We start from the raw sequence: 56,340 nt of genomic DNA, 5'->3' as shown, positions 1-56,340 counted from the left end.
CTCCCCTGGCCTGTAGGTTTTTAACCACGGCCAAGGCCATATCCTGCATTTTCTCCTTGCCCTGGAAAAAATGCACGTCTTCCAGCAGCAGGACGTCCAGTTCCCTCAGACGGCCTTTAAAAGCCTCCACGTCATGGCTGCGCAAGGCGGCCACAAAGCGCGAGGCGAATTCCTCAGCCGTAAGATAGGCCACGCGCGCGCCGCTGCTGTTCCGGCTGAGGCTCTGGCCCACGGCCTGGGCCAGATGCGTCTTGCCGAGGCCCGAGGCGGAGTTCACAAACAGCGTCCGCACGTCGCCGCCGCTGCGGCAGACGTCCTGCGCGGCGGCCACGGCCACGCTGTTGCTGGGCCCCACCACAAAATCTTCGAAACGATAGCGCCAGGCCGCTTCCCGCCGGAACGCGGGCGCAACGGCGGGCATGGGCAGGCTGGCCTGCCGCCGCGGCAGAACCCGCGCGGCGAGATCCGCTGTGGAGGCCGCCTCCGGGGCGGCATTCCGGTCATTTCCGGCAATCTCAATGCGCAGGTCCACGGCTTCGGGCGCCAGACCCAGCACCGGGGCCGCGGCCTCGCGCAGGGTGCAAAGCATCCGGCTTTCCAGCCAACCGGCCATGAAGGCATTGGGCGCGGCAAGACACAACGCCCCGTCCTCCAGCCTGGCGCGCAAAGGGGCGATCCAGACTTTAAAAACGCCGGAATCCAGCATTTTCTTGAGATTTTCAGAAATTTCGGCCCATTGATCTCGCATGGGGGCCTTGTAGCCCGAAAGCGCGGACTCGGGCAATGGAGGATTACCAGCCCTCTGGGCCAGTGGCCTCTTTTGCTTTCCCCAAAGACTTTCCTCAATAATCATTTGAAATACATATCAATTTTTCAATTTCGCGGAGAACGGGGGCTGCCGCGAAAGCCTTACGGGTCAAGGCTTTCGCTTCATTCCACAAAATAATACACAATGTAAGAAATATTTTTTCCACAACCAAACATAAAATTTACTCTGTTTTTCTCAATTATACGCTGTTTTTTTCGCCATATCCATACAGCTTCCGAACTATAAGGCCGGACGGATTGTCAAGAGGGAAAAAAAGTTTTTTGAGCCCCACGCCGGGTTTTTTCTCTAGAAAATCTCTTCTAACTACCCGCGATAACAGAAATTGTTATCACGCCGCAGAGGAAACCGCTTTCACGGCGTCACTGGCGTACCGGCCGTCTCGGGAAAAATTCCAGGCCGGCCATACATTTCAGAGCAGTTTATGTGACACATGCTCTAACAAGCCGACAGGCCGTCTATCGGAAACCAAAAAACCCGCCATAAGGCGGGTTTTTTGGAGATCCATTCGCGGGACAGGCTTTAGAAGGTAAAGCGCAGGCCCAGCATGAATTCGTTGTTGTAGGGCTGGTTACTGATGTTGCTTCCGCCTATGGAAACCTCGTTGTAGCCCATCATCATGAAGCGGTAGCCCAGGTCCACGGCGAAGTTTTCGTTAAAGTTGTAGGCCACGCCCGCGCCCACGTTCCAGGCGAAGTTGGTGAAATTGTCGCTGGCGCTGGCGTTGCCGAGGTCGCTATGCACCGTGTATTCCACATAATTGAAGGCCAGACCCGCGCCCGCGCCGATGTAGGGCACAAAGGGCGTGCCGGTCTGAATGTCATAATACAGGTTCAGGAACAGGGTGGAAGTGTTCCAGAGGCCCTTGGTGCTGAAGTTATCCCCGTCCCACACGCCATCCCAGCTCTTTTCGCTGTTGCCGCGCAGGGCAAATTCAATTTCCGCACGCAGGGGGATCTGCTGCTGGGGGTAGAAGTCATAGCCCACGGCCAGCGCGCCGCCCAGGGTGAACTGGCTGTAGCTCTCGTCCGACAGTTGACTGCTGGGACGGGAAATATTGCCCGTGTCCTGAATGGACATCAGGAATTTGGGGGCAAAATACACACCGTTCACTTCGGCCTGGGCCAGTCCGGGCAGAGCCAGGGCCACCACAAGGGCCAGTGTCGCCAAAATACGTTTCATATCGCTTCCTCCAAAAATAAAATAGGTTCTCTGAAATTGAGCTTTGCATTCTTCCCATGCAGCGTCAATGCTTTTATGCGAAAAATGCAATCCCTCCAATCCAGGCCATCCGCATGGCGGGCATTCCTGTGTCTTTCCAGGCACGGCCCGCGATTCGGAACTCATAACAAAACGCCCTCCCGCTGTAAACGAAAGGGCGCTTACCGTAAAATCAGTTCGGCTTAACCGGGCTTAGAAAGCGAAACGCAGACCCAGCATGAATTCGTTGTTGTAGGGATCGCTGCCGATCTCATACTTGCTGCTACCCGCATGAGCCGTGACTTCGTTGTAGCCCAAGCCGACGAAGCGGTAGGAAGCGTCAATGGCGAGATTTTCATTAAAGCTGTACGACGCGCCCACGCCCACGTTCCAGGCGAAGTTGGTGAAACGGTCGTCCGCGGAAAACTTGTCGCCACTATTGGTGGTAAAATCATACCCCGTGTAATTGAAGGCCAGGCCCAGACCGGCGCCGATATAGGGCGTAAAGGCACTGTCGTTGTGGAAGTCCCAGAACAGGTTGGCAAAGAGCGTGGAGTTGTTCCAGGTGCCCTTGACGTCGCGCACATTGACGCCGCCGTCGCTCCAGGTCTTTTCGCTGTTGCCGCGCATGGCGAATTCAATTTCCGCGCGCAGGGGCAGCATCTGCTGCGGCCAGAAGTCATAGCCCAGGGCCAACGCGCCGCCCAGGGTAAACTGGCTGTAGTCGTCCACGCCCGTACCGGCCAAAGCGGACGAACGTTCCACCCGGCCCGTGTCCTGAATGCTCATCAGGAACTTGGGAGCCAGGTACATGCCGGTGCCTTCCGCCGCGGCCAGACCGGGCAGGGCAAGCGTCAGCACAAGCGCCAAAGCGGCAATAATGCGTTTCATGACAGTCCTCCTGAATGCTTTTCCCCTTCTGCTCACAGGGAGTTTTGAAAATTGTACAAAATCTCAAGAATGTCAATTGAATTTCTACAGAAATTCTTGACTTTCTCCCACGCCCGGCGGAATCCGGCACACCGCGCCTTCCCTCTTGCGGGCGCCAATTCTTTGCCGGGCGCCTGAAAAAGATGCAAATCATATGCCATGGAAAAAAACCGGGAAGCGCCCGCTAACGCCTCCCGGTTCCATGCAACGGGCCGAAGCCCGGAGAATCCGGCTTAAAAGGTATAGCCGATGGAAAACATATAGATATTGGCCACCACATTTTCCGACTTGCCGCCGGTGACCCCCGTTATGGCGTTGCCGCGAATGCCCGCGGCGTCGGTCTCGTCATAGCTGACAGGATTGATCCAGAGGTGGGAATAGGCGAAATCCACGGTCCAGTTGTTCCACTCCACGCCCGTGCCCAGGCTGAGGATGGTGCGTCCGCTGGAGGGCACGAAAAAATCCGCATGCTTTTCATTGACCACCGCCGTTTCGTAGGCCAGGCCCGCCCGCAGGCTCCACCAGTCCAGAGGCTTGTACTCCACGCTGGCGTTGAAATTCCAGCCGTCGCGCCATTCCTTGTTGCTGATGGAATCGTAGCCGTTGTCCATATAGATGTTCAGGGCGTTGTAGGTGGACCAGCGCGTCCAGACCGTCCCGGCCTCGAAGCTCAGATTGTCCAGCGGCTTGTAGGCCACGCCCAGCGCCAGGGAGTCCGGCAGTTGCAGGGTGGTATGGGCGTTGCAGTCCCTGGCTTCGGGCAAGTGCTTGCCCGCATTGATAAGAAAATTGTCCTCCTGGCGCCCGAACTCCACATCGCCGTAAAGATTGACCGTCACCTGGCTCTTGTAGGCCAGGCCCACGGACCACTGGTCGTTGAAGCGCATGTGCAGGCCCAGATGCGCGCCCACGCCCCAGCCCGTGCCCTCCAGTTGGAGGTCGTTGTCGGGCCGCTGCACGGGCGGCCAGCCTGCGGCGGAGGGAATTTTGTTGCCCATGTACATGCTGGCGTAGAGAGCCTCCACGCCCACGGACACGGAAAAGATATCGTTGATCTTGTAGGCCAGGGTGGGCACAAAGGAAATGGTCTGCACGCCCACGTCATAGAGATTGTATCTGCCGGTCCAGTTGCCGGAATAGCTGTTGCCCAGGCCGAAGCGCGAAAACACGCCCATGCCCAGCCAGACATTGTCGTTGAGCTGATAGCTGGCGTAACCGTGCGGGGCCAGCCAGACCGACGGTTTGGTGGTGGTGTACTGCATGCCCGTGGCGTGCTCGGTGCCGATGGTGCCCAGCGGGGCGATGAAGGCCAGACCGCCCATGACGTGAGCGCCCGGCAACTGGGTGATGCCCGCCGCATTGTAGGCCAGGGCTGAAACGTCGTCGGCGCGGCCCACCATGCCGCCCGCCAGGGAAACACCCCTGGCGCTCCATTCATTGAGGGCAAAACCCTCGGCCAGAACCGTCGATGCCGTGCCCGCCAGAAGGGCGAGCAAGAGACAGGAAACGCGCAGAACCCTCATTTTTCCCCCAGAGCATTTAACACCACAAGTCGGACAAATGCCGCGCGCACTCCCCCATTGCGGAAAAAGCCCCCCAGGCTCTTTCCGCGCGGCGCGGACGGCGCGGAGCGGATGGCATCACCCGTTCCTCAAAAAGTATGTCTGCAATCACAGCATATTAACAGGATCAAGGTCAAGGAAAAGTCGCAACAGCGCGGAGGCTTTCCGGCTTCTGGCGAAAAAATAGAGTCGGCGCAGGGCCTGCCAGTCCCCGGCCTTGAGCAGGCAGTGAAAACGCCGCCGCCCCCGTAACAGGGCCAGGGGAGCGGGCGCGGGGCCCAACATCTGGACGTCGAGCTCACGCGCCCGAGCGCGCAGGGCGGTGGCCAGTTCGTTCAGGGCCGCGGGCCCGTTTTTTTCCTCCACGCCGAAGGACATGCGGATCAAAGCCAGGCGCACAAAGGGCGGATAGCGCCGCAGGCGGCGCCGCGCCAGTTCCGCCGCGTAAAATCCCTCATAATCGCCCGTTTGCACGTACTGCCAGCAATAATGGCTGACGTCGCGGGTCTGGATCAGCACCCGGCCCGGTTTTTCACCCCGTCCGGCCCGGCCGGCGGACTGGACCAGGAGCTGGAAGGTACGCTCGGCCGCGCGGTAGTCGGGCAGATTCAGGCCCAGATCGCCGTCGGCCACCACGGCCAGGGTCACCTGCGGGAAATGATGACCTTTGGAGAGCATTTGCGTGCCCACCAGGATGGGCGCTTCCTGGCGGGCAAAGGCGGCCAGGATTTCCTCCATGCGGCCCGGACGGCGGGTGCTGTCGCGGTCCAGACGCAGAACGGGACGCCCGGCCAGCACGCTCAAGCGCTCGGCCAGGCGCTCGGTGCCTTCGCCCAGGGGCAGAAAATTCATGCCCTTGCACTGCGGACAAGGCGAAGGAAAGGGCCGGGTATAGCCGCAATAGTGGCAAACCAGCTTTTCCCGCCCCTTATGGTAGGTGAGCCCGATCTCGCACTGCGGGCAGCGCAGGGTGCTGTTGCAGTCCAGACAGTACATCAGAGGCGCGTAGCCGCGCCGGTTGAGCAGGACCACGGCCTGCTCGCCCCTGTCCAGGGTTTCGCGCAGGGCCGCTTCACTCTGCGGGGCCAGCAGGCCGTCCCCGCCCATCGCGGAGACGACCGGGGACACCGTGCTGATATCGATCAGTTCCACCGGCGGCAAAGGCTTGCCGCCCACCCGGCTCGGCAGACGCAGGAGGGGAAGATGGCCATTTTCCGCCGCGTAAAAGGTTTTAACGTCCGGCGTGGCCGAGCCCAGCAGCAGCAGACCGCGCGTCTGGGCCATGCGGAACCAGGCCACTTCCTTGGCCTGGTAGGAAAGGCTTTCATCCTGTTTGAAGGAGCCGTCGTGCTCTTCATCCAGCACCACGCAGCCCAGCCGGGGCACGGGCAGGAAAAGAGCCGAGCGCGTGCCCACCACCAGACAGGGTTCGCGCCGGGCGGCCAGAGCGCGGAAGGTGGCCTCACGCCGGGCCGGAGACTGATAACCGTGGTAAAAAAAGAGCGGCGCGTCCGGCAGGGAACAGGTCGCGTCACGGCGCAACTTATGGGCCAGCGCCACTTCCGGAGCCAGCAGCAAGAGGCTTTTCCCCTGAGCCAGGCACATTTTTGCCAGTTCCAGATACACGGCGGTCTTGCCGCTGCCCGTAACGCCGTAGAGCAGGCGGGAGGCCGCCTCCTCCTCGCCCAGGGCCGCGCGCAGACCGGCCAGGGCCGCTTCCTGGTCCGCATTGAGGCAGAAAGGCGTCGGCGGGGGCGGCAGCAGGGCCTGCTCCTCTTCTTCCCCGCTGTCCTCGCGCGTCAGCGCCAGATGTCCGGCCTTGAGCAGGCTTTGCAGAGCCGGAGCCACAGCCTGCCCCAGGTTTTGCAGCAAACGGCGGCGGCTCACGGCCCCATGCTCATGCAGATATTCCAGAACTTCAATCTGCCGCGCCGCCGAGGGGCGCACGGGCCAGGGCGGGTCCGCGCGCAAGAGGCAAAATTCCTCGCTGGCCGCGTCCGCGCCGGGGGCCAGCATACGGGCCGCGCCCGCACAGAGCGCCTGGGCCAGTTCACGGCGTTCTTCCGGCTGAATCTCGCGGATCTGCCGCAGGCTCAGCGCCGAGGCGCGGCCCGCTTCCAGGCGGTGCAGGCGGACGCGCGTGCTGCGCAGCCCCTGCGGCAGCACATGGCCCAGGATATGCCCCGGCTCCACGCCCTGGCGGCGGGCCAGGTCCAGCGCCAAAGCCAGCAGGTCCGGCGGCAGCAGGGCTTCATTTTCCAGAGGCCAGCAGACCGTCTTGCAAGCCACATTTTCCGGCAGGTCCGTTGTGGGGCTCACGCGCAACAAGACCGCCGCCCGCAGAGCCCCCTGCTCTCCCCTGCCCAGGGGCACGGCCAGACGCAGACCGGCTTGCCAGAATGCCGCCGGGAATTCCGGCGGCAGGGCATAGGTCAGGCAGGCATAGGGAGGGCTTAACAGGGCGATGCTGGCGTACATGAAAAAACCGTGACCTCACCATTTCCCGATATGGCGTTCTGAAGATTCGGAACAAGGACAGACGTTCCAACCCCAAGGGCTTGTCTCTCAAAAAATGAATTTTGGGAAGCACTGCGCCATGAAGATTTTTGTTCTCCGGCAAGAAAGGAGCCCATTGCAAGCCAAGGACAGTACGTTTCCGGTACAGACCTGGGCCGCAATGGGCTCCTGGCGCAGCCAGGGAGAAAAAACGCTTTTGGGGGCAAGCCCCAAGGGCTGTTTCTACTGGAACTGGACGAAATTCTTGAGCAATCCCAGCAATTCGTAACGCAGTTCCTCGTCCTGCAGGGCGAAGTAAATATTGGCCGTCAGAAATTCGGCCCAGTCACCGGCGTCAAAACGCATGCCCGACATGCGCACGGCCATCATGCCGCGATCCTGGGCCATGGCCTGCAGGGCGTCGGTGAGCTGGATTTCGCCGCCGTGGCCCGGCTGCGCCTTTTCCAGATAGTCGAAAATCTCCGGCGTGAGCACATAGCGGCCCACAATCGCCATCCGCGAAGGCGCGGCCTCGCGCTTGGGTTTTTCCACCATGTTGCGCACCCGGAAAACGCCGGGGGCCACTTCCTCGCCGTCAATAATGCCGTAACGGCTGACCTTTTCCCAAGGCACTTCCATGACGCCGATGACCGGCATTTTTTCGGCCATGGCAACTTCAATGAGCTGGCCGATGCCCGGCACGCCGCCGAACATCAAGTCGTCGCCCACCATGATCGCAAAAGGATCGTCGCGCACCAGTTCGCGGGCGCAGAGCACCGCGTGCCCAAGGCCGAGCTGCTTTTTCTGGCGCACGGACATGATGTTGACCATTTCGGCCACCTGCCGCACTTCCCTGAGCTTATCCAGCTTGCCCGCGCGTTCGAGCACCCCCTCCAACTGAAGGTTGTAGTCGAAGTGATCCTCAATGACGCTCTTGTCGCGGTTGGTCACAAAGATCACGTCCTGGATTTTCGCGCGCTGAGCCTCTTCCACCACATACTGGATGACGGGCTTGTTGTAGATGGGCAGCATTTCCTTGGGAATGTTCTTGGTCGCGGGCAAGGAACGCGTACCCCAACCGGCCACCGGAATGATCACCTTGCGAATATCCTTCATGCGCGCCTCCGCTCATGTATAAGTGCCAAAACAGCGTCAGAGCCTCAGGTGGGAGGGGTCACGGCCAAAAGCCGACGCCTCTGACGGCCCCCTGACGTTGAACTCCGGTCGGGCGGCGCTCCGTTATAAAAATCCCGATTATTCCACGGCGCGCCGGATATGCCTCAAGTTCATACTCCGCCAAAAGCCCGACAAGCGCAAGAGAAAAACGCATTTTCCCGGCCGCGCGGGCGCGGAACGTCTCTTGAAAGCTGTATGTCGTCTCCCGACAGGGCCCGAGAACTGTTGCGGCCGCGATATGGCCGCCCGCACTGGCCGGAATAAAAACATCCCTGCCCGAATAAACGACGCCTGCAGCCTGGAAATTTCAGAGGAAACGCCTCAACATTCCGAAAAAAGCGGGGGCTCTCCGGCGAGTTACGGCGTAAGTGAGAAGATAAAAAATAGTCACGGCCCAAGACGGCCGCTCCATGCCGCCCCGGACCGTGACCGCTTTTTAGAACATTTACACTTGGAATGCTCGTTTACGGCGAGCAAAGACCGGCCACTCGTATTTCGTTGCAAGGAGTTGCAGACAAATCCTTACAGAGCAATTCACTCATCTCAAATGTGAATTGCTCCAAAAACTTGTCGGCGGTCCCCCCTCAACGCAGTTCACGGGCAACCACATCCGCCAGATCCGCGGCAAAGGCCCTGACCTTGTCCTCATCCTCGCCTTCCACCATGATCCGGCAGAGGGCCTCGGTGCCCGAGTAGCGCAGCAGCACCCGGCCCCGCCCGGCCAGTTCCTTTTCCACCTTGGCCACGGCTTCGCCGATGGCCGGCCGCTCTTCAAAGGGCAGGCGCTTTTCCACCCGCACGTTGACGAGCCTCTGGGGGAAGGGCGTGAGCAGGCCCGCCAGTTCGGAGAGCGGCTTTTCCTTTTCGCGCATGATCCGCAGGATCTGGAGGGCAGCCAGCAGCCCGTCGCCCGTGGTGCTGTAGCCCCGGAAAATCAGATGCCCGGACTGCTCGCCGCCGAGCATGGCTCCCTCGCGGCGCATGGCCTCCACCACGTAGCGGTCGCCCACCTTGGTGCGCAGCAGCGTGCCGCCGTGCTCGCGCATGAAGATCTCCAAGGCCAGGTTGCTCATGACCGTGGCCACCAGCATGTTGCCCGGCAGTTCGCCGCGCGCCATCATGGACTGGGCGCAGAGGGCCATGAGCTGGTCGCCGTCCAGGACGTTGCCGTGCTCATCCACCACGATCAGGCGGTCGGCATCGCCGTCCAGGGCCAGCCCCACGTCGGCGCGCACCTCGCGTACCTTGGCCGCCACCACTTCGGGGTAGAGCGAGCCGCAGTGGTCATTAATATTCGTGCCGTCGGGCGCGGTACTCAGGCGGAAGACCTCGGCCCCCAGTTCCTCCAGAGCCAGCGGAGCCACTTTGTAGCTGGCGCCGTTGGCGCAATCCACCACGATGCGCAGGCCGGAGAGGGTCAACTGGGTTGGGAAGCAGCTCTTGGTGTAGACGATGTAGCGGCCCCCGGCATCCTCGATCTTGGTGGCCCGGCCCACCTGGCGCGGGTCCGGATAAGGCCAGGCCATATCCGGATTAAGGACCATTTCCGCGATTTCGTTTTCGGTCTGGTCCGGCAGCTTATAGCCGTCGGCGTCGAAAAACTTGATGCCGTTGTCGGAAAAAGGATTGTGCGAGGCCGAAATCACCACGCCCAGATCAGCCCGCATGCTGCGCGTCAGAAAGGAGATGGCGGGCGTGGGCAGCGGCCCGGTCATGATCACGTGCATGCCCGCAGCGCACAGCCCGGCCGTGAGCGCGGATTCGAACATATAACCGGAAAGCCGCGTGTCCTTGCCGATGACCACCTTGTGTTGGTGCGGGCCGCGCCGGAAGCGCACCCCGGCGGCCAGGCCCAGGCGCAGGGCCACATCCACGGTCATGGGCGCGTTGTTCACCGTGCCGCGCAAGCCGTCCGTGCCGAAAAGACGTTCAGCCATGAAAACTCCTTTTGTGCTCCCGGAGCATCGGCGCATTGCCGACATATACATGTTCCGTGCGAAGCCGCAGGCTATTTTTTCTTGCGGGAAACCGTAACTTCTTCAGTGGCCGGATTCAAGAGCGTCATGCCCTCGGGCAGGCGGAAGCGCAGCTCGACCTTTTTGCTCTGTTCCGGCTCCAGGGCGGGCGGCGTGACGCTGACCTCCAGCTGCCCCAGATAGCGGGCGCTCTTGGCCAGGGCCTCGGGCACCTCCACCAGTACAGTCACTTCCTCGGGTTCCACCGTGTACTGGCGGCGGTTTTCCCCGGCCAGCTCCACCTTGCAGCGTCGCGAAACCACGGTGCGGCCGCTGGTGATGGTGTACTGCACGCGCACCGAAGGCGGATTGGCGGTGACCAGGCTGGGCGTGTCCAGGGTGATTGTCTGGTGCACGGTGGTACCCGCCGCCTTGGGATCAAGCATAATGGTCAGCGGCACGCTGGAAATATCCGAGACCACGTCCTCGGGCCCGCGCAACACCACGGTGGCCGGCGACACGCTGACGTTTTCCACGGTCAGCGCCCCGCCGCGCAGGGGTGAATCCACAATGGTGCGCAGCGGCACGCTGCGTTCCATGAGCGTATCGGCCTTGATGACGATACGCGGCGGCTGGATGTCCACCAGCTCAAAAGCCCGGAAGGTAGGCCCCAGATTGTCGCCGCCCAAGGGCACCACAGTGACGCCCTTCTTGATGTCCGAAAGGTCCACGGCCTGAGTCAGACGCTGCTGGGGAATGGAGCGCAGCAAGGTTTCCGGTCCGCGCAGACGCACTGTGATCTTGCTGATCAGGCCATCGGTGACCACCAGATTGGGCGGAATGCCGTAATAGTCGATATTCACTTCCACCTGGGCTTCCAGGCGGTCGCGCACGCTGACCACGTACCACATGCCCACGGCGGCCAGCACGGCCACCAGCAGCGAAAGCAGATGCGGCGCGCGGCGCAGACTGCCGTTGTTCTCAGAGGATTTCATTGAGCACCTGCCTTAAACGCGTCGCGTCCAGGGAGCGCACCAGCTCCCCTTTCATGGCCACGGAAATCTCGCCGCGCTCTTCGGACACGACAACGGCCACGGCGTCGCTTTCCTGGGTGATGCCCAGAGCCGCCCGGTGGCGGGTGCCGAAATTCTGGCCTTTGGCAACGGCCAGCGGCAGAATGCAGGCCGCCGCCATGATCCGTCCGCGGCTGATGACCACCGCGCCGTCGTGCAGCGGCGCTTTGGGATAAAAAATATTCATGAGCAGCTGACGGGAGAGCTGGGCGTCCACCCGTACGCCTTCGCGTTTGATCATGTCCCCGAGGCGCATGCTGCGCTCAATGACGATAAGCGCGCCCACGCGCAGGCGGGCCATTTCCACGCAGGCCATGACCACTTCCTCCACGCCGCCCTGCTTGAGCTCGCGCCGGCGGAACAGCCGGTGCGCGCCCATTTCGCCCAGAGCCTGGCGGATGTCGGCCTGAAAAATGACCACGATGAGGATGAACAGTGAGCTGAAGATGTGCTGCAAAAGCCAGGTGAGCGTATACAGGCCCATGGTCCTGGACATGAAATACAGCAGAGTCAGCAAGCCCAGGCCGGTAAGCACGGCCAGAGCGCGGGAGCCGCGCAGAAGCTGGATGACCTGGTAAAGCAGCGCGCTGACCAGGGCAATATCCAGCAGGTCGCGCCAGTCGAAAACAAAATGCTCGAACACCGTATGGCTTCCTTTTGCAAACGCGCCGGTCAGGTCCGGGCGCGTTTCTCTTTGTACATGCCCCCGTCCGCGTGGGCGATCAGCGCATCGACGTCTTTTCCGTCGCGGGGATAGACGGCCTTGCCCACGCTGAAGGAAATGCGGATGTCATCGCCGTCCACAACAGCCCGGCTTCGCAGGGCCGCGCGGATGTCGCCGAGGAATTTTTCGGTCTTTTCCTCGGGTTCCGAGCCCTGAGCAATGATGATGAATTCGTCGCCGCCGACGCGGGCGAAAATATGCCGGAAACCCATGTGGTTCTGGACCTCTTCCGCAAAAACCTGCAAGACGCGGTCGCCCACATTGTGCCCGTAGGTATCATTGAAGAGTTTAAATTCGTTCAGATCCAGATAATAAAGGCAGAACCCGCCGTTCCCCTTGATAAGTTCGGCCAGTTTTTCAAACAGGCCGCGCCGGTTGAGCAGGCCGGTCAGGGCATCCTGGTAGGCCATGTTTTCCAGTTGCCCACGGATGCGGCGCAAATCATGGTTATGCTGGGCAAGCGCGGCCAGCAGGAAACTGACCAACACGCCAAGCGAGATGTACAGCCAGGATTCGGGATACTGGTACCAGAGTTTGACGGGCGAAAGGCGGAAAAACCAGTGGGCGTTGAGAATGTCGAGCGGCATTTCCAGATACGGCGCGTCCTTGTTGTACGCATAGTCGCTACGCGCGATAATCTGCTTTTTGTTGGTATCCGGGCTGATCCGCCAGATTTCATAGGCCAGGCCCAGCTCGGCCAGTTTGTCCAGTTCCGCGCCGTTCAGGGCCTGCGGGAATTTCAGGGTGACGGAGACCAGCCCCCAGAACAACTTTCCGCCCTTGCCGTCATCCATGTACACGGGCAGGCGTCCCACCAGGGCCTGCCCCCCCTGCACCAGGGGGAAGGGACCGCCCAGAATCAGCTGCCCCGCGTCCCTGGCCTCCACAGCCTCCTGATTGCCCGCGCCCCCGGCGAAAAAATTCAGGCCCAGCACGGCTTCATTGCCCTTGCGGGGGTAGACGTCGCTCACCACGCCGCCCGGCGCCACCAGCACATTGAGAATGGCCGGATCGTCCACCAGGGTGGAGGCCACTTTTTCGAAGTTTTCCACCTTGCCGTTATGCTGGATCACCAGAGCGGAAAGCGCCTGGGTTTTATAAAACAGCTTTGTGAGAACAGAGGTGAGCTTGTTGCTCTGATTGAGGATGACCCTCTCCATCTTGATGTATTCAATCTGGTATTTACGTTCCACCAGAAAATACACGGCAAGACCGCACAGAATCAGCAGGGTGACGAAGGTGACGGCGGCCCGTTTGGATATTCCGCTACTTTTGAACACGTGGAATCCTTTATTCAATCGGGCAGCTCTCGGGAGAAAACGCGGCTGCCACCGCCAGGCTTTGGCGGGCGGCGGCCACATCGTGGACCCGGTGCCAGAACACGCCCCGGCTCCAGAGCAGGGCCGTGGCAGTCTGAGTGGCCGTGCCCCGCGCTGACGGCGGCAGCCCCAGCAGGCCGCCGAACACGGATTTCATGGACAGGCCCATGAGCACCGGCCTGCCGAAAACCAGCCAGTCCTCCGGATGGGACAGCAGGGCCAGATTATGTTCCAGCGTCTTGCCGAAACCAATGCCGGGGTCCAGCACGATGCGGTTTTCCGGCAGCCCGGCGGCGGTCAGGCGGGCCAGTTGACGTTCAAAAAATTCCAGCACGTCGCGACGCACGTCGTCATAGCGCGGGTCGCGCTGCATATTTTCCGGACGGCCCCGGCTGTGCATCAGCACATAGCCCGGCTTGTACTGGACCAGCACGTCCAGCAGTTCCGGATCAAAGGCGCAGGCCGAAATGTCGTTGATGATCACGGCCCCCTGCTCCAAAGCCGCAACAGCGGTAGCCGCGTGATAGGTATCCACGGAAACGATCGCGCCGGGCGCGCGTTGCCGCAGACCGGCCAGCACGGGCAAAAGGCGGGCCAGTTCCTCAGCGGGGCTCAGCTCCGCCGCTCCGGGGCGGGAGGATTCCGCGCCCAGATCCAGAATGTCCGCGCCCTGGGCATGCAGGCGCAGGGCGTGCGCCAAGCCCGCATGGGGGGCGGCATGCTGGCCGCCGTCATAAAAGGAGTCCGGCGTCAGGTTGACAATGCCCATGACGCCGAAAGGGGCGGACGCCGTCAGCGCCCTGCCCCCGCTCAACAGCCAGGGCGCGCCCGGCACGGGCGCGCCCCGCTCATTACCGCTTGTTCCGATCCGCATGGTCGGCAGGACCTTCCTGCCCCGCCTGATCAGCCTGATCAGGCTGATCAGTCTGGGCGGTCGATGCGTCTTCTTCCGGGCGCGTCTGACCATCCGACGGCAAGGCCGTATCTTTTTTGTCGGCTTCCGCCGTGTCGCCGGGAGCCTCCGTTGCCTCGGTATCCGGTTCCAGGACGAAATCGCCACCCTTGTCCCGGCTTTTCGGAGCGTCGGGCGGGGAATTTTTCAGAGGCTTGCCGTTGACGTCCAGGGGCGGCAGTTCCTTGTTGTCCATCAGAAGATCCAGCTCGTCGCCGGTGATGGTCTCCCGATCCAGCAGGGCGCGCGCAATGCGGTGCAGGATTTCTTCATTATCCTGGAGGAGCTTGCGGCAACGGCTGTGGGCTTCTTCCACGATGCGCTTGACCTCGGCGTCCACCAGACGGGCCGTGTCTTCGCTGAAGTTTTTGTTCTGCACCCATTCTCGGCCGATAAAGACCTCTTCGCCGGTCTCGCCGATGGACAGCGTGCCCACAGCTTCGCTCATGCCCCACTCGCAGACCATCTTGCGGGCCATACGGGTGACGCGCTCAATGTCGTTGGACGCGCCGGTGGTGATGTCGTCGAAAATCAGTTCCTCGGCCACGCGGCCGCCCAACAGGACCACCAGGTTGTTTTTCAGATAGCTGCGGGAATAACCGTGGCGGTCTTCCTCGGGCAGCTGCATGGTCACGCCCAAAGCGCGGCCGCGCGGGATAATGGTGACCTTGTGCACCGGGTCGGAACCGGGCAGCAACCGGGCGGCCAGGGCGTGGCCGCCTTCATGGTAAGCGGTGATCCGCTTCTCCTCGTCCGAGAGGATCAGGCTGCGCCGCTCACGGCCCATGAGCACCTTGTCCTTGGCAAATTCAAAATCGCGCATGTCCAGCTTGTCCTGGTTCAGCTTGGCCGCCTGCAGGGCCGCCTCGTTGACCAGGTTTTCCAGATCCGCGCCGGAAAAGCCCGGCGTGCCGCGCGCCAGCACTTCCAGGTCCACGTCCGAATCCAGGGGCGTGCGCTTGGTGTGCACTTCAAGAATGCGGCGGCGGCCGCGCAGATCCGGCGTGGGCACCACCACCTGGCGGTCGAAACGGCCGGGCCGCAGCAGGGCCGGGTCCAGCACGTCCGGACGGTTGGTGGCCGCGATGAGGATGACGCCCTCATTGCTTTCAAAACCGTCCATTTCCACCAGCAACTGGTTCAGGGTCTGCTCGCGCTCGTCATGGCCGCCGCCCAGCCCGGCGCCGCGCTGGCGGCCCACGGCGTCGATTTCGTCAATAAAAATCAGGCAGGGCGCATTTTTCTTGCCCTGCACAAAGAGGTCGCGCACGCGCGAAGCGCCCACGCCCACGAACATTTCCACAAAGTCCGAGCCGGAAATGGAAAAGAACGGCACCCCGGCCTCACCGGCCACGGCGCGCGCCAGCAGGGTTTTACCCGTGCCGGGAGGGCCTACCAGCAGAACGCCCTTGGGAATGCGCCCGCCCAGGCGGGTGAACTTTTTGGGATTGGAGAGGAACTCCACCACTTCCGAAAGTTCCTCCTTGGCCTCATCCACGCCCGCCACGTCGGCAAAGGTAACGCGCGTGCTGTCCTGATTGAGCATACGCGCCTTGGAACGGCCGAAACTCATGGCTTTGCCGCCGCCGCTCTGCATCTGGCGCATGAAGAAAATCCAGACGCCGATGAGCAACAGCATGGGGAACCAGGAAACCAGAAGGGTCATATACCAGGGGGACTCTTCCGGCGGCTCGGCCTTGATTTCCACCTTTTTCTCAATGAGCCGGTTGACCAGGCCCGAATCCTGCGGGGCATAGGTCTGGATGCTCTTGTTGTCCGAGGTCTTGCCCGTGAGCGTGTGCCCCTGGATGGTCACGGATAGTACCTGCCCGTCGTCCACCTTGTTGAGGAACTCCGTGTAGGGCACCCGCTGCAGGCCGGCCTGCGGTTGCTGGAACATATTAAAAAGCATGACCATCGCCAGGACGATAATCGCCCACAGCATCAGGTTGCGACTGAACTGATTCAACGCTGCCTCCGTTACGATTTCAACGCGCCGAGCGGCGCGGCCAAAGCCGGTTCCATGTCCGGCCTGGGGCGGGAAAATACTACCTGCATGCGCCCGGTGTCAAATCAGATAAACCGGGGCCGTTCCGGCAGTGCCTATTTTATAGAGTATAATATTACCTGTAGGCTTGGCAATGGCCCGGTCCCGGACGGCGTTTTCATCCCTCCCCTTGCAACGGTCCTTGCGGAGCGGACGCTTTTCGCTTATGGTCCGCAGACCTACGGCGGGGGGACGTGTCGTCACCGGTGTGGCGCCCGGTCTTCAAAACCGGTGGCAGGCTTTACGGTCTGCGGTAGGTTCGACTCCTATGCGTCCCCGCCAAACAAGGTTCATAAGAGTTCATGAAAGTCCGCAAAGCCTTTGTGCTGAGCGGATTTTCGCTTTTTAAGGGTTCGCCTGCTTCCGCCTAAGTACGTTGACAGCCGCCTTTTCGTTGGTACCTGTGTTGGCATAAAACGGAAGCCGCACATACCAACCATCAATGTACCAACAAGGGCGATATGGCACTGTCAGACACGCTGTTGAGGGGATTGAAGGCCACGGGCCGCACACTGAAAAAGGCGGACGGCGGCGGGCGTTATATCCATGTCTACGCCAAGGGCGGGAAGTATTGGCGCTTGGCATATCGCTTCGGCGGCAAGCAAAAAACGTTGGCCTTAGGCGTGTATCCAGACATTTCTTTGAAAGAGGCCCGCAAGCGGCGGGATGAGGCGCGAACCTTGCTGGCCCACGGCGTAGACCCTAGCGAGCACAAAAAGGAAGTCAAAGCCGCCGCCGTTGTCATTGCGGAAGAAAAAACCAGGACATTTGAAACCGTGGCGCGCGAGTGGTTTGCGACAAAGACAACACAATTGACCGAGGGCTATAAAAAACAACTGCTCTCACGGTTGGAAAATCATATCTTCCCGTTCATTGGAAGCATCCCCTTTGCAACCCTGGAGCCTGCTCATATCCTTGAAGCGGTCCGGCACACACAGAGCCGGGGTGCTGTTGAAATGTCTCATAGGTTGACCCAACTTATAGGGAAAATTTGCAGATATGCTCGGATTGTCGGATATGCAAAATTCGACGTTGCGGCGGGCCTGCACGAAGCTTTGCCCCCAATCCCCAAAGACAGGCACCACGCAACGATAACCGACCCGGCAGCCATAGGACGGCTGCTCCAAGCCATCGACGGCTATCAGGGCGACCCTATAACCCGCCATGCGTTGCAAACCCTCCCCTACCTTTTCGTCCGCTCCGTTGAGTTGCGCGGGGCCGCGTGGGCAGAGATAGACATTGCCAGGGCTGAGTGGCTCATCCCCGCCGGGCGCATGAAGATGCGCCGCCCCCATATTGTGCCGCTGGCCCGGCAAGTATTAGAACTGCTTGAATCCCTACGCGAATATTCGGGGCGATCCCTGCTGCTGTTTCCCTCCCCCTTCACCATGACCCGTTGCATGTCGAATATGGGCCTGCTCAATGCGCTGCGGCGTATGGGCTACACTAAGGGGGAGATGACAATTCATGGTTTCCGGAGCATGGCTTCTACTCTGCTCAACGAACAAGGGTACAGGTCGGACATTATCGAGGCACAACTCGCCCACGGGGGAACGCGACAGTGTGCGGCGCGCATATAACCATGCCCTATATCTGGATGAGCGCCGCCGCATGATGCAGTAATGGGCGGATTATCTGGATAGTTTGAAAGCGGCGAAGGACTGACCCGTGCCGTCGGCGTTATCGCTCACCTCAAAGTTGAGGGCACAAAGGATTCCGAACATCCCCCGGCCATTCCTTCTTCCTGGGGCTGCGGTGATTGCTTGTTTCAAGCACCATGCACGCTCAACCGCTAAAGCCCCTAAACAAACTGTCGGAGCGGTTTCCCGCCCCGACAGAGGACCTGCGGCCACGGCGAACGGCAAACTATCTATACTGGCCTCCTGTGGACGTAACTCCGGAGGACGTGCCGGGGAAATAGTTCGGCCCTCCCCCTTGTGAATCTATGAAGGCGTTGGAGTTGCAAGAGTACCTCACTCCTGTGGCTGAGCCAGTGATCACAGGCAGCGTGCCGGAGTAGCGCAGAATTTTGCCGCTTGCCATGGCAAATACGACAGATCTCGTGTACGTCCCGGAAATCTTCATGTCGCCTTGGATCACGATGCGCCCGTCTGCCACGGCCATCGCCGAATTTGCATTTACAGACACCTCGCACCCTTCAGCTATGCTAATATAGCCGCCAGCGGAGCAAGTCAGCGGATTTCCGGATGTAATGTCGCCTGTAAAAAGACACTTTTCAAATGAACATGGGAATTCTGCACCAGCAATCGGCCATCCCCCCCGCCACCGGAACAGACAAAATGGACGTTGTCGAAAATAATATCAGCGCCAAAGCTAAAATAAAGGTCATAGTTCTGAGTCAACAGAATACTGCTTGAGACGCAGGGCAGACGCATCTAATTTCAGCTTTTGCTGACCTCTTATTTGACGGGATTATCCGTCAAAACCAGCCTTTTTGGCGCTGGCGACGTCATCTGGGGCTTTTTGCTGCTCATGTACTTGAGTACATTCCGCGCAAAAAGCGCCATTTTCCTTGCCAGCGCCGAAAAATCTTAGTTTTTAGGATTCTCCCGGCACCAGCCATCCGCCTGCGCTTCGCTCCGGCGGAGCAAAGGTGGCTTTGCCTAACTCCGTAGCGTGGTCAGATAATTCTATTAACTATTTTAAATAATTAAATTATAAACACGCTGGCCGCGTTTTTTTAGATGCGTCTGCCCTGGCTTGAGACGCCGCAACCCAGAATGGTCAGCTTCCCGGTACTGGCCTTCATGGCCGGTACGCACAGACTGCGTTCGCTCCAGGAGCCTGCCCCGAGATGTACGATTGCGCGGAAACTTCTGAGGTCATAATTTTCGGATACATAGTTGACCGCATGCTGAATAGTGCGCCACGCACCCTCAGGGCTGTCCGTCAGCCCGGTATTGCTGTCGCTGCCATCCTGGCGAATAAAAAAATCCATATCGGCACTTAGCGGCATCGGAACATGCAGACTTTGCAACAGCTCCTTAAATCTATCCGCAGGCAGTTGAGAAAAATCCACGTCCAACGCTCCCTGTTCATCAATGGTCAAGCCGTGCCTCGGCATGACTATTCCCGGCACTTCAGGAGTAGCCAGCGGGACGCAACTGGATCCGCAACAGCAGTCCCCGCCGTTGAACGAAATACAGATGTGGCCTTTAATGCCCGAAGGACTCTGCTCCGCATTCTGAAAAGTCGTGTTGCTCATTGTTCCTCCAATGATTTACGTGTGCCCTGCCGTCGTTGGCCTGTGGGTTGGAGGAGTATCCCACAAAAGCCATCCCCGGACGAACTATGCACGAACCCAAGCGGCCATCCATGATTACACATTCAGAAAATTTCGCCGGACTTTCTTTAGTCTTCCTTCCGGCGTGTCTAGCTGAAAACGTGCCGAGCACTGAGGGTTTTGGCACTCCCAGACGCTCAACCGGGACGACTCCAGAGGATGTCCCTCGACACCGGTGGCGACGGTTTGCACACATCGCAGTGTTTGCAACCCGCACTCTGGACAAAATTGCTTTGGATTTGCCATCAAATAAACCTCCTTTTTCTCTGTCGTATGCCCTCAGAGGCAAATACTCCGCATGGCGTTTCCGTGCCCCTCGCCCCTGCCAAATCTATACGTGCTTGCTTGTCAAAGCCCCCAAGGCCGTTTAAAATTAAGCCATGAAAAGACTTGTGGGCTGTGCGCTGCTGGCGCTTCTCCTTTTGTGCGTGATTGCGCCGGTGGCTCGAGCGGACACCTCTGCGCCCTCGCAACAACCAGGGAATTATATTCAGATCGGTGTGTTTGAATCTGCTTTTGCAGATAGACCAGGCCTAACCCCACAAGATATAGATGAATCACCGTATATCACAGAACAAGTGATGCTGTCAGAGATAAAAAACAAAAAGAAGAGTATAACTCTAACCATTATTTCTATTTCAATTTTAATATTCATTTTTATATCAATGCGATACTTTTATATAATAAGAGAAAGAAAAAGTTTTAAAATTCTAATTAATTTTTTACTTATCGTAATAAGTATATTTTTTATTGATATAATACTTATAGATCATTCATACAAAGAAATAGAAGCAAGTATTGCTACTGAATATAGTCCATACATTCAAGAGTTACGTGAAAAACAAAACCAAAAAATCAAATTTCCAGTAATGGAAGAAATTTTTTCAACGCAGTCAACTAAGCCTTCCCCAAAAAAGAATCAGAACAACGACGAGCTCCGTAATCTCGAAGACAGAATCAAGGATTTCAAAAGAACCATTGATAGCCTTCTCAACTAGCTTTGAGTTCCCTCGGATTTCATGGGGCTCTCTTCTAGACGGAGCCGAAAATTTCTACAGGAGCCTCCCGAAGCTTCTACCGGAATCCCCCACCCCGCCGGATGAATTGCGACGGCGGAAAAAGAAACTCCTGCCCGAACTCCTTTTTCATCTTGCGTTCCGTGCGTCGCAGGGTTCCCGGCGACATCATTTCCCGCACATGGTAGAGCAGCATCCAGTCCAGGGCGGCGCGGGTGTACCAGAGGTTGATGAAGGGCGCGTTGCCCATGGCCAGGCGCAACGTGTCCTCTCCGGCATCGGCCATGTCGCCGCGCACAAGCTGGCCGCCCAAGGTGGCCGCGTCACCGATGAGCCCGCCCAGCGGCCCCACTGCGGTTTCCGCAAAACTGTTGCCGAAACGGTTGACCTTGCCGAAAAGGATGTCCCCGAAAATGCCCGCTCCGCCGGACTGCATCGCGGCGGCCAGCCAGGTTTCCTTGTGGGCCAGACTGCGCGGCTTCCGCCCCTTGGCCAGATCCTTGAGCGTCATGGACGCGTAGCCAAAGGCCACTGAACTGAGCACAAAACCCATGAGTCCGCCCATATCCCGCGTCAGCGCATCCCCGACCGCCCCGGGCAGATTGCGCGGGCCGTAGCGCATGCCTTTTTGCAAATCGCCGCGTACCCAGCGGCGGCCGCCAAGCACGCGCTGCATGTAGGCTATGGGGAAGGATTTGAACTGCATTATGGCCCGCCAGATTTCGCCCGCCCCGGTTCCGGGCCGCGTGCCCTGGCGCATGATGGCGCGGGTAGCGTCGTCCGGCTCAATGATGGCAAAGGCGGTTTCATCGGCCAGCATGGCCATGCTGTCAAAGCGCAGGCTGTCGCGGATACGGGCCAGCTCACGCGCCTGGACGTCCGGCGGCGCGTTCTTCGCATGCTCCGGCAAGAGCGGCGCAAGGTCGGCGTCCGTTAAGTACGCAGCGGCTTCCGGCGTGAAGTAGGCCTTGCCGTCCTCGGCCTGGTGGCTCATTTTGCGCATGGCCTCCCAGCGTTCCGGATCCACCCCGTGGTATTGCAACATGGCCCTGCGTGGTCCGTCCAACTGATCGAAGGCCTTGCCGGACGCTTCTCCCAGGTGCTCCGACAACCAGAGCGTATAACCCGCCTTGCCGCGCTCGGTGATCCAGTTCAAACCGCTCCAGCGGAAGAGCTTGTCCTGAAGGTCGGCCAGCACTCCCGGCATGCCGCTGGCGTCATCCCAGCGGGCAACGATGTCGCCGCGCACATGATCCAGAAAGGCCCCGCACTGTCGGGCGACGTCCTTTTCCTTGCCGCTGAATCCCTGGATATACTGGGCAAGGCTTTTCCCTATAGCCCCGGGCCATGTCTCGCCGTTGACGCGCATGGATGCCGCCTTGGTGAATACGTCGGCAATGGCCGAGAGGGACGCGCCGCCCAACTTGGAAAGATTTTGCGACGCGCGCAACACAGCCCCGACTCTGGCCAGCGTGGGATGCGCCGCCCAGTTGGTTTCTCCTGTCAGCTCCGCCAGCCATGCGGAAACCCTGCCCTGGCGGATGATGCCGCCGGAAAAGGCATTGTCCAACTCCCGCATCTGCCGCGCTTTTTCTTCGGGAGTCAGGACGGCGTTGTCCTTGAGCGCGCGCTTTTCATGAGCCAGAAGTCTTTCCAGCGTGTACTGCGGATTTGGCCCCAGCCGTTCCATGAGGGCCAGGGCCCGCGCGTCTTGCTCCAGATGCCGGAGCATGGCGTCGAAAATGTTGCCGCGTCCGTAGGCGTCATGATACTCCAGCGCGCCTTGCGCGTCCTTGAAATGGAGCACGCGGCTCTTGCCCATGCCGGACGCCAGATTGCGCGGGCCGGGGACGGAAGCGCCGCCGCCCGTGAAGTCGCCGGGCATGTGCGGATTCCTGCCCATGGTCAAGGTATCGTACACGCCGTTAAGCAACTCGCGGGCACGGTTTGCGTCCACCAGGCCCACGCCGTCGAAAGTGCGCTCCAGATCAAGACGGGGCAGCATGAAATCAACCCATTTCGCGCGCCCGGCCTCGCCGCCCGCCATAAGCTTATAGGGATCATGGGTCTGCGGCGTCCAGCCGTCCAGTTTGCCGATGTCCGCTCCGGCGGCGTTGAGCCGGACGCGGCTCTGCTCCGTGTAGCGGCTGAAGATGTCGGCAATGGCGCGAGCGTTTTTGTCGCCCGTGCTGTCCGGTTCGCGCATTTCGCGGAATACGCTGTCATGAAAAGCCTTGTCTTCGCGCATGAGGCGCAGGGCCGCGCCGTTGTCGACGGCCTCCAGTTCGCTCAGCATGGGTGATGCCCAGGATTTGAAGATGCCCTGCCGCAAGGCGGATACAGAACGACGCGCTCCGTCAAACCGTCTTGAAATGCCCACCATCAGGGCTTGAATGCCTTCCATGGCCGAAACTCCCTGGGCCTTGGCGGAATCAACGAAGCCCGCAGCCTCGCGGAACTTGACCAGCCCCAGGGCAGTGCGGCGGCGCTGTATCGCCCGCTGGCGCGCCAGACCTTCGGCGGTGGCGCTCCAGGCGCGGGAAAGGTTTTGCGGCGTCAGGTCGCCGGAGGCTTTCAACCGGGCTTTTTGCTCCAGCAGCATGTCCACGATGTCGAGGGCCTCCAGCTCAGACGCCCCGGCCTGTTTAACGGCGGCAATGCAATCATTTTTATTCAAAGCCATTATGCAATCCCCCACACGCATTCGAGAACAGACTGTCCCCATTCATCATAGTTTGCGGCGCGAGCCTGCCGGTCAGCGGCTTCCGCCAGATGGGCCGCATCTTCCGCGTCCAGCTTGCCCTGCGCCTCAAGATCGCTAAGCCGCGCTTCCACATCGGCGTCGACGGCGGCCTGGTTCTGCGCGTCCGCAGCTTCCGCCGCTTCGCCACGTGCCCGCTCCGGTGCCGGCGGGAAATCGTCGGCTGTCTCCACAGCGTAGTTGACGGCAGAGCCGGTGGCTTCCGATGCAGGTTGGCCATCAAGGGGAAAATCGCGCATCAGATTTCCGGCCTTGTCCGGCGCCTGCGACTCCCGCAACACCGGCCCCACGTCCACGGGCCGCCCGGCGCTCATATCCGCCAGAGCCTTTTCCTGGGCGCGCATGATGTCGCGCTTTTCCCGCCCAGCCAGACCGGCCCGCAGCAGATCGGCGTCGTCATTGCGGGCCGAGTCCACACGACGGTTGATTTCCCTGGCGCGCAAATCGTCCTCGGTAGCCAGCATCCGGTCCATGGTCCGCGCCACCTCCGGCGAAATGCCTTCCAGATCGCCCTGCCGCGTCAACGCCCGGTAAATCCGCGTCAGCCAGCGCGCGAACCGTTGAAATGTGGTGGTCAATACGGGGGTGGGGGCTTCGCCGCGCCGGAAGTAGTCTACGATCATGCTCGCGAATTTTTCATGCGCATCCACAGGCACGGTCTTGGCTGCGTCAGCGTCCGCGCCAATGGCCTTGGCCACATCCCGCCAGCCTTCGCGTACCCATGCCGGAGCATTGGGTTGTTGCGCCGCGTCGCGCAGATTTTCCAGGAAGAAATGCCCGGCGCCCTCGTGAATGACTGTGGAAATGTCCCGCTTGCCTTTGAACAGGGCAATGAGCGCTTGGCCGTCCTCGGGCCGGAAGACGATGGCCCCGCGCGCGTTGGCCGGATCGCCGTCCGCGGCGTGGAACAGAATCCGTCCGCTACCGTCATTGACGCCCAGCTTTTCCCGGAGTATGTTCATCACATCACCCCGATTGGTCCGGTGTCCCAAGGCTTCTTCGGAAGTGTCTCTGCCCGGTGCGAGCCGATCGGGGTCAAGACCCCGGTTGGCCGGTCCGGTGTACAACGTTTCCTTTTTGGAGAGCGGGTCCCGGTATAACCAACCGGGGTCGATTATTTCCGTCAGCTCATGGTCATAAAAACGATTCCCGTTATCATCCTCGCGCAGCACAAAGCCCACTACATAGTCATTTCCGTCCAGCCTGACCTTGTTCGCAAAAATATGCGACATGAGGCCGGCTTTTTTTCTCTGTGGTCGCAACATGAATGCCGCCTTCCACAATCTGCGGAATGAAGGGCACGGAACGGGCCAGTGGTTCATCAAATCCATGCGAAAGCGAGTTTTCGATACCCTTGGGCGTTACCCGCACATCCCATCCCGTATCCGCATTGGAGACAGTTGTATCTCTGGAAAAATGTTCTTTGGCCCATTCTTTGATATTCTTGCGTAGATTCTTCTTGTCGGCCTCAATCTCCTTCCCCTTGCCGAACCATTGCGAGCTGTCGGCCTCCAGGGTGGGCATATCCGCGAAGCGTTGGGGAAGGGGGCGCACCATGTCGGCGGGCTGATACAGCGCCCGGCCCGTGTCCACGCCTTCGCCCGTGGCCAGATAGTTTACCATATCGTCCAGGCTGGAGCCTTCCGGCAAAAGCCCGCGCCGGGAAAGCTCCGAAGCCAGACCGTCATTGCTCAGGGTCGCGCGGTCCTTGGCCTTCCCGCCGCTGGTCTTGGCAAACACGCCTCGCCCGTAACGCTCCTCAATGGCCCGTACAACGTCCTGGCCATAGCCCTCACGGATAGCCGCGCGGTCAAGCTGCCCCCAGACGGCGTCGGCAATGGGGTTCGCGCCCCGTCCTTCGCCTGTGGCTTGCCGCAAGTCCGCCGCTTCGCGTCCGGGCGCGTCATATAAAAAGCCCTCGCGTACTGCGGCAAATTCTTCCGGACTCATCTGCCGGAAACCCGCAAGCCTGTGCTCCAGCCACTGCCCCGGCTCCATGCCGTACATGGGGGCCATGACCTCGGCGTGCGCGCCCAGCACGTCACTGAATGATTCCGCCTTCTGGGAAGAGAACCCGGCATCTTCGAGCTGCTTCTGAAACTCGGCTGTCCAGATGCGCCAGCGATCACGCCGGGCGATGCCCAGATCAACTTCATCAAGGAGACCGAAAAAAGTCTCGGCACGTGTCGCCAACGACGCGCCGGGCCCGCCGTCGCGTCCGACCCGGCTCAGAAAGAAGTCGTCCGGGTTGTCCTCAAAGGCATGCCAGCCGGAATTGAGAAAATTATTGTCCAGCGCGCCGGACTCCGTCGTCACGGCCAAAGCCGCTTTTTCCCGTACATCGGCCTCACGCAGCAGTTCCGCGTGCCGAAGCAGCGCCCGCTCTGCCAAAAGTTCTTGCGCCTGGGCTCGGCGTTTGCCCAGATAACCGCCGATGCCGCCGCCCAGGGCTCCCAGCCCGCCACCCAGGGAAGCACCGAAGGCAGTGTCCAGCATCACGTCGACAAAGCCCACGTCTTCGCCCCGGGCCGCCAGATCGGGCAGAGTCAGCGCGTCGGAGAGCAGTGCGCCCGCAGCGCCCTCCACAATGCCCGCCTTGGCCCCGGCTCCGATGGCCGCTTTCAATCCGGCCTTGCCCAGCAAAGAAGCGGCCCGCACGCCGCCGCCCAGGGGCAGAACGTTCACCGGGTCCGGCAGGCTGCCCAGCAACATGGCCCCGAAAGCCGCCGCTTTCACGCCCGGACCGTAGGCAGCGTCGCCGTTGGCAATGAGTTCTTCCCGGAAGCGCCGCTCATCGTAATTTTCCGACAGGATGCGAGCCCGCGTGGCGGTCATGTCCGGACGATATTGCACCCCCTTGCGATAGTAAGGAGACGCCTTCCACTCATCTTCCGGTATAGCGTGCGCATGACGCAGTTCCGGCATATCCGGAAAGGAGCCGAACATGTCGCGCGCTTCCCGCTGCGGCAGATAGTCGGGATCATACGTGCCCTCGGCCTTTTCGGCGTCCAGAATGGCCTGCTCTTCCAGCACGCGCCCGGGGATGGTCCGGTCAAAGGCCTGGGCCACATGCTCGCCCAGGTATTCCCCGGCGGAAGGTGTCGGCATCAGGGACATTTCGTCCAGTTTCCGGAGGTCGAATGGTTTCTTGTGTGCAAAGGCCAGCTCAAAGATCATTTTCGTCTTCCTCTTCCTCCGAAAGCGCGGCGGCCAAGGCGTCGTTCAGGTCAACCGTCACAGGGCTCCCGTCTTGCCAGAACACGGGATCGCCGGTCCAGGGATCAAGAAGTGATGCGGACAAACCGTTATTACTGGACACAAAAACGCCTTCCCGCGCCAGTGCGCGGCGGTTGGCCATGGCTGTGCGGTCTTTTGCGGCGTCGCCGCTTTTGGGGTATTCCCGCATCAGGCGGGCAGCGATCTCTTCTCGCTGGCTTGCCAACGCAGTTTCGGCATCACTGGCGTCAATATTGGCATTTTTCGGGATCAACAGCAGACAGTTGTCGCTTGTCTCCGAAGACCATGCCTTGTCCAGTGCGCCGGGTTCCATGCCCAGCAGCAAGGCGTTCTGAACGGTTGCTTCCATGTTTTTTGCCAAGTCCCGAAGAACTGTATTTGTAGGGAACTTTCGCGCCATGCCGTAGAAAAAGCTCATGGCACTGGAATTGGCTATGGCATCCCTGGCATTCTTCTTTGCGTCTTCATTTACATTGGGGATATCGGACGGCTTAATTTCAGCGGCTGTAAGCCAGAGTCCAGAATCCTTGTCCGGCAGGATTGGCAGTGCCGGAGCGATAGCCACAACCGATTCCGGCATCTTCATTTCCGTCAACATTCGCTGCGAATATATGCCACCCTGCTGTTGTAATCCCCGGAGGTTCTGAAGCCTTCCCTCCGGCGTGGTCTGCTTGTCATACACCGCGCGCAGGCGCGTGCTCTCCGCGTCCGGGAGCACGCGCGGCGTGAAACCTAGCCCCTTCCCCGTTTCCTCCTGCAAGGCGAGACTGCGGCGCACTCTCTCCTGAAAATCCATTTCTCCCTGCATGGCGGGCAGGATCGCCACGTATCCGGCCGGGTCCTTGATAAAAGCGCTTTTTCTTTTCTCCATCACGGAATCCACTTTCTCGCGCATGGCCACGACAGCTTTAGCGTTGCCCGGCGTGATCAGAGCATCCAGATCGTTCTTGGCGGCAGCCGCCTGCTCCAGCAACGGCAAGCCTTGCGTCCCGTCCAGAGCCGTGCGGGCCTGTTTGGAGACGGCAAGTTTTTCGGACAGCTCTCCGGCTTCCTTATGCGCGCCCATGCCTTCCAGCTTGGCGACGGTGGCTTCAGCGGCCGAAAAATCACCTTTGTCCATGCCGTAGGAGATTTGATTCTCAAAGGCTGATGCGGTAAGTCCCGCTTCCAGCACTCGTTCCCGGCGCGCCGTCCTGATTTGACCCTGATACTTCAGCCGGTCGGCCGGCGTGAGTCCGGCCAGGGCGGGCGCTTGCCGATCTTGCGGGACATACAGGCGTTCCTGGTCCTCGTGCAGGGTTTTGGCGTAGGCGGTGGCATGCTCCGCCGTGTCGAAAATGCCCAGATGCTTGCCGGTCTTCCGGTACTGCTCCACGGCCTCTTCGTTGGAAAGGATTTTGCCGTCGTCGCTGACGGTGGGGAGCAAGACTTCCTTGCCGTCGAAATTGGCGGACATGCTGCGTACTGTGCTGATGGTGCCGTCGGCATTCTTGACCACGGGCCGGTTGAACAGGTCGATATTCCCGGCCTCAAGCCGGCCTTCCGGCTTCTCCGTGGCACTGCTCTGTCCCATCCTCCGCAGCACGGCCGGGGCATAGTCGCGGGTTTCTTGCGGCAATGCCGTCCCGGACTTCAACCAGGCGTCGACACTACCAGGCCCGGCGTTGTAGGCCATGAGCGCAAGTTCCTGATTGCCGTTGTATCGCTCCAGCATCCGCTTGAGATATGTCGCGCCGCCGCGCACATTCTCCCCGGCGTCGTCGGGGTTGACGCCCAACTCTTTGGCCGTTTCCGGCATAAGCTGCATGAGCCCGCGCGCCCCGGCTTTGGAAACGGCATCTTGCCTGCCCCCGCTCTCCTGGGCCATGACGGCCATGACCAAAGCCGGATCCAGCCCTTGAGCTTCAGCTTCTTTTCGAGCCAACGCCGCGACATCCGCCGGGAGTCGCCCAGAAAATCGCCCGCCCCCACCGCCTGGGCCCCCCATCAGCCTTTCAGCCTCGTCATAGCGCCCGTCAGCCAGCATGCCGTCCAGACGCCCCTTGGCCGCCAACGAATCCAATTGCTGAAACATCTCCCGGTTGTCCAGGCCGGGCCGCATGTCTTTGATGCGTCCCTGCAACTGGCCAAGGTTGTACGTGATTAGTTCGGGATTGTCGTAATTCTTGGCTACCAGCGTTTCAAAGTGGGCGAGTTCGCCTTTGAGCACGGAGCCTTCCCAGGCTTCCTTCTGCTGTCGGCCGTAGGCCTGCCCCTGCTCGGTGAAGTGCAGGCCGGTAGCCACGGCTTGCCGCGCAAACATCTGGCGGAAGCGTCCGGAGAATTGTCCGTCCTCCAAGTGCCGCTGCATGGCTTCGTCGGCGAAGCTCCTGAAATGCTCTCCCGCGTTGATGGCGTTCTGCCCCTGGTGTTCCGCCATATATCGGTCGCGCTCGGCGCTCAGATCGCCTTGCATACGCAAAAGCGACTGCGACACCCGCGTGGTTTCCCGGCTGACATACTCCCTGATGCCCGTTTCGGTGAGCTGCATGCCCGCCTTGAGCATGGCGTCGGTCAGATCGGCGGCGGCGGAGCGCCCGGCGTCGCGGATCAGGGGTTGGGAAAAGCCGGGATCAACGTCTCCGGCCTGAATATGCCGGGGCGGCGCGCTGTACTGCTGAATGCGGATGGCCATGACTTACCTCCTGCTTGCTTTGAGGCCATTGCGGAGAATATTTCCGGCCTGAAGGTTTCGCAGCACGCTTTGACTGCCGCTGACAAAGCCTTTACCGGCCTGGGTCACATCGCCCCCGCCGCCGAATCCACCGGCCAGGCTGTAGGCGCTGATGCCGGAGACCAGGCCGGATACCCCGGCGGTGAGCAGGGACTGCCCCAGGTTCTTGACCGTGGAGCCGTACCAGGAGGCCGCGTTCTCGTAATTCTGGGCGCTGGCCTGCCGGGCCTTGACGTTCTCGCGGGTTTCCCATTCTCCCACGGCTTTCTGGTAGCGGTTGGCCCCATAGTCCGCGGCGAAGCGGTTGGCGTTGCCCTCCAGGGAAGCCGCCGCGCTGCCGCTGGACATGTCCACGCCCAGCGCGCCGAGGTTGGCCACGTTTCCGGCCTGTACGTCGGCGTATTCCCGGCGCAGGGCCGAGCGCTCGCGGTCCAGGTTTTCCGCCTCAATGCGGCCTTTCTCAGCCGTGATCTTGGCCTGATTGCGCGCGGCCGCCGCATTGGCTTCCAGCTGGGCCTGCTGGTATTTGGCCTGGCGGTTCTGCTGCCGCGTCTGCGACAGGCTGGAAAGGGCGGAAAGCCCGCCCATGGTCAACGCAAGCGCGGTGGCGCCCATCTTAGAACCCTCCCTTTCCGGAATACGGAGAAGCATCCACGGCTGTGGAGATGGCCAGAACAGTCAGCGGCGCAGGGCTGTTCACTTCCAGGACAAGCGGCGACTCGTCGGCCCAGCCGCCGCAGACGTCCAGGGCAAGGTCTGTCCCGTCGCTGAAAAAAGGCTGCGTCCGGAACGCCCCGGAGCGGATATGTCTGTCCACAATAGGGGTAAGGTTTCCTTCCAGCCCGGCCAGGAAGGACATACTGCGGTAGGTTCGGAGCCGCACGGCGGAAATTTTGCGGTTGTGCATCATGCTTGAGCCCTGTTGGGTCTGAATTTCAGGCAGATTGGGCACAAGGCGCGACGTGTACGGCAGGCCCGCATGCACGCTGGACGCGGGCCGGGGCAGGGTCAGGCCGCCGTCCGCATCCACTGCCAGGCCGTCAATGGTTCCGCCGTCGGCAAAAACCTGAACCGTGCGTCCGGCAAGATGATCAAGCCCGCTGAACCGCGTGACCGCCGCGCCCTGGTAATTGAGCGCGCTGTCCAGGAAATAGGCTTCCGCCAGCTCATCGGAGTCAAAGAAGCTGTCCAGCCGTTCCACGCAAAGCCCGCAACCCCGCCGCACCAGAAACCAGGTCTGGTCGTCGGGCGTGCCGGGCATGGCGGCCACGTCCTCAAAGCGCCCGTCCGTGTCGTGGCGGTGCCAGCCCATGACGTCCTGTTCCGGCATGTAGGTGAGTCCGGCCAGGGTGCCGTCGGAAAGCGCGCACCAGAGCACGGCGTAGGGCTCCTGCTGGAAGGCCCAGGCCGTCACGACCGCGTCGCGCAGGATGTGCCGGGCCAGAATGGTAACGTCCTGGCCCAGATATTTGTCCGCGCTGTAATTGTAGGCGAACTGGCGCACAGCCTTGCCGCCGCGCTGGAGGTAGAGCACGCCGCCGCCCACGGAAACGGCCGGGGCCGCGTTGTCGCCGCCGTTGGCGGTCTGCATTTCAAAGCTGACATTGGAGGGCGTCAGGGCCACGCCCTCACCGGCTGAAAGCGTCCATTCGCTGCCTTCGGTGCCGAAGGTCAGGGACTGACGGTCCGGCTGCAGCCAGACGATGCGGTTGGCCTGGGTGGCGGCCAGGGTGGCTTCAATGGCGTCGTCATCCTTGGGCGGGGTGGACGCGGCCATGATTTCAAAGTCACCGGGGCGCGAGAGCCAGATGGTAATCGGCTTGTTGGCCGTAGCGGCCCAGCCCAGGCGTTGCTGGTGAAAAAAGACCTGTGAAGGCCAGTCGCCTTCCGAAGCGAACGGATTCTTGTGCTCGGGCGGCGTGTCCTCGGTGTCCGCGCCGATGTTCTCATCGTCAAAGGAACATTCCGCGTCGGACCTGCCGATATAGCCGAACACGCCGTATTTCTTTTTGTACACCCGATAGTAGGCCGCACCCTCCACGGCGGGCCAGGCGGCGCGGATGATGTAGCTCACGGAATTGAGGGCCTTGGCCGTGATGCTGACCTCGGCTCCGGCGCCGGATTCCTGCCCGGTCTTCTCATCCACGGCCGTAACGGCATAGGTGTAAACGCGCGTGGCGTTGTCGCCATTGTATCCCCGGTCGATGACCTGCAGGCTGACGTTGTCGGGAGCGGCGATGGTCGGCACAAAGGCCAGCTCGCTCCAGCGCCAGTCGTCATCGGCATGGCGGGAGAGCCTGCGCGGGGCATAGCCCTGATGGGCGAGATAGACCACGTCCGCGGATTGGGCAAAGCGCAGCTCGTGCAGGTCGCCGACGGCATAGGGGGATTCGAAAACCTTCGGCTTACCGTTTTCATCCGCCACCAAACGGCCATCCGGAAGCCAGACGCGCAAGGTTTTATCTCCGAATTCCAGCATGCGCCCTTGCGTCGCGGAAAAGACAAAGGGAATCAGGCGCGCCGCGTCGCCGTGCGCCATGCCTAAAAAGCGCGTGCCGGGCCTGCGCGTGACGCCGCCCTGGGGCATGGGAACAAAGTTGCGCATCTCGCGCGCGCCGGTGCCGTAGCGGGGCTGATCCACCCTCCCGCGCATCAGGGGGGTGATCTCGCCGCCGTTGAGGACATTCTGAATGTGATATAAGGGCATATCAAACGCTCCTGTAACCCTGCTGTCGCCATCCGTAAGGCTCGAAGACTCGCCGACGGCTGCCGCAGCGGGGCTGATCCACCCTCCCGCGCATCAGGGGGGTGATCTCGCCGCCGTTGAGGACATTCTGAATATGGTAAAGGGGCATCAGAAAACCATCCGCTCTTTAAGGAAGGAGGACCGGCAGACGCGTTCGGGCCGCTGCTGGACGTCATTTTCCACTTTGGCCCGGTCCAGGGCACGCTCGAACATTTCCAGATAGTCGCGGGCATTGCCGCCGCCCTGCTGCACGTAGGGGGCGATCTCCAGGGCCACGCGCCAAGCCAGGGCATCGGCGAAAGCGTCCGGGAATGATGCGGCTTCGGAACTGACGTAACTGACAATCACGGCGGCGGCATCCGCTTGCAGGGCATCTCCGGCCAGGGCGTAGCAAATATGCTGTTCCCCGCCGTCCGCCGCGGCAGTCACCACCCGCAGGCAGTCGGCGGGCAGGGGCCAGGCGTAACGCCAACCCGGCGCCGGGCTTTCCGTGCCTCGGGCCAGGGCCGCATGCCGCATGGCGAAGCTCCACGGATGCAGGGACAGGCAGTAGGTCAGGACCCGGTCATAAGCGGCGGCAGCCGTTTGAGCCGCGGGCGCATCCTGAAAAGCGGCGGTGACACCCTGGGCCCCCACGCGCATGAGGGCCGTATTGATGATGCTGGTACGGTTGTGGCGCATAGCTAACTTCCCCTGTTCAGATCTTGCCAATAGCATACAAATGAATTACATTTTTCAAGGAGGTGAACATCATGAACAATCTTGTACAGGCGCGCGTGGATCCCGCCCTGAAGACCCGAGCGGCAGTGGTGCTGGACGAAATGGGCCTCTCGGTTTCGGACGCGGTACGTATTCTTCTGACGCGCATCGCCCGCGACGGACGCTTTCCCCTGGAATTGATTCCCAACGCCATCACTGAGGAAACGCTGGACAAATCCGCACGCGGCGAGGATGTCCACACGGCCGCTGACGCTGACGATCTTTTCAGACAATTGGGCGTATAAGACATGCGCGTTGCGTATTCGGGCCGGTTCAAGCGGGACGTGAGATTGGCGCAACGGCGGGGCAAAGACATGGGCAAGCTCAAGGAAATCATGTTCCTGATCATGGAAGGCAAGCCTCTGCCGGGACATTGCCGTGAACATATGCTCGCGGGCCCATGGAAGGGCGTTATGGACGCCCACGTGGAACCAGACTGGCTTTTGCTCTACACGCGCGGCGACGGCTTTGTGCGTTTTGAGCGCACGGGCAGCCATGCGGATCTGTTTGCATTGTGAGTATGCCCCGCCCACGCGCACAAGGGCCGCAGTGCTGCCGATGCGGTTCTGACGCATGAAACTCTTCTGTTGGCAAGGGTTGATATTATAGCTAATCTGGGGCATCGGAGGCCGCATGCTGCTGTTTGACACCGGAAAGAAGCTCGAAAAGGCGTTCACCAAGGAACAGTTCGACGCGCTGGTGGAGGTGTTGGAAAAACGCGACGGTTCGCTTGCCACCTCGCAGGAAGTGAGCGACGTCAAGACCAACCTCAAGGGTGACATTACCTCCGTCAAGACGGAACTGCGCGAGACGGAGTTGCGCCTACAAAAGGAAATTGAAGTGGTGCGCGGCGAAATCAAGAACACGGAAATGCGCCTGCTGAAAGAAATCGAAGTGGTGCGCGGCGAAATCAAGGGCACGGAAATACGCCTGCTCAAGTGGCAGATCGGCGGCTGGGTCGCTTTGGCCGCCATCATGGCCAAGGGTTTCGGCTGGCTGGGTTTTTGATTACGCATCTTTCCCCCATCTCGCGGTAGCCGTTAGCGGCTCTGCCGCTTACGGATAGCGACAGCAATTTCCTTGCGTCGCATACAGAGTAGCCAACTGCTGTCTCCATCCGTAGTTAGCGTTGCTGTCTTTATCCGTATGGCTCACAAGGTTCGCCTACGGCTAAAGCTCCTTCGTCACAACGGCTGGAGCAAGGTGGCTCCGATGGCAAGGTTTTGCGGGACTACGCGCATGGCGACCTCTTACAGCCCCAGCGCCTTGAGAATGATGCCCGCCATGCCCTCGCCCTGGGCTTCGGCCCAGGCCCACAGCCGTTCGGCTTCGCCCAGGCTGATGTCTTGCGGCCCGGGCGCTTCGTAAACCCGTTCCCACTGCCCGTTTTCCCGGTTGTAGCGGCCCTGCGGCATGTCCGCCGGCCTGTCGGCGATGGCCGTGTCGCGGCCCGCGCGCGGCGTTGCGGCGCAATACATTTCATCCTCGGGCGTCAGCCAGGTAAGAATTTGCATCACACGCCCCTCCGTTGCAGGCTGAGATAGTAGTTGGCCTTGTTGCTTTGCGTATTCACGGACGGCGAGTTCCAGTACGCGCCGTTGTATTGGCTGACGGCATGGTTTCCCGTGACCAGCACCACGGCGTCGCTTTTGCGGTACACGATTTCACCGGTGACGTAATACCCGCTGTTGTACCAGCCGGACATCTCACCCAGCCTGCGCTTTCTGACCTGGTAGTCGTGCTCTTCCTCCACAGAGCCGTCCACGGAAAAGGGCAGGTTGCCGAAGGGAACCGGGATTTCCGCCTCCGTGTTCACGCCCAGCGGGACGGGGCCGATGGTCCACGCCCCGCCCGTGGCGTAGCTGGAAATGCCCAGCAGCTCGGGCCGGGCGTCACGGAAGGTGAAGGTAAGCAGGACCGACGTGTAGTTGTAATCTTTGAAAAACGGCACTTCATCCTTGGGCAGAATGTACAGCTGGTACTGCCGATATGGCGTGGGATCACTGATGGCGAATGACTTGTAGCCGCCGAAATAGGGGGATGTGCCGTTGGGCGCTACGTATACGCCCGCCCCGAGCAATGCTCCGTCATCAATAAAAGTGCTGCGGTCGATCAGCACATTCCATGCTTCCTCATCAGCGTTGCGGCCTGACAATCTGAATTTGCACAATGAGGAGTTCCAATTGCCGCGCGTGTTTACAAAGTCAAGCATGCTTTCAAAGGCCAGGGGCTTTTCAAGCATAAATTCCACGGCATGCGTCGCATCATTTGTTCCCCCTGACAAAAAGGCATGTGCGCCGCCGTAGCCGAGATTGAACAGGCTGCTTGCCCCCGCATTGCCGTCATAACTGCTGTCGGTTTTAAAATCCGTCACCCATTTGGTGGGTTGAAGATGATAGGTGCCCCTGGGCTGGTCGGTCATGAGGTGCTCTTTTCGCCCGGTATCCACATGCCCCACGGGCAGCATGGGCGTTTTCAGCCACACGCCCGCCTCCGCTTGCCATTCCTTGACCACCCCTTCGGCGGCGTCGTACCACAGGGTTTTGTCGGGAATCGGGCCACGGTTGAAAGCCGGGGACACGGCGTAATCCCGCCCCTGGTACAGGGCCGTGCCCAGGGTGACGCGCAGATTATTGAGATGGCCGTACCATTGGTGGCTGCCCGAGTGTATCCAGCGGCCCAGAAACCAATAGCGGTAATTGGGATTGCAGAGCGACACATAATTGAACGCGCCGAGGCAAATGCCGTCCACATGGATGAACAGGCTGGAATCGCGCTGGCTCACGGAAACCGTATGCCATGTGCCGTCAGCGGCATTGAACGGCGCGTGGTAGCACCAGTTGCTGATGCTTTTGCTGCCCCAATGCAGGGCCAGGCATTTTTTGCGGTTGTGATAGGCCAGCGCCCAGCCCCGGCTTGCAGAGTATCCGTTATCATAGAGGATAAAATAATCGTCGGTTGTTTCCGGGGCCGGTCCGTTCCACTTGAAATCCAGCTCCACGGTGCATTCGTTGCTGTAGGGATGGGCGTTTTTGCCGAGCAGGGCCGCCGTCAGGTCGGCATTGGGTCCGATCCAGTTGTCAACGCCCGTGAACCTGTAGCTGGAGGCCGCGCCCCGTGGCTTTTCCGTGGGGTCCACCCGCACGTTCTGGAAGTACAGCGGATGGTTCCAGGCCCCCTGGTTCATCTCGAACATGCCGTTGGGCACCGGATCGTAGGCCACGGTGTGCCGGGATTGCAGCAGGGCGAAACACTCTTTTTCAATGTCGCCGCGCGTGCCGTAGTGCAGTTTGCGGGTGTCCGCGTACAGAAAGGCCGCATTGCCGGGCAGGGGCACGGCCCTGTCCGCGTCCAGATTGTCCGGAAGTCGGCCGGTGCTTTCATCGGCCGGGACGACGTAGATGTAGTTGCGGCTCATTTCCGCCAGCTTGCGCCCGTCAAAAACCACATGCTCCGTGACTTTCACGGGCCGGTCCAGGGTGCGGGCCGTGCCGTCCGCGCTCAGGCCGCAGGCCACGGAGGCCGCAAAGGGCGTTTCGGGCGTGGCGTACAGGGCCGGGTCATATTTGTGCAGGCCGGGAATGACCGCCTCGTACAGGCGGATGACGGCAAGCTGCGAGTACGCGCCGCCGTGGTTGCTTTCGATATTGATGCGCACGCGCCGGTAGGCCGTGGCATTTTCCGTGAACCAGTACATCCGCCCGTTGTCCTTGAGATTGTCCGAACTGCCGCGCAGGGCCTGGTCATTGTCGCGGCGGTAGATGTCCTCCCAGAGGCCGCTGCTTTCATTCCAGCCCTGAAGCTGCCATTTCCGGGGAAAATACTGCGGCGAGTTGTCGAAATTCTGGAGATAGAGGCCCGTGAGCACGTGTGCCCGGTCGGCAAAGGCGTATTCCCACTGGCCGCTGGTCACGGTGTTGGGCGTCAGCCAGCCTGTGGACTGGTAGACAAGCTGGTTGCGCAGGGGCTTGGTGGCCCGGTATGAGGTGCTGTATTCCCCGCTGGCGCTGACCGTGCCGCGCTTGCTGATGTACACGCCGTCCTCGTGCTGCATGTCAATGAATTCCTGGCCGACGAGGTACGCCGGATAGCCGTCCTTTTCCCGGCCGGAAAGGATAACGTTGCGCAGGCGCTGGGGATTGGTGCCTTCCATGCCTTTCTGCCAGGCGCTGAGACCCAGGTTGTCCCGCGCGCCCTGGGCCGTGTCGGCCCCGGTGCCGCCGTGCGCCACGGCCAGGACGCCGTGCCGGATGCCGGAGGCGTTGACGCGCGGGGCGTTTTTTGCCGCGTCGATTTCCAGGCCGTCGCCCGTATTGAGGTCCAGGGTGCCGTCCTCCATGACGGACAGGCCGTGACGGGGTTTGACGCCGCCGATGTGCCCGGGCGTGGCCGGGCCGTTGTTGCTGGCGTCCTCGGCGCGCCCGGCCCAGTACTCGGCATCGGCGGCCGCGCCCGCCGACTGCCCGGCGCTGTTTGCCGCGTTTGCCGCGCTCCGGGCCGCCCGCGCGGCACTGTCGCCCGCGGCCCCGGCGGAGGCTTCCGCCGCGTCCCGGGCGGTATAAATATCCCGTGCGACACTTTCCGGACTCTCCTCGGAGGCCGCCGGAACCTTGACCGCCCGGTCAAGCTCGGCCTCCAGTTGCCGGATCATCTGCACCTGGCGGTCGAGCTGCGTTTCCAGGGCCCCGGTGTCCACGTCCGTGGTGGCGGAAAAGTCCGCCTCCTGGGTTGCCGGGATGGCGGAAGCCACGGCCAGTACCGCCTCTATGGGAACAATCCCGGCAGAACCCAACGTGACAGTCCCGCCGCCGGAAGACAGTACAGTCACCGTATACTCCGCGCCCGGAACCAGCGCCGTTTCCGTTCTGCCGTCCGTGGAAAAGGTTACGCGCACGTCCTTTTCACTGTAGATGGGAAAGGGAACGGCATAGGACAAGACCCCGGCGGTTACGATGTAGCGGACAACGACGCTGGTCTGGGCAATCATGGCAAACCTCGCTTTGGCTACCGGGCCAGGTAGTTGAGAAAGACGTCCACCTTGCCGGTGGCCGCGCCGTCCGTGGTGAGCTTAATCTTGGCGAAGGCCGCCATGTCCGGCAGCACCAGCTTTCCGATGGTCTCACCGTCTCCAAAGATTGTGGCCGCACCGGCCCCGCCGCTGACGCTCATTTCGGGAGCCCCCGCAATATCAGCGAACGCGCCGCCCTCGGCGTCGCTGCCCTGAATGGTGACGGTCAGTTTTTTGGCTGCGGGAATGCTCACCGCGCCGTCCGCAACCAGCGTGACGGCAAGCGCCCCGTCATGCTGCCCCACGGCCAGGGCGTTGGCGCACACGACGCCGGCGGAGCCGGGCAAGGTGATTCCTTTCTCGAAATACTGGTCATGCCAGCGGTTTTCCGCGCCGTATCCAAAGGTCTTGTTCATTCTTCCCCCTCCTAATTGACGGCGGCTTCCGTGCCGTCGGGCAGATTATAGGAACCCACCAGCCTCACGCCGTTGATGTCGCCGATGACGGTCTTCATGGAGCCGTCGTTGACGGTCATCTGCAGGTATTCCTTCTTGATGGAGCTCATGGTCTTCTGCAGGATTTTGTGGTGGCCGAAGATGTAGGTGTTTTCCGCCGTGCCGCGCACAGCGGCAATGGCGTCTTCCAACTGGCCCAGGCCGGGCAGGTTATCGGCATTGACGTTGACGATGGCGTGCACCGCGCGTTCGGGCGCAAGGTTCTGCCAGCCGAAACGTCCACGGTATTCGACGCCGTAGCCCAGCACGCCTTCCTGGCTGCGCAGGTGATAGAGGCTGCCGCCGTTGATGGGCGTGATGTCCACCAGGCGACCCTGGTTGAATCCCGTGGGATCATAGATGCCGATATTGATTTCCTTGTCGAAACGCACCACCAGGACGGTATAGGCGTTGCTCGCGGCCTTGCCCTTGCTGACGAGTTTCCTGGCCAGAGCGGCCTTGCGCCAGTGGTCGCGCCAGATGGCCAACTCGGTGTCGCTGCCCGCCTTTTTAAGGATGGCGGATTCGCGCCGGGCGAAATACTTGGGCGCGCCGCCGAACTGGTCGGCCTTGTCCTTGCTCACTTCCATCTCGCCGCCCAGCACGGAGACGTAGGTCTGGCGCAAATTGGTGTCGGCCTTCATGCTGGGCAGGGGCGCTCCCAGTTCGCCGAAGGCCGGGCCCTGCACGTTGGCCAGCACTTCTTCCACGTTCCAGAGGCCGTGCGTGGCCGGAATCCATTTGAGCATGGCCAGGATGGGCGACTCCTCGGTGAGGTAGTCCACCAGTTCCGGGCGCTTTTTCGCCTTGTCCAGGGCGATTTCCTTGAGAGTCTGCGGGATCATGTCGGGCATGGTTGGTCACCTCACTTATTGAACATGCCGTTGTAGGTTTCTTCGGCCGTTTCCGGTTTGTCCGGGGCCGGGGCGGCCCGGCCGCCGGAAAGGGCGTCCGTGGAAATAAGCGTGCCGATGGCGTGAAAAGCCTCCACCAGCACGGGATTGTTGTTCATGCCGCTGAAAGCCATGGTTTCGGAAAGCCGCCCGCCCATGCGCTTGTCCAGGGCCACCACGGCCTTGAGAGCCTTGGCGCTGTTCTCTTCAAAACGGCTGCCCCAGAGCTTTTGCAGCTCGGCCTTGCCTTTTGCCATGGCCGCGTCCGTAATTTCCTTGTTGGCGGCCAGTTGCCAGTCCAGCAGCGCCTGGGCCTGAACAGGCGTGATGCCCTTGTCCACGCAGAACTGGCGGAAATTGTCGCGCACGCCTTCGTCCACCTGAATGCCGTCGGGATAGTTCAGCTCCACATCCTCGGGTTTGAGCGCGGGCGTGTAGGACAGGCCGCGCTCAAGGGCCCTGACGGCATCCTCTTCGCCCGCCACGTCCTTGAGCTTGTCGGCCCAGGCGGCGGGAAGCCCGGAACGCCAGTCTTCGGGATGATGCTCGGCGGCGCGTTCCTGCGCCGCACTCGCTCTCGCTTCGCCGGAAAGCGTGGTTTCCGGCTCGCTCCGCTGCGCGGCCGCCGCGCTTCCCTGCGCGGATTCTCCGCCTTCCGGGGGCGTCGCGCCGGGGATGATGTCTTCAGGCATGAGTTTCCTCCTGTTTCAAAAGTTCAGCGCCGCCTATGCCGCGCAGTTCCGCCAAAAGCCGCAGGCAGGCCGCGGGATGGGCGGCCGCAACCTGGTGCAGCAGCCAGTCCGCCGCGTTGCGCAGGCGCATGTCGGTTTCATTTTTCATGGGGGAATCCACCCCCAATTCATGCAGCAAGCGGGCAAAGACGCGGCAGCCCGCTTCCGTGTCCAGCACGTCGCGCAGGTCCACGCGCGCCTGGCGGGCTTCATCTTCCTGAGATTGCCGTTCGGCGGCCACCTCTGCGGGCGTCTTCATGCGGACTCGCCTCCCTGCGTTGTTCCCATAACCTCGCCGGCCACAGTGCCCTGCGTCTTCACATTGCCCAGGGCCGCCACCTGTTGAAGCATCCGCGCTTCCGCCATCTGCTGCTGTTGAGCGGCCTGCGCTTCAGCCCGCTGCTGCCGCATGGCTGCCACGGTTTCATCGGAGCGGACCACCGACGCGGGCACGCCCAGACGCTGGGCCAGCTCGTCAATGGCCTGCTCAAAGTCGATCTTGTCCGCCAGGTCCGGTACGGCCCGCAGCATGGGCGCGGCCAGTTCGAAAAGGCTCTGGATGGCCACTGCCCCGCCCTGCTCAAGCATCTGAGCCATGGGCGACTGATAGGAGACATTGAGCGAGGCAAAGGGCGAGAGGCCGTCCGGCGGCCCGGGCAGCAGGCCGTATTCCTCCAGCAGGCCGAAAGTGCTCTCCAGCACGGGGGAGAGGATACGCGGCTCATAACCGGACACCGTGGGGCCCATGAGCTCGGCGCTGCGTCTGCGGCGGTCCATGTACTCGGTCATGGTCATGCCCGCCGGGCGCGTCTCCAGGCTCATGCTGGCGAAGATGTTGGCCATCATCACGTCTTCCAGACGCAGGGAAATCTGGTTGATCTCCTCCTGCACATGCTGGACGGCCGGGCCGAAATTGACTTCATAGAGCGGTTTGAGGCTGTCCGCGCCGAAACCGCCGGAGGGGATGACGGCCCCCGGCGAGGTGTCCACATAGGCCTTGAGCGGCCCTTGCGACACAAGCACCGGGTCGATCATCTTTTCCACGCCCACGGCCTTGCGCAATTCCCATCCTTCAATGCCTTTCTGGTCGGCAAGGGCCTCGTCGCCGGGCCCGGTGCCGTACACGCCGCGCGCTTCCTCCCAGACTGTGAAAAAGAAAGGCATGGAGCGGAAACCGCCCACGTCCAGAAAGTCGGCCGCGCCGCCCTCCTCATACCACCAGGAGCCCCAGGGCATGTTGCTCCGGTCAGCGCGCTCCGGATCGCGCGCCGTCCGGCGCTGGACCACATGGCGCACGGCTACGGGATCATACGAATCCTTTTTCAGCTTCTGGCGGCTTACGTCGGAAAGACGGTCCTCGCCGAAGCGCCGGGCCAGCTCGCGCGGGGTCATCAGCAGGCGGCGGGCCACGGCGTCAAGATTGCCGTCCTCGTCCAGGGCCACGCAGTACGTGCCGCAGGTCTGGCAGAAATAGCGGGCCACTGTGCGCGGGCTTTCCTCGCAACCCAGGAGAGCGCAACCGAAGCCCAACAACTCCTTGTTGAAAGAATGGATGGCCCGATAGAAGCCCCCGGCGGAAAGCACGGTGCGCAGCATGTTGTCGACCGTATCCACATACTCGTTGCCGCCCGTGGCCTCACGGTCCTAGCGCAGCAGAAAGGCGTGCTTGAACCAGGGATTGCCTGCCGGAGTGATGGCCTGGGTCATGCCCGCGGCCGCCTTGCGCAAGGCGCGGTTGGCCGCCGGATTGAACAGGTTGGACTCGCGCAGGCTTTCCGCGTCCTCGCCCTGGAAGAGCCCGCGCGAGGGCAGGATCAGCCGCCCCAGTTCGCGCTGTTGGGCCAGACGCTTGGCGCGCAGGCTTTCCAGATGGCCGACGAGTTGCTTGACCTCTTTCAAATCCATGAGCGCAACCCTCAACCGTCCAGGCCGGAGCGCCCCAGCAGGGACGCCCCCGCACTGTCGGCGCCGCCGGTAACGCCCAGGGGCGACGTGAGCAGCGTGCCGCCCATCTGCCGCCGCTGGCGCAGCTTGCGCTTTTCCTCGTCGCGCACAGTGGAGGCTTCGGCTTCCTGTTCCGCCTCGCGCGGCGCGGCCTCGGCCTCGTAGACCACGGGAGCCGGAGCGCTGCTCTGGCCGCCGCCGAAAATGGATGAAATCACACTGCCCATAGTTATGCCTCCAGGTTGAAATTCTTCCGTTGCAGCACGGCCATGAAGCCGTCGCGGCAGCGTGACGGGTTATGGACGCCGGGCATGTGGCAGGCTTTGGGCAGCAACACCGGCTTGCCGAAACCCCAGGCCTTGGCCGCCCTGGTCACAGAGCGGTAGTGCGCGGGCCAGACGGCCAGCAGTCCGGCCAGCGGCCGCGCCCGGAACAGATGCGCTATGGCCTGACGCCCGAGGTTTTTCCAGTCCGGCCGCGCCGCCTTGAAGATGCAGAAATGCACGCAACCGCACAGGCCCATGACAGGATTGAGCCAGACGGCTCCCGCAAGGGCATTATTCCGGTCATGGGCCAGCCAGCAGAACGCATATTGGGGATTGACGCATTCCAGCCAGTCCAGCAGGCAGGGATCGACACGGTTCCAGATCACGGCCCGCGCGATGCCTTCGGACTCCATGCGCTCAAAGGGCAGACGGCGCAGCGCGGGCGTGTCGGCCTCCACGAAGCGATATGTCACCATGACGCCCCCGATCCGGCCGTATAGCCGTATTTGAGGCCGTGGCGCTCTCCATTCAGCGCCCGGTTGGTTTCGCGTATGCGGTCCAGTTCTTTTTCCACGGCGCTACGGCCGTCCGCCCCGTCGGGAAAGGGCACGCTCACTTCCGGGTCCACGGCACGGGACAGGCAGTCGAGCATGTCGTCATGGATGCAGACCGGGAAACTCTCATATTCTTCCTCCACAAATTCCCGGGTAAACTCGCGGATGCGGCCTTCCCCGTCCCTGAAGCCGGCCTGTGCCGGAAGAAAAAGCCGTCCCTGCTCGAACCACGGAATCAGCCGCCTGATGCGGTCGATTTTGGCTGTCCTGCCGCCAAGAGGGCGGATGGCAAAATGGTAATTGAGCCGGTCCATTTCGCCCTGGATATGCTCGATGTCCGATTGCAGGCCGTACTGCTCATAGCCCACAAAGAGCGGATCGAACTCCCGCGCCAGACGGAACACCGTTGCTGTGCGCTCAGTGAGATTCAACCGGGAGCGCTCGGCGTGAATGAGATACAGTCCCTTGTCCACGTTCCAGCCGACAACGCAGAATACGGAGTAGTCGCCGGCCTTTTTCTTGCTTCCTGCGGGGTCCACAAGGATGGCGCGGTTCATGGGCCGCCAGAGATTTTCAGCGGGCCGCCAGTAGCGCAGCCATTCCGTGCGGAAGCCGTCCGCCTTGTCGGCCAGCGGGTTCTGCAGCATTTGGCAGGCAAAGACGTAAGGCCCCATGTCGCGGCGCTTTTCATCAAGCACCTCACGCGGCAGCAAAACGGGTTCGCCCTCAAATGTGCCGTCGCTGGTGGCAGGATGCAGCCGCACGGACACGGATCCGGACTTGGTAAGCTCGGCATAGGTGTCATTGGCGTGGTAGCGCGTGCCGATCATGCGCCGGGCCCCGCCGCGCGCACCCAGGTTGAGCGAGAGGCGCCAGGCTTCGGTGGTCTTGGCGATCTGTTCAGGCGTGCTCACGCTTTCCAGCGTCACCACGTCGTCATAGATCAGCAGGTCGAAATGCTTGCCCGTAGGCTGGCCGTCCACCAATCCCCAGGCTTCCACGGTGTTTTCCTTGGGATTGTTTTCCCGCCGCACCACAATGCCGTTGTCCTCGCTCCAGGTGCGGGATTCTCCCCTGCCCGGCGGGCGGATGTGCGGGAAGAGCTCTCGCAAAAGTCGGTTTGTCTCGAACTCACGCTTGATCTGGCGCAAAAAGGCCTTGGCAATGGGGCGAGTGTGGCTGAAGATGCCCACGGTCAGAGCGGGATTGTTGAGAATGTTCTGAATGGTCAACCCCAGGGTGATGATGGTGGACTTGTAGTGCTCGCGCGCCCAGAGATCCAGGCAGCCGTCCGGCACGGCCTGCACCTCGCGGCAGCGGGCGAAGCAAAAGTCGTTGTCCATGTCCGCCCGACCCATGCCGTGAACCAGCAGGAAAAAAAGGTCTCCGGCGCACAGAGCCCGCAGGTCTTCGGAGTGGCGCGCCTGGGCGTAAGCGGCTTGGGCTCGCTCGCGTTCCGTCATGCCTGGCCTTCCTCTTCTTTCGCCAACCGAGCCAAAAGAGCGCCCACCACAGGTGTAACCTCATGGTGCAGGCCCAGCCCGCCGGAGACTTCGGTTTCAACCATCTGCCTGGGATTCTGCCCCAGGGTGTCGCGGATGGTTTCGTAAGCCCGCATGTCACCGGAAAGCGCCTTGTCCACCAGGGCTGCGGTAATGGCCTCGGCGGTGCTCACATCGCCGGTCATGATTTCCAGACGCGCTTCCAGATATTCGCGCAGGGCCCGCTTTTTACGCCGGGCCTGTCCGGAGGCGACGCCGCCCTTGCGTCCGCGCTCCCGTGCTTCCTCCGTGCTTCGCGGGGACTTGAGATTTTCTTTTCTTCCAGCCATGGCTGTCTCGCTCTTCTCGGGCGGCCCGACCGCAGGCCTGCCGTCCGCCGTGGGGGGGGGAAATTTCGGGTAATCAGATGTACACGCTGCCGTTCTTTGCTTCACCAGCGACGGAACCGGGCAATATCCCGGCATCCAGACAAAGACAGGAAAGTTTTTCGAGGTAGTATTTGCGGCCTGTGACAGCGGTGCAGCCCGAAAAGTCCGTGCTGGCCGGAAACTGTATGCTTCCGCAATGCAAGGCCAAGGCGAACCCGCTGTTGAGATTGATGTTGCCCAGCGTGCGGAATTTGACTCTTTCCCCACTGCCGATCATCCCATGGCTGGTGGCGCACACAGCCATATATTCCCCCGGATAAAGGTATATTTCCGCGTCTTCGGAAAAGCGTACGCATCCGCCCCATGTCGCATGAAACGCGGAGGACTGCTCCGGCGTGGGCCGGAGTGCGACCTTGCCCTCGATCGCCAACCACGACGCCACCGTCTGCGTATAAGCAACACTGATGTTGGAGAGCGAAACCAATGAACCCACCTGGTTATTGAACCGACACAGGCGGGTCGTTTCATGAGACTCGCCTCTGATATGCAGCGCACCGAACGTGGTGTAGCTGCCGAGGCCGACGGCTATCTCCGGATAGGTCGCGTCCGGGCTCTCAAGAGAGGCCAGGTGGAAGTATGCATGGTGCCGATTGCAGCCGTCATAACGCGACAGAGCGAATACGGCGTCAGAAACATCTTTCACCGCCGTCTCCGGCGTCAGGCCGTCGCCGGACTCGCCGCGGTTGCCGTCAACGTAGATGTGCATGTCCTGATCGACGCGTTCGCGGCAGGACAGCGCCGGGGCGGGCGCGGGCACAAGGCCGCTGGGGTCCACGGCAAGGCCGAAGCCGCGCACGGGCAGCATGACAAGTTCGGGATGGCCGCAGGCGCAGTGATTGTCTTGGGACATGTAAAACTCCTTATAATAGTACAAGGTTGTAGTGGAGAAGTGCCGCACGGGATTTCAGAAAATCAGACGTAAATGCTGCCGGTTTCCAGCATGGGCGCCTGCGTCCCAGGCAACGTGGTGCCGTTTGAATTAATATATGACAGGCCCATCAAATAGTATTTTCTACCTAAAACAGATGTACATCCGGAAAAATCCACAGTATTTCCGATTGTAATCGAGCCATTATACTGGACATAAAGGAAGGCTACGCTCGCGGCAATACTTCCAATTGTATGAAATTTTGAATTTTCACATAATAGTATCATCGAACTTGTGATTTTCATGTAAGCTGTACATGAGCCTGCATGGAAATAGACATTCACATTTTCCAGAATGTAGAGGCAGCCTCCGTAGTTCACGTTCATCGCATAACTCACCCCGTTCGCCTTGAAAGCCACATCGCCGGAAATAGATGTGTGCGATCCAAGAGAGGCAAGGGAGCGCATACTGACCTCAGAGACAGCAATGACTGTTCCCATCTGGAATGAGCAGACGCCGAGATGCGTCGTTTCGTAGGACTCCCCGCTGATACGAAGTGATGTAAACGTGCTGTATGTATTAGAAAATACAGTAAAATCCGGATAGGTTGCCTCCGTGTCCTCCAGAGACAGAAAATGCAGATGCGCCGCGTGCTGATTGCACCCGTCGTACTTCGACAGGGCCAGCACGGCGTCCGCATAGCTCTTCACCGCTGTTTCCGGACTCAGGCCGTCGCCGGACGTTTCAAGGTTGCCGTTGATATAGATGTGCATGTCCCGGTCCACCCGCTCACGGCAGGTCAGCACCGGGGCGGGTGCGGGCACAAGGCCGCTGGGGTCCACGGCAAGGCCGAAGCCGCGCACGGGCAGCATGACAAGATTGGAAGGATCACAGGCGCAATGCTGTTCAGTCTGGCTCATTGATATTGTCCTTTGTTGGTTGAAAACGGCAATGGGGCAAAAAGGCTTGTCAGCGGGCGCGCCCTGTTGCGATCCGCTCCAGATCTGGGAGCAATTTCATCAGGGGCGCCGCCGTTCTCACGCTCAAATTGGGATCTACGACGACGCCCCCAGTCTTTTTGCAGGGCCCGCTAGCCCACACGCATGCAGACGACCTGGTAGGCATACCCGAGTCCAGCCTTGGGGCTCACAATGGTCCCCCCCTTAGCAATTCCGGCGCCGGAGAAACCTCTGGAAACCTTCACCCCACTCATATTGTTGAAATTCACATCAACCCGCTGGCACAGCCAGGCCCAGGTGCCGCCCTCGGGCAGGGCCACGGTCTGATTGTTCCCTCCTTCGATCAGCTTGACGCTGTCGATGGGGGAAACAGGCGAGCCGGTGCCCACGATACCGGCCAGGGTTTCCTCATCAAGGGCAAGCGTGATGCCCCGCACGGGCACGCTCACAGTCGCTTTTTCGCAGTCGCATTGCTGGCTCATGTTTTTCCCTCCAATGGTAGATTGTTGCTGTGTGAGGTTTGGTAAATGCGTTTTCAACAGTGGAAACGCGATATCCCGGCATACTCCGAGAGAGTGTCACAGCCCTCCCAGAAATTTGACCAGATACGTCAGGCCCGCGCCCGCGGCCCCGGCCCCGGCGATCCAGCCGCCCACCCAGATCTGCCGCCGCTCCAGGGCGGCCAGACGTTTGCCGTGGTCCCTGAGCTGGCTGATGACCACCTCGTCCAGACGCTGGTTGAGCCCGGCGAGCTGGGCCTCGATGCGGGCCAGGCGCTCTTCTGCCGTGGCGCTCACGTCAGAACCCCATGCCGAACATGGCGGAGGCCGCCGCCATAAGTTCTTTGAGCATGGACGGTGGTAATGTCGCCGCAGGCCAGTAGGTGACGATGAACGGCCTGACCATCAGTTCCCAGGCGAGGCCCAGCGCAAAAACATACATGAGCAGCTTGCGCGGAGTCATGCGCCCGCCGCTGGCCCGCTCCGTTTCCGCGTTGATCTCCAGGTTCTTTTCCTGGAGCCTGGCCCGGTCGGGAAAAATTTTATCTAACGCTTTTCCGCCGATGCCGAACAAGGACTTGAGCAGGTCGAACATCAGGCAATCCCCTCAAGCAGTTCGCCTTCCTGACGGCGGCGGTAGATGTATTTTTTGAATCCCGTTTTCAGCTCCAATGCGGCGGCCTGCCAGTCGCCACGGCACAGATGGCCGTAAAGCACGGGATAGCCGTGACGGTCAGCGCTGGGGAACGGCAAGCCAAGCTGATAAAAGAGGGATACGATAACAGCTTGGGCCTGCGCGGGGCAGTCGGCAAAGGACTTGCTTTCGGTATAGCGGTCATAGAGGTCGGCGCCCCGGCGGATATAGTCGGCATGCACGGCGCGGTTCACGGCGTCGCACTGTGATTCGGTGATGGTCAGGGGGGACTTGCCCAGGGCGGCCACGGCGCCGTGCCGCTTTTTGCCGAGATAGGGGCGGAACAGGTTGATGAGTTCCATCTCCAACCCCATACGGCGCAAATCGGCTTCTCCCTGCTGCCCCAGGTCCAGGCCCGCGCCGATGGTCACGCCGGACTGGCCGACGGGTTCGCCGCAGTCACCGGCATTGCCGTGGCCGTCGAAATTACGCCGCTTACACGGGATGTAGGCGACGCAATGCCGCTCTTCCATGCGGGTCAGAAAGGCGCTGATGAAATCGGTGAAGATGGGCATGGGCTACGCTCCTGCTTTTGGCAAAAGCGTAGCATGGCACTCCGGGCTGGGTAAGCGTAGGATAAGCGTGGGAGGGGCGTGGGCATAGCGTGGGAGGGGTTGACAACATTTTAGACATTGCTACTTCATCGCATATATGCGATATTTTCATCATGAACTGGACGGTAGAATACCTCAACGAGACTGTGCGAAATGAATTTCTCGCTTTGCCTCCCGACATGCTGGCTTCTATGCTCAAAATCGTTGAAATAATCGAAGCATACGGCTTGGAGCGTGTAGGGATGCCCTATGTCAGGCACCTACAGGAGAAATTATGGGAAATACGTGGACGCGGCAGGGACGGCATTGCTCGGAGCATTTATGTAACCGCCACTGGCAAACGTGTGGTCATTGTCCGTTCATTCGTCAAAAAAACGCAGCAGACACCACAGGAAGAAATCAAATTGGCCCTCAGAAGGGCGAAGGAGGTCGATTGATATGCGCAAGCGTGTTCTCGACGAACTGCCCGAACTGATGCGCAATGAAGAGTTCAGGGCTGCCTACGATGCTTTGGATCAGGAATTTTCCATTGCCAGCGCACTCATTCAGGCGCGTGCCAACGCCCGCCTGACTCAGGCCGATGTCGCCGGTAAGATGGGGGTTACCCAGTCCACCATCGCCCGCATAGAATCCGGCAAGAATATCTCGCTGAAAACCATCGCCCGGTATGCCAAGGCCGTGGGCCAGCCCATTCGCCTGGAAATCCTGCCCGTGTAGCGCCACGCTCAGGTTTCGCACGGCCCAGTCCTCCAGGCCTGAAGCCTGACCGCCTCCGCACTGTAGCGCGAATTGCCCCCTTCGCCCCCCACGGCGATGGGGGCACCTTGTTCCACCCACTTTTTGACCGTCTTCGGCCCCACGCCCATCTCCTCGCAGATCTCGGTCATGTTCCGCAGAATCTTGGGCGTATAGCTCACCACCACAGGCCGCGCGTTGTTATTCGCCGTCATGCCGCACCTCCCCCACGGATTCCGCTTTTCCCTTTCCCGGCAGACCTTTTTCCTCGGCCCGCTGTTCTTGTTCCCACCACTGCCGCCCGTACACGCCGGGATTGTCCGCCACCACGGCCACGGAGTATTCGTAATCGCACATTTTCCCGCTCCTTTGTTCCCGCACCCTGCACACCCTCCTCCGGGGTGGGGTATATATAGGCTAAAGCCTATATATTACCCCCCGTCGTTGGGTGTGCAATTTTTTTCTTTAATTTCAATAGGTTATAAAAACGTTCCCGCGTTCCCGGCCGTTCCCGAAACGTTCCCGGGAATGGCGCTTTTCCTCGGGGATGTCGCAAAATTTCCGGAAATGTTTTTCCGGGAATGGCCGGGAATTATTTTTAACATCTTAGAGCATTTTGCGCTTGAAATTATCGCTTAACGGCGAAGCAAATTCGCCTTGCGATACTTTCGCGGTGCGGATTTTCACAGAAAATCCGCACAGAGCGTTGAGATATTTTCAATATCAAAACGCTCTAATTTTCCTGATATCTTCCGGGAAGACTTTTCCGGGAACGCCGGGAACGGTGTTACGAATCATTTTCCTTATCCTCCGTCGCGCCGGTGGCGAACTGCCCCATGCCCAGGGCAAAGTCGCCGTCCGGCACGTCCAGCCATTTCTTGCTGGTGCTGCCCTTGGCGATGCAGAGCACCAGGCGTTTTGCTTCCAGAAGCCGCTGGGCATAGGTTTCCAGGGGGTGCCGCGCCAGGGACCGCAATTCGGCGGGCAATTCCTGCCGCCGCGTAAACAGGCCGTTGGCCCCGGTTTTGGTAAAGGGCTGTCCCCGTTGCGCGGCTTCGGCGCAGGCCGCCGCAAGGCTGTCCAGCAGCGCGGGCGTGCGCTCCCTGGCGACGCTGCGCAACTGCTCGTTGCGCACCTCCAGCAGTCCCGCTTTGTTGCGTATCCAAGTCTTGATCTCCCGGTCACCTGGGCCATTGCTTTTGACCAGACAGCCCTTCATGACGCTGTTGCGCGCCCATTCCACGCCCAGCGCGGAGCAGGCCGCCCTGCCCGCCTTTTCCTCTACGCCCCAGAGCACATAAGCCGCCCTGGCGTTGTCCACGATGGCCGAGGTGCCCCGGATCAGGGCGCGGGCCTCTTCCGGCGTAACCACGTTGGCCTTGCTCTTGGCCAGATGGTGCACCAGCACCACGGCCGCGTCGGTTTCCTGGGCCAGTTGCGCCATATGTCCCATGGTGAAAGCTCCCACGGCGGGATCGGTATTGATATCCGCCATGACGAAACTGGCCAGCGGGTCAATGACGATAAGCGCAGGCCGCAGTTCCACAAGCTGGGCGCGCAGCTCCAGCCAGTCGGCGGACAGCTCCGGGCCGTGTTTGCCGGGCACGATGACCGGCAGCGGCCCCCCGGCGTTGGGCAGCGGCAGCACATACATCTCCCGGGCCCGACCCACGCCGATACTCTGGAGACGACGATGCACCTCATCGGCGCTGTCCTCGGCGGAAATGACCGCCACCGGCCCCTGCCGCAAAATGCGGTTCCCAAAGGCGGTCAGATCAGGGTTAAAGTCACGCTCGCCACCGTTGCCCCTGCGCAGCGGCGTCTTGCCCGCCACCTTAAGCCCCAGATCCAGGGTAAGCATGCCCTTGCCGGCGTCGCCCATGGCGGCCAGCACAAAAACCGCGCCGCAGGGCATGATATTCTCCACAAGCCAGCGTCGCTCCGGAGCTTGCCCGGCAAAGCGCTCAAGGCCCCATGACCGGATGTCCCGCTTCCGCTGGCCCGCGCCCGCCAGCAACTGCCGCTTCACCTCCTCCAGCCCTTCACGCTGGTGCAGGTCATTCCAGTCCGTGAGCCTGCCCGCGCCCGACGCGAAGGACGGAAACAGCGTTGCAGCCCCCACTTCCCTGGCGCAGGCCTCGGCCTTGGCGCGCCCAGGATTGCCTTTTGTCCAACGGTCATCATCACCGCAGATGACCATACGGCATTCGGGATGAACCTGGCGCCAGGCCCGCGCCACAGGCAGCAAATTGCCCGCATTGAAAGCCGTCAGCACGGTCCAGCCCGTGGCCATGTGAATGCTCGCCGCCGTAGCGTAGCCCTCGGCCACGGCCACAACGTCGTTTGTGCCGGGAATGCGGTGAAAGCATCCGGCGATGGCGCCGCCGAAGAGAAACTTCTTGTTCCCGCCGGCGTCGATGAATTGCAGGGAACGCATTGTCCCCGCCATGTCCATGACCGGTACTAACAGTTTCCCGGCCGACAGCCTGAGCCCACAGGACGCATTGCACTTGGCGCTCAGGTAAGGATGGGCCTCACACGCATTGGATTTGGCCCAGATGTCAGCGGCCCGCGCGGCGGCCTCAGCGGCAAGCCGCGCGCGCTCCTGCTCCCGCGCCTTGCGGGAGCGCTCCAGGTGCGCCTGTGCGATTTTCAACTCCTCAAGGCTGAGCGAGTCTTTTTCTTTTGCGCACCACGTCCAGCTTTCGCCGGTTCTCCAGTCGCCCGCCTCTCCGGCGGGCAGGCCGTCCACATACAGCACATACCAGCCGGACGTCCGGCCGGGTTTGTCGTCATCCACAGGGCACCGTTGCACTCGGTTTCCGGTGGGAACGACGCTGTCATCGGGGTGCAATCCATGTGACAGCAGGAACTCACGGAACGCGGCGGCGGGATTCGCAACGCCATGGGCCCGGTTGCGAGCGGGCCGGGCATCCTGCCGCGCGGCCGTGTTGAAGTCGCACCAGCCGTTGCCCGCAGGGCTTGCGCCAGTCGTCGGCGAGTCTCCGAGCCTTACGAATGGCGAAAGCAGTTTTGTCGGCTGCCCATTGGCGTGACCAATTGCTGTCGTCATCAGGAACTCACCGCGCTCGAACGGCTGACGCACGGATGGCGACAGCGATTGCGCCGATGCACCCGTGTCGTTACGCATGCTGCCTTCAAGCGTAGTTTCCTTCGTCACAATTCTTGAAGCGAAGACGGCGTTCATGATTGCCGGCTCCGGCTTCAAATTTCTTGGCCGGACCAGCAGCGCTGATGCCAGTCGCAAAATTTGCATTCAAACCATGTTTCATCCTGCGCGCAACGCGGCAGCAACTGCCCGGCTTCGCAGGCCCTGACCAGGTTGACGGCCCTGTCGGAAAGCACCTGAGCCGCCGGGGCGTCAAAGGGCACGTCCAAGGCGCAGATTTCCATGCTGTCGGCATTGAGCGCCGTGAACAACGCGGGGGCGCCGGTCAGTTCAAAATAGGCCATATAGAGCTGCGCCTGTCCGTAATAAACGGGATAGGCCTTCTTGAGCCCGTCGCGCTCTACCTTGTTCCAGCCCTTGGCACCGAGAACCTTGTTTTCCCAAAGGCGCGGATACGGCCCGCACTCTTCCGGACCGGCGCGCAGCACGCCGTCGGCGTAGCCCAGAATTTTGCCGTCCAGAGCGCGGAAGCATATCTGCTGGCCATCGGCATTGTGCGTGTAAAGATCAAAACCGGCCTGGCGCAGCCATCGGGCCATCCAGTTTTCCCCTTCATGGCCACGGTGAAAAATACGCAGGGCCTTACCTGTAAAGGGCTTGTCCCTGGGGGCCTTGAAAAATTCATATTGCAGCTTGCGCAGGCAGGATTCGCCCAGCCGGGACGCCCCGATGCGCGGCGTGCGCGCGGCCAGCCGTTCAGCGTCGGCCGCCTCCTGCACATGCAGCATGGCCGTATCCACCAGATAGGCCACGCGACCGCCGGTATTGCGCATAGTAAAATCTTGCATGTCTTCTTCTCCTCTGTAGCCATGCCGTCTGCCGTGACAGTCACGGCAGAGCACCAGCAAGTCCTCGTCCTTCTCCTGAAACAACCGCGCGTAGGTCAGATGGTGCACATCCAGCGGCCCGCCTTTGCCGCACTCCCGGCAGCGCCGCCCGGCCCTCTCAAGGGCCAGCTCCCGCCGCTGCCGCCAGTGCCCCGTCTTCAGATAATTCTGATAGAGCGCCTTGCGCTCCCGGCTGGATAGCCGCCTCCGCAGCACCATGAGCGCTTAAAACGGCGGTTCGTCAGTGATGAGCGTGCAAAAGCTGTCCCTGCTGATGTCATGCCCGCCGATGCGGCACCTGCCTATCCACCACGGGGCTTCGGGAACCTTCTCCCACTGGTCGCAAAGGATGCAGCGTTTTTTGCTGTGGTCCAGAATCATGCGGGCCACCTGGCGCACCTCGGCTTCGCTCATGGCGGCGAAACTCCTGCCCATAAGCCCGGCATCGGCCAGCGACCGGCCCAGCATCTTCAGATCAATCATGCAGAAGTTCCCTTTCAATGAGTCCGCGGTTCCAGAAAAAATTGAGCGTGCAGGCCGCGCTGTATTTGGTGAAGGAAAGCATGTTGCCCTGTCCATAGCCCAGGCGCTGCAAATGTCCCCATTGCTTGTCCGTGCAGGCGTCGTTGAGCCAGCGGCGATTTTTCTTGGCCGCGTCGTCGCTTTCGTTCAGGCGCAAAAAATCGTCCGCGGCGGCCAGAGCCGGGATGCGTTCGCCCACGCCCAGACGCCGCAGGCCGCTTTCTCCCTTGAGCCTGCCCAAGGCCAGCCAGGCATCCCCATCGGCCGAACACACTGCGCTCCAGGCTTCAAAACCACTGGCCAGCATGACCTTGCCGGAGCCGAAGATATCGCACCAGCGGAACGGTGAGGCGTTGAGCAGGTCCACTTCCTCCATGGACACGTTACTCACGGCCTCAGGGCCGTCCTCGCCGTCAGGATCGCCGCCCGCGCCCCGTGCCGGCGCTTTGAAGGCATGGCCGCAGATGGGGCATTCCATGACTCCGCGAGGAATCTCCGCCCCGCACTCGGGACAGGTTTTCGGCTTGTCGTCCAGGCGCACCTTGCTTTCCATGTCGCCGTGCGTGACCAGGGAGCGCCCGAAATCCAGCACGATACAGTCTTTCTTGACCACGCCGGGATAGATCGCCGGGTCCACAACGCGCAGCCCCCGGCCGATCATCTGGAGCATGGCGGACTTTTGTGAGCAGGGCCGCAGCAGCACCACGCAGCTCACCGGCTGGCTGTCGTAGCCTTCCGTAAGCACGGCCACGTTGACCAGCACTTGCACGCCGTTGGCCGCGTCCACTTTATCGAAACGCTCCAGCAGGGCCTTGCGCTCACCGGCGGGCATGTCGCCGGTGACCAGCGCGGCGCGCGCCCCCTGGGCCAGAAAGGCTTCCAGCACATGGCGGGCGTGCTCCACGGTGGAGCAAAAAACAATGGTTTTGCGGTCTCCTGCCAGCTTGCGCCATTCGCGCACCACAGCCTCGTTATGCACGGCCAGGTCCAGCACCTCGGCGGCCTTGTGCATGTCGTACTCGCCGGAACGGGTCTTGCGCAGCGAGGCCAGCTTTTCGTCCGTGCCGCCCAAGGTGCAGACGAAGGTACGCGGCTTGACCAGAAAGCCCATGGCCACAAGGCTGTGCAGACTGATCTGGTCGCAGCAGTTGTCGAACACGGCGCGCAGGCCCTTGCCGTCGCCGCGCGCGGGCGTGGCCGTGACGCCGAAAATTTTGCAGTCCGGGTTTTTGTCCTTCACGGCCTCCACTATTTTGAGATAACCGGCGGCGGCGTGGTGCGCCTCGTCGATGATCAGAGCGTCCAGCTTGGGAATGGAGGACAAATGCCGCGTCAAGGTCTGCGTCATGGCGAAAGTGGTGTCACCGCGCCAGCTCTTGGCGTCGGCAGTGTACAGGCCCGTGGAGCGTTTGGGATTCACCGCGCGGAACTTGCGCAGGTTCTGGGCTGCCAGCTCGTCCCGGTGCTGGAGCACACACTGCTTGCCGCCGATCTTTCCGGCCACGGCGGACAAGATAATGGTCTTTCCGCAGCCGGTGCTGCCCACGGCCAGAGTGTTGCCGCGCGCGGTCAGTGCATCCACGGCGCGCTTGACCATTGCTTGTTGATAGGGGCGGAGAATCACGGCGTAGTCCTTTGCAAGAAAAGAGGTTGCATCCCTCGCCCGTTGGCTGCCGGGCTTGCGCCCGGCAGGTCAGAGGGAAGGAAAGGGCCGACGGCCTTAGCCGTTTTCGGGCTCGCCTTCAGGCCGGGTGGTCAGAGCGCCTTCGGGCAGAGGGCCGATCGTGGTCATATACCGGGGCGGCGTGTCCGCCGTATCGCCTGCCAGCCAGTACGGCGTGCCCTCCTGCGCATGCGCGCCGTCACGTTTGCGGTGATCTTCAATCATTTCCCATACCTTGCCGTTCCAGCGCGGCCAGACTCCGGTCCAGGGATCGGCGGGCAGGGATGCGCGGCGGGCATTGCGAGGGATGCGCCCTTTACCTTCGGGCAGGGAATGCGAATACAGGCCGTCTTCAGTGAAGTAGTGGTTCATGATTACACCCCCAGGTAAATGGCAGGCGTCATGCCCAAGTTCAGGGGGCGGTTTTCCGGGGCCGTGGGCACCACGCGCGAGGCGTCGAACATGAGGGAGTGGGCTGCTCCGGCCGAGCTCCCCCCCATTACGCGCTCGTAATCGCGTCCTGTCGTGAAGACGCCGTTTGTAAAGCCATATCCTGCTACCGAACCTACTGTTTGGTATTCGTTGTATTCGCCCGTGATATTCCGGATGGCGTCCCCTTCCAGCGCGCCCACCTGCCGCGTCAGGCCGTTCACGGGCCGCAAGAAGCAGCCGCGCCCGTCCTCGTGGAACAGGTTGGGCAGGCTGATGCTGCACAGATCTTCCTCCAGGCCCCAGTCGGCGCGGAAGTTCTCGGAAAGGCCGCTCAGGACTTCGCCCTGGGGCGAGGTGAGCAGAAAGCGCTCGCCGTTGCAGAAGTGCCAGCCGAAGGGCAATTCGTCATGCCGAAAGGGCAGCAGGCGGATTTCGCCCACATACAGGCCGTTGGCCGGGGTCTGCGGGTTTTCAACGTTTTGGCTCATAACAACTCCTTGAAGTTTGCGGGCTCAAGCCCGTGTCGGGGTGGCCCTGCCCGCTTCATGGGCGGGCAGGGGTTACAGGGTTGGAGGAGAAGATTCTATCTGATCTCTGCTGTCGCCATCCGTAGCTTCCTGCGTCGCAACGGCTAGCGCATCTCTGCTGTCGCCATCCGTAGCTTCCTGCGTCGCAACGGCTAGCGCATCTCTGCTGTCGCCATCCGTAGCTTCCTGCGTCGCAACGGCTAGCGCATCTCTGCTGTCGCCATCCGTAGCTTCCTGCGTCGCAACGGCTAGC

The 56,340-nt window shown here is 61.2% G+C and carries 52 protein-coding genes, 1 tRNA gene and 1 pseudogene (1 of these 54 running past the window's edge); 8 read left to right on the top strand and 46 right to left on the bottom strand.

What is annotated here, in order from left to right; all coding sequences use genetic code 11:
• The 12 genes from HMPREF1022_RS05050 to ftsH form a co-directional block, all read right to left on the bottom strand.
• Positions 1-748 carry the 5' portion of a DnaA ATPase domain-containing protein gene (locus tag HMPREF1022_RS05050; RefSeq protein ID WP_035060862.1) on the bottom strand. 638 nt of this gene lie to the left of the window's left edge, so only the first 748 of its 1,386 coding nucleotides appear in the window; it begins with the start codon at positions 746-748; its stop codon lies off the left edge, out of view.
• A 600-nt stretch (positions 749-1,348) separates the two neighbouring features.
• On the bottom strand, positions 1,349-2,008 hold the full coding sequence (locus tag HMPREF1022_RS05045) for an outer membrane protein (RefSeq protein WP_009302179.1): 660 nt from the start codon (positions 2,006-2,008) through the stop codon (positions 1,349-1,351).
• A 231-nt stretch (positions 2,009-2,239) separates the two neighbouring features.
• Positions 2,240-2,917, bottom strand: coding sequence for an outer membrane protein (locus tag HMPREF1022_RS05040; RefSeq protein WP_009302178.1), 678 nt, complete (start codon positions 2,915-2,917; stop codon positions 2,240-2,242).
• Between the two features lie 272 nt (positions 2,918-3,189).
• Entirely contained in the window at positions 3,190-4,479 is a 1,290-nt protein-coding gene (locus tag HMPREF1022_RS05035) for an OmpP1/FadL family transporter (RefSeq protein WP_009302177.1), read from the bottom strand.
• Between the two features lie 147 nt (positions 4,480-4,626).
• Positions 4,627-6,996 carry a replication restart helicase PriA gene (priA, locus tag HMPREF1022_RS05030; RefSeq protein WP_009302176.1) on the bottom strand — a complete coding sequence of 790 codons (2,370 nt, stop codon included), beginning with the start codon at positions 6,994-6,996 and terminating at the stop codon, positions 4,627-4,629.
• A 261-nt stretch (positions 6,997-7,257) separates the two neighbouring features.
• Entirely contained in the window at positions 7,258-8,130 is an 873-nt protein-coding gene (gene galU / locus HMPREF1022_RS05025; protein ID WP_008685167.1) for a UTP--glucose-1-phosphate uridylyltransferase GalU, read from the bottom strand.
• A 644-nt stretch (positions 8,131-8,774) separates the two neighbouring features.
• Positions 8,775-10,127 (bottom strand): phosphoglucosamine mutase, encoded by a 1,353-nt coding sequence (gene glmM, locus HMPREF1022_RS05020; RefSeq protein ID WP_008685168.1) that lies wholly within the window; start codon positions 10,125-10,127, stop codon positions 8,775-8,777.
• Positions 10,128-10,198: 71 nt separating this feature from the next.
• Positions 10,199-11,140 (bottom strand): CdaR family protein, encoded by a 942-nt coding sequence (locus HMPREF1022_RS05015; RefSeq protein ID WP_008685169.1) that lies wholly within the window; start codon positions 11,138-11,140, stop codon positions 10,199-10,201.
• Positions 11,127-11,861 carry a diadenylate cyclase CdaA gene (cdaA, locus tag HMPREF1022_RS05010; protein ID WP_008685170.1) on the bottom strand — a complete coding sequence of 245 codons (735 nt, stop codon included), beginning with the start codon at positions 11,859-11,861 and terminating at the stop codon, positions 11,127-11,129. Before cdaA ends, HMPREF1022_RS05015 begins: the two co-directional genes overlap by 14 nt.
• A 29-nt stretch (positions 11,862-11,890) precedes the next feature.
• Entirely contained in the window at positions 11,891-13,222 is a 1,332-nt protein-coding gene (locus HMPREF1022_RS05005; RefSeq protein ID WP_009302175.1) for a sensor domain-containing diguanylate cyclase, read from the bottom strand.
• Positions 13,223-13,232: 10 nt separating this feature from the next.
• Positions 13,233-14,135: a dihydropteroate synthase gene (gene folP / locus HMPREF1022_RS05000; protein WP_008685172.1), complete on the bottom strand. Its 903-nt coding sequence runs from the start codon at positions 14,133-14,135 to the stop codon at positions 13,233-13,235.
• Positions 14,113-16,182 carry an ATP-dependent zinc metalloprotease FtsH gene (ftsH, locus tag HMPREF1022_RS04995; protein ID WP_009302174.1) on the bottom strand — a complete coding sequence of 690 codons (2,070 nt, stop codon included), beginning with the start codon at positions 16,180-16,182 and terminating at the stop codon, positions 14,113-14,115. Before ftsH ends, folP begins: the two co-directional genes overlap by 23 nt.
• Positions 16,183-16,448: 266 nt before the next feature.
• On the opposite strand from ftsH, the gene HMPREF1022_RS04990 reads away from it, so the two are divergent.
• Positions 16,449-16,542: transfer RNA gene (locus HMPREF1022_RS04990), tRNA-Sec, on the top strand.
• 179 nt (positions 16,543-16,721) lie between these two features.
• Positions 16,722-17,840, top strand: coding sequence for a tyrosine-type recombinase/integrase (locus HMPREF1022_RS04985; RefSeq protein WP_009302173.1), 1,119 nt, complete (start codon positions 16,722-16,724; stop codon positions 17,838-17,840).
• A gap of 612 nt (positions 17,841-18,452) precedes the next feature.
• Here the strand turns inward: HMPREF1022_RS04985 and HMPREF1022_RS17985 are convergent.
• Positions 18,453-18,656, bottom strand: a complete 204-nt coding sequence (locus HMPREF1022_RS17985; protein ID WP_156802847.1) for a hypothetical protein — start codon at positions 18,654-18,656, stop codon at positions 18,453-18,455.
• A gap of 305 nt (positions 18,657-18,961) precedes the next feature.
• Positions 18,962-19,486 carry a hypothetical protein gene (locus tag HMPREF1022_RS04980; protein WP_009302170.1) on the bottom strand — a complete coding sequence of 175 codons (525 nt, stop codon included), beginning with the start codon at positions 19,484-19,486 and terminating at the stop codon, positions 18,962-18,964.
• Positions 19,487-19,944: 458 nt separating this feature from the next.
• On the opposite strand from HMPREF1022_RS04980, the gene HMPREF1022_RS04975 reads away from it, so the two are divergent.
• Complete coding sequence (locus HMPREF1022_RS04975) at positions 19,945-20,562, top strand: hypothetical protein (protein WP_009302169.1); 618 nt, start codon at positions 19,945-19,947, stop codon at positions 20,560-20,562.
• A gap of 76 nt (positions 20,563-20,638) precedes the next feature.
• Here the strand turns inward: HMPREF1022_RS04975 and HMPREF1022_RS04970 are convergent, their stop codons facing one another.
• From HMPREF1022_RS04970 to HMPREF1022_RS04940, 7 genes are all read right to left on the bottom strand, one after another.
• Positions 20,639-23,263: a hypothetical protein gene (locus HMPREF1022_RS04970; protein ID WP_009302166.1), complete on the bottom strand. Its 2,625-nt coding sequence runs from the start codon at positions 23,261-23,263 to the stop codon at positions 20,639-20,641.
• A complete protein-coding gene (locus HMPREF1022_RS04965; RefSeq protein ID WP_009302164.1) occupies positions 23,263-24,573 on the bottom strand; it encodes a hypothetical protein in 1,311 nt (436 codons plus the stop codon). Before HMPREF1022_RS04965 ends, HMPREF1022_RS04970 begins: the two co-directional genes overlap by 1 nt.
• A complete protein-coding gene (locus tag HMPREF1022_RS04960) occupies positions 24,530-26,518 on the bottom strand; it encodes a hypothetical protein (protein WP_009302163.1) in 1,989 nt (662 codons plus the stop codon). The genes HMPREF1022_RS04965 and HMPREF1022_RS04960 overlap by 44 nt, the downstream gene beginning before the upstream one ends.
• Positions 26,508-29,252 (bottom strand): transglycosylase SLT domain-containing protein, encoded by a 2,745-nt coding sequence (locus HMPREF1022_RS04955; protein ID WP_009302162.1) that lies wholly within the window; start codon positions 29,250-29,252, stop codon positions 26,508-26,510. The genes HMPREF1022_RS04960 and HMPREF1022_RS04955 overlap by 11 nt, the downstream gene beginning before the upstream one ends.
• A 3-nt stretch (positions 29,253-29,255) precedes the next feature.
• Positions 29,256-29,906 (bottom strand): hypothetical protein, encoded by a 651-nt coding sequence (locus HMPREF1022_RS04950; RefSeq protein WP_009302161.1) that lies wholly within the window; start codon positions 29,904-29,906, stop codon positions 29,256-29,258.
• Between the two features lies 1 nt (position 29,907).
• Complete coding sequence (locus HMPREF1022_RS04945; RefSeq protein ID WP_009302160.1) at positions 29,908-31,998, bottom strand: hypothetical protein; 2,091 nt, start codon at positions 31,996-31,998, stop codon at positions 29,908-29,910.
• A gap of 147 nt (positions 31,999-32,145) precedes the next feature.
• Positions 32,146-32,718: a hypothetical protein gene (locus HMPREF1022_RS04940; RefSeq protein ID WP_009302158.1), complete on the bottom strand. Its 573-nt coding sequence runs from the start codon at positions 32,716-32,718 to the stop codon at positions 32,146-32,148.
• Between the two features lie 71 nt (positions 32,719-32,789).
• Between HMPREF1022_RS04940 and HMPREF1022_RS04935 the strand changes: the two genes are divergently transcribed.
• From HMPREF1022_RS04935 to HMPREF1022_RS04925, 3 genes are all read left to right on the top strand, one after another.
• Positions 32,790-33,041 (top strand): type II toxin-antitoxin system RelB/DinJ family antitoxin, encoded by a 252-nt coding sequence (locus tag HMPREF1022_RS04935; RefSeq protein ID WP_009302157.1) that lies wholly within the window; start codon positions 32,790-32,792, stop codon positions 33,039-33,041.
• Positions 33,042-33,044: 3 nt separating this feature from the next.
• The gene (locus HMPREF1022_RS04930; RefSeq protein WP_009302156.1) at positions 33,045-33,314 is read left to right on the top strand and encodes a type II toxin-antitoxin system YafQ family toxin; all 270 of its coding nucleotides are present in this window, start codon (positions 33,045-33,047) and stop codon (positions 33,312-33,314) included.
• Between the two features lie 115 nt (positions 33,315-33,429).
• Positions 33,430-33,804 (top strand): hypothetical protein, encoded by a 375-nt coding sequence (locus tag HMPREF1022_RS04925; RefSeq protein ID WP_008686471.1) that lies wholly within the window; start codon positions 33,430-33,432, stop codon positions 33,802-33,804.
• Positions 33,805-34,046: 242 nt separating this feature from the next.
• On the opposite strand, the gene HMPREF1022_RS04920 is transcribed toward HMPREF1022_RS04925, so the two are convergent.
• The 17 genes and pseudogenes from HMPREF1022_RS04920 to HMPREF1022_RS04840 form a co-directional block, all read right to left on the bottom strand.
• Positions 34,047-34,310: a hypothetical protein gene (locus HMPREF1022_RS04920; protein ID WP_009302155.1), complete on the bottom strand. Its 264-nt coding sequence runs from the start codon at positions 34,308-34,310 to the stop codon at positions 34,047-34,049.
• Positions 34,310-37,783, bottom strand: a complete 3,474-nt coding sequence (locus tag HMPREF1022_RS04915) for a hypothetical protein (protein WP_009302154.1) — start codon at positions 37,781-37,783, stop codon at positions 34,310-34,312. The genes HMPREF1022_RS04920 and HMPREF1022_RS04915 overlap by 1 nt, the downstream gene beginning before the upstream one ends.
• A 17-nt stretch (positions 37,784-37,800) precedes the next feature.
• Complete coding sequence (locus tag HMPREF1022_RS04910; RefSeq protein WP_009302153.1) at positions 37,801-38,220, bottom strand: hypothetical protein; 420 nt, start codon at positions 38,218-38,220, stop codon at positions 37,801-37,803.
• 11 nt (positions 38,221-38,231) lie between these two features.
• Entirely contained in the window at positions 38,232-39,152 is a 921-nt protein-coding gene (locus tag HMPREF1022_RS04905; protein WP_008685557.1) for a major capsid protein, read from the bottom strand.
• A gap of 11 nt (positions 39,153-39,163) precedes the next feature.
• Complete coding sequence (locus HMPREF1022_RS04900; protein ID WP_009302152.1) at positions 39,164-39,883, bottom strand: hypothetical protein; 720 nt, start codon at positions 39,881-39,883, stop codon at positions 39,164-39,166.
• Entirely contained in the window at positions 39,876-40,181 is a 306-nt protein-coding gene (locus tag HMPREF1022_RS04895) for a hypothetical protein (RefSeq protein WP_009302151.1), read from the bottom strand. The genes HMPREF1022_RS04900 and HMPREF1022_RS04895 overlap by 8 nt, the downstream gene beginning before the upstream one ends.
• Positions 40,178-41,827 (bottom strand): annotated as a pseudogene (locus HMPREF1022_RS04890) (portal protein). The gene HMPREF1022_RS04895 and the pseudogene HMPREF1022_RS04890 overlap by 4 nt, the downstream one beginning before the upstream one ends.
• A gap of 11 nt (positions 41,828-41,838) precedes the next feature.
• Entirely contained in the window at positions 41,839-42,093 is a 255-nt protein-coding gene (locus tag HMPREF1022_RS04885; protein ID WP_009302148.1) for a hypothetical protein, read from the bottom strand.
• 2 nt (positions 42,094-42,095) lie between these two features.
• The gene (locus HMPREF1022_RS04880) at positions 42,096-42,608 is read right to left on the bottom strand and encodes a hypothetical protein (protein WP_009302147.1); all 513 of its coding nucleotides are present in this window, start codon (positions 42,606-42,608) and stop codon (positions 42,096-42,098) included.
• Complete coding sequence (locus HMPREF1022_RS04875; RefSeq protein ID WP_009302146.1) at positions 42,602-44,149, bottom strand: hypothetical protein; 1,548 nt, start codon at positions 44,147-44,149, stop codon at positions 42,602-42,604. Before HMPREF1022_RS04875 ends, HMPREF1022_RS04880 begins: the two co-directional genes overlap by 7 nt.
• Positions 44,146-44,517: a hypothetical protein gene (locus HMPREF1022_RS04870; protein ID WP_009302145.1), complete on the bottom strand. Its 372-nt coding sequence runs from the start codon at positions 44,515-44,517 to the stop codon at positions 44,146-44,148. Before HMPREF1022_RS04870 ends, HMPREF1022_RS04875 begins: the two co-directional genes overlap by 4 nt.
• Before the next feature lie 73 nt (positions 44,518-44,590).
• The gene (locus HMPREF1022_RS04865; protein ID WP_009302144.1) at positions 44,591-45,466 is read right to left on the bottom strand and encodes a hypothetical protein; all 876 of its coding nucleotides are present in this window, start codon (positions 45,464-45,466) and stop codon (positions 44,591-44,593) included.
• A gap of 62 nt (positions 45,467-45,528) precedes the next feature.
• Positions 45,529-46,404: a hypothetical protein gene (locus HMPREF1022_RS04860; RefSeq protein ID WP_009302143.1), complete on the bottom strand. Its 876-nt coding sequence runs from the start codon at positions 46,402-46,404 to the stop codon at positions 45,529-45,531.
• A 170-nt stretch (positions 46,405-46,574) separates the two neighbouring features.
• Complete coding sequence (locus tag HMPREF1022_RS04855) at positions 46,575-46,925, bottom strand: hypothetical protein (RefSeq protein WP_009302142.1); 351 nt, start codon at positions 46,923-46,925, stop codon at positions 46,575-46,577.
• A 96-nt stretch (positions 46,926-47,021) separates the two neighbouring features.
• Positions 47,022-47,240, bottom strand: coding sequence for a hypothetical protein (locus HMPREF1022_RS04850; RefSeq protein WP_008685579.1), 219 nt, complete (start codon positions 47,238-47,240; stop codon positions 47,022-47,024).
• A gap of 1 nt (position 47,241) precedes the next feature.
• On the bottom strand, positions 47,242-47,538 hold the full coding sequence (locus HMPREF1022_RS04845) for a hypothetical protein (protein WP_008685581.1): 297 nt from the start codon (positions 47,536-47,538) through the stop codon (positions 47,242-47,244).
• The gene (locus tag HMPREF1022_RS04840) at positions 47,538-48,152 is read right to left on the bottom strand and encodes a pesticin C-terminus-like muramidase (RefSeq protein ID WP_009302141.1); all 615 of its coding nucleotides are present in this window, start codon (positions 48,150-48,152) and stop codon (positions 47,538-47,540) included. The genes HMPREF1022_RS04845 and HMPREF1022_RS04840 overlap by 1 nt, the downstream gene beginning before the upstream one ends.
• A 152-nt stretch (positions 48,153-48,304) precedes the next feature.
• Here HMPREF1022_RS04840 and HMPREF1022_RS04835 point away from each other — a divergent pair, with 152 nt between their 5' ends.
• Together HMPREF1022_RS04835 and HMPREF1022_RS04830 are read left to right on the top strand one after the other, a co-directional pair.
• The gene (locus tag HMPREF1022_RS04835; protein ID WP_009302140.1) at positions 48,305-48,628 is read left to right on the top strand and encodes a type II toxin-antitoxin system RelE/ParE family toxin; all 324 of its coding nucleotides are present in this window, start codon (positions 48,305-48,307) and stop codon (positions 48,626-48,628) included.
• A 1-nt stretch (position 48,629) separates the two neighbouring features.
• Positions 48,630-48,908 (top strand): helix-turn-helix transcriptional regulator, encoded by a 279-nt coding sequence (locus HMPREF1022_RS04830; protein WP_009302139.1) that lies wholly within the window; start codon positions 48,630-48,632, stop codon positions 48,906-48,908.
• 8 nt (positions 48,909-48,916) lie between these two features.
• Here HMPREF1022_RS04830 and HMPREF1022_RS04825 read toward each other — a convergent pair whose 3' ends face one another.
• The 8 genes from HMPREF1022_RS04825 to HMPREF1022_RS04790 form a co-directional block, all read right to left on the bottom strand.
• Entirely contained in the window at positions 48,917-49,141 is a 225-nt protein-coding gene (locus HMPREF1022_RS04825) for a MerR family transcriptional regulator (protein WP_008685589.1), read from the bottom strand.
• On the bottom strand, positions 49,128-49,283 hold the full coding sequence (locus HMPREF1022_RS17980; RefSeq protein ID WP_009302138.1) for a hypothetical protein: 156 nt from the start codon (positions 49,281-49,283) through the stop codon (positions 49,128-49,130). The genes HMPREF1022_RS04825 and HMPREF1022_RS17980 overlap by 14 nt, the downstream gene beginning before the upstream one ends.
• Before the next feature lie 430 nt (positions 49,284-49,713).
• Entirely contained in the window at positions 49,714-51,741 is a 2,028-nt protein-coding gene (locus HMPREF1022_RS16510) for an AAA family ATPase (protein ID WP_232221550.1), read from the bottom strand.
• A 410-nt stretch (positions 51,742-52,151) separates the two neighbouring features.
• A complete protein-coding gene (locus HMPREF1022_RS04810; RefSeq protein ID WP_009302136.1) occupies positions 52,152-53,162 on the bottom strand; it encodes an HNH endonuclease in 1,011 nt (336 codons plus the stop codon).
• Between the two features lie 6 nt (positions 53,163-53,168).
• Positions 53,169-53,426 carry a hypothetical protein gene (locus tag HMPREF1022_RS04805; RefSeq protein WP_009302135.1) on the bottom strand — a complete coding sequence of 86 codons (258 nt, stop codon included), beginning with the start codon at positions 53,424-53,426 and terminating at the stop codon, positions 53,169-53,171.
• Complete coding sequence (locus HMPREF1022_RS04800; protein ID WP_009302134.1) at positions 53,419-55,089, bottom strand: DEAD/DEAH box helicase; 1,671 nt, start codon at positions 55,087-55,089, stop codon at positions 53,419-53,421. The genes HMPREF1022_RS04805 and HMPREF1022_RS04800 overlap by 8 nt, the downstream gene beginning before the upstream one ends.
• 96 nt (positions 55,090-55,185) lie before the next feature.
• On the bottom strand, positions 55,186-55,500 hold the full coding sequence (locus HMPREF1022_RS04795; RefSeq protein ID WP_009302133.1) for a hypothetical protein: 315 nt from the start codon (positions 55,498-55,500) through the stop codon (positions 55,186-55,188).
• Between the two features lie 2 nt (positions 55,501-55,502).
• On the bottom strand, positions 55,503-56,048 hold the full coding sequence (locus tag HMPREF1022_RS04790; protein ID WP_009302132.1) for a hypothetical protein: 546 nt from the start codon (positions 56,046-56,048) through the stop codon (positions 55,503-55,505).
• Positions 56,049-56,340: the final 292 nt, after the last annotated feature.

It is taken from the genome of Desulfovibrio sp. 6_1_46AFAA (assembly GCF_000224635.1).
Lineage (GTDB): Bacteria > Desulfobacterota > Desulfovibrionia > Desulfovibrionales > Desulfovibrionaceae > Desulfovibrio > Desulfovibrio fairfieldensis.
The sequence above is the reverse complement of the archived record's forward strand: the minus strand, read 5'-3'. Positions and strand labels throughout refer to the sequence as shown.

Excerpts from the sequence above, each read along its gene's own strand:
- HMPREF1022_RS04915 (WP_009302154.1), bottom strand. The coding sequence starts at position 37,783 with ATGATTGCCCAGACCAGCGTCGTTGTCCGCTACATCGTAACCGCCGGG.
- HMPREF1022_RS04885 (WP_009302148.1), bottom strand. The coding sequence starts at position 42,093 with ATGGGCAGTGTGATTTCATCCATTTTCGGCGGCGGCCAGAGCAGCGCT.
- HMPREF1022_RS04965 (WP_009302164.1), bottom strand. The coding sequence starts at position 24,573 with ATGTCGCATATTTTTGCGAACAAGGTCAGGCTGGACGGAAATGACTAT.
- HMPREF1022_RS05035 (WP_009302177.1), bottom strand. The coding sequence starts at position 4,479 with ATGAGGGTTCTGCGCGTTTCCTGTCTCTTGCTCGCCCTTCTGGCGGGC.
- HMPREF1022_RS04975 (WP_009302169.1), top strand. The coding sequence starts at position 19,945 with ATGAAAAGACTTGTGGGCTGTGCGCTGCTGGCGCTTCTCCTTTTGTGC.
- HMPREF1022_RS04985 (WP_009302173.1), top strand. The coding sequence starts at position 16,722 with ATGGCACTGTCAGACACGCTGTTGAGGGGATTGAAGGCCACGGGCCGC.
- HMPREF1022_RS04840 (WP_009302141.1), bottom strand. The coding sequence starts at position 48,152 with ATGCCCATCTTCACCGATTTCATCAGCGCCTTTCTGACCCGCATGGAA.
- HMPREF1022_RS05045 (WP_009302179.1), bottom strand. The coding sequence starts at position 2,008 with ATGAAACGTATTTTGGCGACACTGGCCCTTGTGGTGGCCCTGGCTCTG.
- HMPREF1022_RS05040 (WP_009302178.1), bottom strand. The coding sequence starts at position 2,917 with ATGAAACGCATTATTGCCGCTTTGGCGCTTGTGCTGACGCTTGCCCTG.
- HMPREF1022_RS04835 (WP_009302140.1), top strand. The coding sequence starts at position 48,305 with ATGAACTGGACGGTAGAATACCTCAACGAGACTGTGCGAAATGAATTT.
- HMPREF1022_RS04865 (WP_009302144.1), bottom strand. The coding sequence starts at position 45,466 with ATGTCCCAAGACAATCACTGCGCCTGCGGCCATCCCGAACTTGTCATG.
- HMPREF1022_RS04875 (WP_009302146.1), bottom strand. The coding sequence starts at position 44,149 with ATGACGGAACGCGAGCGAGCCCAAGCCGCTTACGCCCAGGCGCGCCAC.
- glmM (WP_008685168.1), bottom strand. The coding sequence starts at position 10,127 with ATGGCTGAACGTCTTTTCGGCACGGACGGCTTGCGCGGCACGGTGAAC.
- HMPREF1022_RS04905 (WP_008685557.1), bottom strand. The coding sequence starts at position 39,152 with ATGCCCGACATGATCCCGCAGACTCTCAAGGAAATCGCCCTGGACAAG.
- HMPREF1022_RS04910 (WP_009302153.1), bottom strand. The coding sequence starts at position 38,220 with ATGAACAAGACCTTTGGATACGGCGCGGAAAACCGCTGGCATGACCAG.
- HMPREF1022_RS04920 (WP_009302155.1), bottom strand. The coding sequence starts at position 34,310 with ATGCAAATTCTTACCTGGCTGACGCCCGAGGATGAAATGTATTGCGCC.
- galU (WP_008685167.1), bottom strand. The coding sequence starts at position 8,130 with ATGAAGGATATTCGCAAGGTGATCATTCCGGTGGCCGGTTGGGGTACG.
- HMPREF1022_RS04970 (WP_009302166.1), bottom strand. The coding sequence starts at position 23,263 with ATGGCTTTGAATAAAAATGATTGCATTGCCGCCGTTAAACAGGCCGGG.
- HMPREF1022_RS04855 (WP_009302142.1), bottom strand. The coding sequence starts at position 46,925 with ATGAGCCAGCAATGCGACTGCGAAAAAGCGACTGTGAGCGTGCCCGTG.
- HMPREF1022_RS04925 (WP_008686471.1), top strand. The coding sequence starts at position 33,430 with ATGCTGCTGTTTGACACCGGAAAGAAGCTCGAAAAGGCGTTCACCAAG.
- HMPREF1022_RS04825 (WP_008685589.1), bottom strand. The coding sequence starts at position 49,141 with ATGACGGCGAATAACAACGCGCGGCCTGTGGTGGTGAGCTATACGCCC.
- HMPREF1022_RS04870 (WP_009302145.1), bottom strand. The coding sequence starts at position 44,517 with ATGGCTGGAAGAAAAGAAAATCTCAAGTCCCCGCGAAGCACGGAGGAA.
- HMPREF1022_RS04790 (WP_009302132.1), bottom strand. The coding sequence starts at position 56,048 with ATGAGCCAAAACGTTGAAAACCCGCAGACCCCGGCCAACGGCCTGTAT.
- HMPREF1022_RS04830 (WP_009302139.1), top strand. The coding sequence starts at position 48,630 with ATGCGCAAGCGTGTTCTCGACGAACTGCCCGAACTGATGCGCAATGAA.
- HMPREF1022_RS04895 (WP_009302151.1), bottom strand. The coding sequence starts at position 40,181 with ATGAAGACGCCCGCAGAGGTGGCCGCCGAACGGCAATCTCAGGAAGAT.
- priA (WP_009302176.1), bottom strand. The coding sequence starts at position 6,996 with ATGTACGCCAGCATCGCCCTGTTAAGCCCTCCCTATGCCTGCCTGACC.
- HMPREF1022_RS04805 (WP_009302135.1), bottom strand. The coding sequence starts at position 53,426 with ATGATTGATCTGAAGATGCTGGGCCGGTCGCTGGCCGATGCCGGGCTT.
- folP (WP_008685172.1), bottom strand. The coding sequence starts at position 14,135 with ATGCGGATCGGAACAAGCGGTAATGAGCGGGGCGCGCCCGTGCCGGGC.
- HMPREF1022_RS04930 (WP_009302156.1), top strand. The coding sequence starts at position 33,045 with ATGCGCGTTGCGTATTCGGGCCGGTTCAAGCGGGACGTGAGATTGGCG.
- HMPREF1022_RS04900 (WP_009302152.1), bottom strand. The coding sequence starts at position 39,883 with ATGCCTGAAGACATCATCCCCGGCGCGACGCCCCCGGAAGGCGGAGAA.
- HMPREF1022_RS04935 (WP_009302157.1), top strand. The coding sequence starts at position 32,790 with ATGAACAATCTTGTACAGGCGCGCGTGGATCCCGCCCTGAAGACCCGA.
- HMPREF1022_RS04845 (WP_008685581.1), bottom strand. The coding sequence starts at position 47,538 with ATGTTCGACCTGCTCAAGTCCTTGTTCGGCATCGGCGGAAAAGCGTTA.
- HMPREF1022_RS04810 (WP_009302136.1), bottom strand. The coding sequence starts at position 53,162 with ATGGTGCTGCGGAGGCGGCTATCCAGCCGGGAGCGCAAGGCGCTCTAT.
- HMPREF1022_RS17985 (WP_156802847.1), bottom strand. The coding sequence starts at position 18,656 with ATGCGTCTGCCCTGCGTCTCAAGCAGTATTCTGTTGACTCAGAACTAT.
- HMPREF1022_RS04795 (WP_009302133.1), bottom strand. The coding sequence starts at position 55,500 with ATGAACCACTACTTCACTGAAGACGGCCTGTATTCGCATTCCCTGCCC.
- HMPREF1022_RS17980 (WP_009302138.1), bottom strand. The coding sequence starts at position 49,283 with ATGTGCGATTACGAATACTCCGTGGCCGTGGTGGCGGACAATCCCGGC.
- HMPREF1022_RS04950 (WP_009302161.1), bottom strand. The coding sequence starts at position 29,906 with ATGGGCGCCACCGCGCTTGCGTTGACCATGGGCGGGCTTTCCGCCCTT.
- HMPREF1022_RS04980 (WP_009302170.1), bottom strand. The coding sequence starts at position 19,486 with ATGAGCAACACGACTTTTCAGAATGCGGAGCAGAGTCCTTCGGGCATT.
- HMPREF1022_RS04860 (WP_009302143.1), bottom strand. The coding sequence starts at position 46,404 with ATGAGCCAGACTGAACAGCATTGCGCCTGTGATCCTTCCAATCTTGTC.
- HMPREF1022_RS05015 (WP_008685169.1), bottom strand. The coding sequence starts at position 11,140 with ATGAAATCCTCTGAGAACAACGGCAGTCTGCGCCGCGCGCCGCATCTG.
- HMPREF1022_RS04880 (WP_009302147.1), bottom strand. The coding sequence starts at position 42,608 with ATGGTGACATATCGCTTCGTGGAGGCCGACACGCCCGCGCTGCGCCGT.
- HMPREF1022_RS04945 (WP_009302160.1), bottom strand. The coding sequence starts at position 31,998 with ATGCCCTTATATCACATTCAGAATGTCCTCAACGGCGGCGAGATCACC.
- HMPREF1022_RS04955 (WP_009302162.1), bottom strand. The coding sequence starts at position 29,252 with ATGGCCATCCGCATTCAGCAGTACAGCGCGCCGCCCCGGCATATTCAG.
- HMPREF1022_RS04940 (WP_009302158.1), bottom strand. The coding sequence starts at position 32,718 with ATGCGCCACAACCGTACCAGCATCATCAATACGGCCCTCATGCGCGTG.
- HMPREF1022_RS04960 (WP_009302163.1), bottom strand. The coding sequence starts at position 26,518 with ATGATCTTTGAGCTGGCCTTTGCACACAAGAAACCATTCGACCTCCGG.